At 62.0% G+C, this 52,421-nt stretch carries 64 protein-coding genes, 1 tRNA gene and 1 pseudogene; 19 read left to right on the forward strand and 47 right to left on the reverse strand.

Annotated features, from left to right (window positions below; translation table 11 throughout):
* The first annotated feature begins 375 nt into the window (after window positions 1-375).
* Both Q0C59_RS04920 and Q0C59_RS19615 read left to right on the forward strand, forming a co-directional pair.
* A complete protein-coding gene (locus tag Q0C59_RS04920; protein WP_291212510.1) occupies window positions 376-2,619 on the forward strand; it encodes an ATP-binding protein in 2,244 nt (747 codons plus the stop codon).
* A 282-nt stretch (window positions 2,620-2,901) separates the two neighbouring features.
* Window positions 2,902-3,135, forward strand: a complete 234-nt coding sequence (locus Q0C59_RS19615) for a response regulator (RefSeq protein ID WP_366518806.1) — start codon at window positions 2,902-2,904, stop codon at window positions 3,133-3,135.
* Window positions 3,136-3,225: 90 nt separating this feature from the next.
* Here Q0C59_RS19615 and Q0C59_RS04925 read toward each other — a convergent pair whose 3' ends face one another.
* Together Q0C59_RS04925 and Q0C59_RS04930 are read right to left on the reverse strand one after the other, a co-directional pair.
* Window positions 3,226-3,486, reverse strand: coding sequence for a disulfide isomerase DsbC N-terminal domain-containing protein (locus Q0C59_RS04925; protein ID WP_291212514.1), 261 nt, complete (start codon window positions 3,484-3,486; stop codon window positions 3,226-3,228).
* Window positions 3,467-3,634, reverse strand: coding sequence for a hypothetical protein (locus tag Q0C59_RS04930; protein ID WP_291212517.1), 168 nt, complete (start codon window positions 3,632-3,634; stop codon window positions 3,467-3,469). The genes Q0C59_RS04925 and Q0C59_RS04930 overlap by 20 nt, the downstream gene beginning before the upstream one ends.
* Before the next feature lie 544 nt (window positions 3,635-4,178).
* Between Q0C59_RS04930 and Q0C59_RS04935 the strand changes: the two genes are divergently transcribed.
* Window positions 4,179-5,081 (forward strand): F510_1955 family glycosylhydrolase, encoded by a 903-nt coding sequence (locus Q0C59_RS04935; RefSeq protein WP_291212519.1) that lies wholly within the window; start codon window positions 4,179-4,181, stop codon window positions 5,079-5,081.
* A 321-nt stretch (window positions 5,082-5,402) separates the two neighbouring features.
* On the forward strand, window positions 5,403-6,863 hold the full coding sequence (cls, locus tag Q0C59_RS04940; protein ID WP_291212522.1) for a cardiolipin synthase: 1,461 nt from the start codon (window positions 5,403-5,405) through the stop codon (window positions 6,861-6,863).
* A 50-nt stretch (window positions 6,864-6,913) separates the two neighbouring features.
* Here cls and Q0C59_RS04945 read toward each other — a convergent pair whose 3' ends face one another.
* Window positions 6,914-8,041: an HAD-IC family P-type ATPase gene (locus Q0C59_RS04945; RefSeq protein WP_366518807.1), complete on the reverse strand. Its 1,128-nt coding sequence runs from the start codon at window positions 8,039-8,041 to the stop codon at window positions 6,914-6,916.
* A gap of 249 nt (window positions 8,042-8,290) precedes the next feature.
* On the opposite strand from Q0C59_RS04945, the gene Q0C59_RS04950 reads away from it, so the two are divergent.
* A complete protein-coding gene (locus Q0C59_RS04950) occupies window positions 8,291-9,844 on the forward strand; it encodes a methyl-accepting chemotaxis protein (protein ID WP_285887449.1) in 1,554 nt (517 codons plus the stop codon).
* Window positions 9,845-10,013: 169 nt separating this feature from the next.
* Here Q0C59_RS04950 and tnpC read toward each other — a convergent pair whose 3' ends face one another.
* The 11 genes from tnpC to Q0C59_RS05005 all read right to left on the reverse strand — a co-directional run bounded on the left by tnpC (window position 10,014) and on the right by Q0C59_RS05005 (window position 19,476).
* Window positions 10,014-11,525, reverse strand: a complete 1,512-nt coding sequence (tnpC, locus tag Q0C59_RS04955) for an IS66 family transposase (protein ID WP_407066546.1) — start codon at window positions 11,523-11,525, stop codon at window positions 10,014-10,016.
* Between the two features lie 84 nt (window positions 11,526-11,609).
* Complete coding sequence (gene tnpB / locus Q0C59_RS04960) at window positions 11,610-12,026, reverse strand: IS66 family insertion sequence element accessory protein TnpB (protein WP_366518805.1); 417 nt, start codon at window positions 12,024-12,026, stop codon at window positions 11,610-11,612.
* Complete coding sequence (tnpA, locus tag Q0C59_RS04965; protein ID WP_251711521.1) at window positions 11,939-12,277, reverse strand: IS66-like element accessory protein TnpA; 339 nt, start codon at window positions 12,275-12,277, stop codon at window positions 11,939-11,941. Before tnpA ends, tnpB begins: the two co-directional genes overlap by 88 nt.
* Window positions 12,278-12,317: 40 nt before the next feature.
* Window positions 12,318-13,670: a cation-translocating P-type ATPase gene (locus Q0C59_RS04970; RefSeq protein WP_291212532.1), complete on the reverse strand. Its 1,353-nt coding sequence runs from the start codon at window positions 13,668-13,670 to the stop codon at window positions 12,318-12,320.
* A gap of 79 nt (window positions 13,671-13,749) precedes the next feature.
* Window positions 13,750-14,751, reverse strand: a complete 1,002-nt coding sequence (locus tag Q0C59_RS04975) for a cytochrome D1 domain-containing protein (RefSeq protein ID WP_291212661.1) — start codon at window positions 14,749-14,751, stop codon at window positions 13,750-13,752.
* A gap of 124 nt (window positions 14,752-14,875) precedes the next feature.
* On the reverse strand, window positions 14,876-15,544 hold the full coding sequence (locus tag Q0C59_RS04980) for an isoprenylcysteine carboxylmethyltransferase family protein (protein ID WP_291212536.1): 669 nt from the start codon (window positions 15,542-15,544) through the stop codon (window positions 14,876-14,878).
* Complete coding sequence (locus tag Q0C59_RS04985) at window positions 15,531-15,824, reverse strand: DUF2933 domain-containing protein (protein WP_291212539.1); 294 nt, start codon at window positions 15,822-15,824, stop codon at window positions 15,531-15,533. The genes Q0C59_RS04980 and Q0C59_RS04985 overlap by 14 nt, the downstream gene beginning before the upstream one ends.
* Window position 15,825: 1 nt before the next feature.
* Window positions 15,826-17,493, reverse strand: a complete 1,668-nt coding sequence (locus Q0C59_RS04990; protein WP_291212542.1) for a multicopper oxidase family protein — start codon at window positions 17,491-17,493, stop codon at window positions 15,826-15,828.
* Between the two features lie 45 nt (window positions 17,494-17,538).
* Window positions 17,539-18,033 (reverse strand): hypothetical protein, encoded by a 495-nt coding sequence (locus tag Q0C59_RS04995; protein ID WP_291212545.1) that lies wholly within the window; start codon window positions 18,031-18,033, stop codon window positions 17,539-17,541.
* A 137-nt stretch (window positions 18,034-18,170) separates the two neighbouring features.
* Window positions 18,171-18,545, reverse strand: a complete 375-nt coding sequence (locus tag Q0C59_RS05000) for a hypothetical protein (RefSeq protein WP_291212547.1) — start codon at window positions 18,543-18,545, stop codon at window positions 18,171-18,173.
* 855 nt (window positions 18,546-19,400) lie between these two features.
* Window positions 19,401-19,476 (reverse strand) — tRNA-Arg (locus Q0C59_RS05005).
* A 235-nt stretch (window positions 19,477-19,711) separates the two neighbouring features.
* Between Q0C59_RS05005 and Q0C59_RS05010 the strand changes: the two genes are divergently transcribed.
* Window positions 19,712-20,554: a cytochrome c5 family protein gene (locus tag Q0C59_RS05010; protein ID WP_291212550.1), complete on the forward strand. Its 843-nt coding sequence runs from the start codon at window positions 19,712-19,714 to the stop codon at window positions 20,552-20,554.
* Window positions 20,555-20,584: 30 nt separating this feature from the next.
* On the opposite strand, the gene Q0C59_RS05015 is transcribed toward Q0C59_RS05010, so the two are convergent.
* Genes Q0C59_RS05015 through Q0C59_RS05025 form a run of 3 tightly spaced genes read right to left on the reverse strand, consistent with a single transcriptional unit; the run spans window position 20,585 to window position 22,563 of the window.
* Window positions 20,585-21,121: a DUF2946 family protein gene (locus tag Q0C59_RS05015; protein ID WP_291212553.1), complete on the reverse strand. Its 537-nt coding sequence runs from the start codon at window positions 21,119-21,121 to the stop codon at window positions 20,585-20,587.
* Between the two features lie 9 nt (window positions 21,122-21,130).
* On the reverse strand, window positions 21,131-22,129 hold the full coding sequence (locus Q0C59_RS05020; protein ID WP_291212555.1) for a YheT family hydrolase: 999 nt from the start codon (window positions 22,127-22,129) through the stop codon (window positions 21,131-21,133).
* Complete coding sequence (locus Q0C59_RS05025; RefSeq protein WP_291212558.1) at window positions 22,126-22,563, reverse strand: nuclear transport factor 2 family protein; 438 nt, start codon at window positions 22,561-22,563, stop codon at window positions 22,126-22,128. The genes Q0C59_RS05020 and Q0C59_RS05025 overlap by 4 nt, the downstream gene beginning before the upstream one ends.
* A gap of 137 nt (window positions 22,564-22,700) precedes the next feature.
* On the opposite strand from Q0C59_RS05025, the gene Q0C59_RS05030 reads away from it, so the two are divergent.
* The 3 genes from Q0C59_RS05030 to Q0C59_RS05040 are packed head-to-tail and all read left to right on the forward strand — an operon-like array spanning window position 22,701 to window position 24,753.
* Window positions 22,701-23,309, forward strand: coding sequence for a LemA family protein (locus Q0C59_RS05030; RefSeq protein WP_291212561.1), 609 nt, complete (start codon window positions 22,701-22,703; stop codon window positions 23,307-23,309).
* Complete coding sequence (locus Q0C59_RS05035) at window positions 23,306-24,220, forward strand: YgcG family protein (RefSeq protein ID WP_291212564.1); 915 nt, start codon at window positions 23,306-23,308, stop codon at window positions 24,218-24,220. The genes Q0C59_RS05030 and Q0C59_RS05035 overlap by 4 nt, the downstream gene beginning before the upstream one ends.
* A gap of 5 nt (window positions 24,221-24,225) precedes the next feature.
* Window positions 24,226-24,753, forward strand: a complete 528-nt coding sequence (locus Q0C59_RS05040; protein WP_291212567.1) for a TPM domain-containing protein — start codon at window positions 24,226-24,228, stop codon at window positions 24,751-24,753.
* A 19-nt stretch (window positions 24,754-24,772) separates the two neighbouring features.
* On the opposite strand, the gene Q0C59_RS05045 is transcribed toward Q0C59_RS05040, so the two are convergent.
* The 10 genes from Q0C59_RS05045 to Q0C59_RS05090 all read right to left on the reverse strand — a co-directional run bounded on the left by Q0C59_RS05045 (window position 24,773) and on the right by Q0C59_RS05090 (window position 32,911).
* Window positions 24,773-25,438 (reverse strand): cyclic nucleotide-binding domain-containing protein, encoded by a 666-nt coding sequence (locus Q0C59_RS05045; protein ID WP_291212570.1) that lies wholly within the window; start codon window positions 25,436-25,438, stop codon window positions 24,773-24,775.
* 27 nt (window positions 25,439-25,465) lie between these two features.
* Window positions 25,466-25,882, reverse strand: a complete 417-nt coding sequence (locus Q0C59_RS05050) for a F0F1 ATP synthase subunit epsilon (RefSeq protein ID WP_291212572.1) — start codon at window positions 25,880-25,882, stop codon at window positions 25,466-25,468.
* A gap of 75 nt (window positions 25,883-25,957) precedes the next feature.
* On the reverse strand, window positions 25,958-27,388 hold the full coding sequence (atpD, locus tag Q0C59_RS05055; RefSeq protein WP_291212574.1) for a F0F1 ATP synthase subunit beta: 1,431 nt from the start codon (window positions 27,386-27,388) through the stop codon (window positions 25,958-25,960).
* Window positions 27,389-27,431: 43 nt separating this feature from the next.
* Entirely contained in the window at window positions 27,432-28,298 is an 867-nt protein-coding gene (gene atpG, locus Q0C59_RS05060) for a F0F1 ATP synthase subunit gamma (RefSeq protein WP_291212577.1), read from the reverse strand.
* Window positions 28,299-28,329: 31 nt separating this feature from the next.
* Complete coding sequence (gene atpA / locus Q0C59_RS05065) at window positions 28,330-29,946, reverse strand: F0F1 ATP synthase subunit alpha (protein WP_291212580.1); 1,617 nt, start codon at window positions 29,944-29,946, stop codon at window positions 28,330-28,332.
* 65 nt (window positions 29,947-30,011) lie between these two features.
* The gene (locus Q0C59_RS05070) at window positions 30,012-30,545 is read right to left on the reverse strand and encodes a F0F1 ATP synthase subunit delta (RefSeq protein ID WP_291212583.1); all 534 of its coding nucleotides are present in this window, start codon (window positions 30,543-30,545) and stop codon (window positions 30,012-30,014) included.
* A 28-nt stretch (window positions 30,546-30,573) separates the two neighbouring features.
* Window positions 30,574-31,044, reverse strand: a complete 471-nt coding sequence (locus tag Q0C59_RS05075; RefSeq protein WP_069048608.1) for a F0F1 ATP synthase subunit B — start codon at window positions 31,042-31,044, stop codon at window positions 30,574-30,576.
* A 125-nt stretch (window positions 31,045-31,169) separates the two neighbouring features.
* A complete protein-coding gene (atpE, locus tag Q0C59_RS05080) occupies window positions 31,170-31,418 on the reverse strand; it encodes a F0F1 ATP synthase subunit C (protein ID WP_069048607.1) in 249 nt (82 codons plus the stop codon).
* Window positions 31,419-31,498: 80 nt separating this feature from the next.
* Entirely contained in the window at window positions 31,499-32,368 is an 870-nt protein-coding gene (atpB, locus tag Q0C59_RS05085; protein ID WP_291212590.1) for a F0F1 ATP synthase subunit A, read from the reverse strand.
* A gap of 27 nt (window positions 32,369-32,395) precedes the next feature.
* Window positions 32,396-32,911 (reverse strand): ATP synthase subunit I, encoded by a 516-nt coding sequence (locus tag Q0C59_RS05090; RefSeq protein WP_291212593.1) that lies wholly within the window; start codon window positions 32,909-32,911, stop codon window positions 32,396-32,398.
* A gap of 132 nt (window positions 32,912-33,043) precedes the next feature.
* Here Q0C59_RS05090 and Q0C59_RS05095 point away from each other — a divergent pair, with 132 nt between their 5' ends.
* Genes Q0C59_RS05095 through Q0C59_RS05115 form a run of 5 tightly spaced genes read left to right on the forward strand, consistent with a single transcriptional unit; the run spans window position 33,044 to window position 36,858 of the window.
* Window positions 33,044-33,943 (forward strand): D-amino acid aminotransferase, encoded by a 900-nt coding sequence (locus Q0C59_RS05095; RefSeq protein ID WP_291212595.1) that lies wholly within the window; start codon window positions 33,044-33,046, stop codon window positions 33,941-33,943.
* 14 nt (window positions 33,944-33,957) lie between these two features.
* On the forward strand, window positions 33,958-34,242 hold the full coding sequence (locus Q0C59_RS05100; protein ID WP_291212598.1) for a DUF493 family protein: 285 nt from the start codon (window positions 33,958-33,960) through the stop codon (window positions 34,240-34,242).
* A 47-nt stretch (window positions 34,243-34,289) separates the two neighbouring features.
* Window positions 34,290-34,931 (forward strand): lipoyl(octanoyl) transferase LipB, encoded by a 642-nt coding sequence (gene lipB, locus Q0C59_RS05105; RefSeq protein ID WP_291212663.1) that lies wholly within the window; start codon window positions 34,290-34,292, stop codon window positions 34,929-34,931.
* A 48-nt stretch (window positions 34,932-34,979) separates the two neighbouring features.
* Window positions 34,980-35,987 carry a lipoyl synthase gene (gene lipA / locus Q0C59_RS05110; RefSeq protein ID WP_291212600.1) on the forward strand — a complete coding sequence of 336 codons (1,008 nt, stop codon included), beginning with the start codon at window positions 34,980-34,982 and terminating at the stop codon, window positions 35,985-35,987.
* 25 nt (window positions 35,988-36,012) lie between these two features.
* On the forward strand, window positions 36,013-36,858 hold the full coding sequence (locus tag Q0C59_RS05115; protein ID WP_291212602.1) for a DMT family transporter: 846 nt from the start codon (window positions 36,013-36,015) through the stop codon (window positions 36,856-36,858).
* Window positions 36,859-36,861: 3 nt separating this feature from the next.
* Here Q0C59_RS05115 and ptsP read toward each other — a convergent pair whose 3' ends face one another.
* Genes ptsP through Q0C59_RS05140 form a run of 5 tightly spaced genes read right to left on the reverse strand, consistent with a single transcriptional unit; the run spans window position 36,862 to window position 41,066 of the window.
* A complete protein-coding gene (gene ptsP, locus Q0C59_RS05120) occupies window positions 36,862-38,613 on the reverse strand; it encodes a phosphoenolpyruvate--protein phosphotransferase (protein ID WP_291212605.1) in 1,752 nt (583 codons plus the stop codon).
* Window positions 38,610-38,879, reverse strand: coding sequence for an HPr family phosphocarrier protein (locus Q0C59_RS05125; protein ID WP_291212608.1), 270 nt, complete (start codon window positions 38,877-38,879; stop codon window positions 38,610-38,612). Before Q0C59_RS05125 ends, ptsP begins: the two co-directional genes overlap by 4 nt.
* Window positions 38,848-39,294: a PTS sugar transporter subunit IIA gene (locus Q0C59_RS05130; protein WP_291212611.1), complete on the reverse strand. Its 447-nt coding sequence runs from the start codon at window positions 39,292-39,294 to the stop codon at window positions 38,848-38,850. Before Q0C59_RS05130 ends, Q0C59_RS05125 begins: the two co-directional genes overlap by 32 nt.
* 9 nt (window positions 39,295-39,303) lie before the next feature.
* Window positions 39,304-40,572: an MFS transporter gene (locus Q0C59_RS05135; protein WP_291212614.1), complete on the reverse strand. Its 1,269-nt coding sequence runs from the start codon at window positions 40,570-40,572 to the stop codon at window positions 39,304-39,306.
* A complete protein-coding gene (locus tag Q0C59_RS05140) occupies window positions 40,569-41,066 on the reverse strand; it encodes a hypothetical protein (RefSeq protein ID WP_291212617.1) in 498 nt (165 codons plus the stop codon). The genes Q0C59_RS05135 and Q0C59_RS05140 overlap by 4 nt, the downstream gene beginning before the upstream one ends.
* 120 nt (window positions 41,067-41,186) lie before the next feature.
* On the opposite strand from Q0C59_RS05140, the gene Q0C59_RS05145 reads away from it, so the two are divergent.
* On the forward strand, window positions 41,187-42,452 hold the full coding sequence (locus tag Q0C59_RS05145; protein WP_291212619.1) for a CaiB/BaiF CoA-transferase family protein: 1,266 nt from the start codon (window positions 41,187-41,189) through the stop codon (window positions 42,450-42,452).
* Window positions 42,449-42,877 carry a thioredoxin fold domain-containing protein gene (locus Q0C59_RS05150; protein WP_291212622.1) on the forward strand — a complete coding sequence of 143 codons (429 nt, stop codon included), beginning with the start codon at window positions 42,449-42,451 and terminating at the stop codon, window positions 42,875-42,877. Before Q0C59_RS05145 ends, Q0C59_RS05150 begins: the two co-directional genes overlap by 4 nt.
* Before the next feature lie 15 nt (window positions 42,878-42,892).
* On the opposite strand, the gene Q0C59_RS05155 is transcribed toward Q0C59_RS05150, so the two are convergent.
* Window positions 42,893-43,594, reverse strand: coding sequence for a DUF4197 domain-containing protein (locus Q0C59_RS05155; RefSeq protein ID WP_291212625.1), 702 nt, complete (start codon window positions 43,592-43,594; stop codon window positions 42,893-42,895).
* Between the two features lie 68 nt (window positions 43,595-43,662).
* Between Q0C59_RS05155 and Q0C59_RS05160 the strand changes: the two genes are divergently transcribed.
* The gene (locus Q0C59_RS05160; protein WP_291212628.1) at window positions 43,663-44,187 is read left to right on the forward strand and encodes a TlpA disulfide reductase family protein; all 525 of its coding nucleotides are present in this window, start codon (window positions 43,663-43,665) and stop codon (window positions 44,185-44,187) included.
* Window positions 44,188-44,266: 79 nt separating this feature from the next.
* Here Q0C59_RS05160 and Q0C59_RS05165 read toward each other — a convergent pair whose 3' ends face one another.
* Window positions 44,267-44,719: a cytochrome c gene (locus tag Q0C59_RS05165; protein WP_291212630.1), complete on the reverse strand. Its 453-nt coding sequence runs from the start codon at window positions 44,717-44,719 to the stop codon at window positions 44,267-44,269.
* A gap of 140 nt (window positions 44,720-44,859) precedes the next feature.
* Between Q0C59_RS05165 and Q0C59_RS05170 the strand changes: the two genes are divergently transcribed.
* Complete coding sequence (locus Q0C59_RS05170; protein ID WP_291212633.1) at window positions 44,860-45,534, forward strand: cytochrome b/b6 domain-containing protein; 675 nt, start codon at window positions 44,860-44,862, stop codon at window positions 45,532-45,534.
* A 66-nt stretch (window positions 45,535-45,600) separates the two neighbouring features.
* Complete coding sequence (locus tag Q0C59_RS05175) at window positions 45,601-46,098, forward strand: GNAT family N-acetyltransferase (protein ID WP_291212635.1); 498 nt, start codon at window positions 45,601-45,603, stop codon at window positions 46,096-46,098.
* Window positions 46,099-46,235: 137 nt separating this feature from the next.
* Here Q0C59_RS05175 and Q0C59_RS05180 read toward each other — a convergent pair whose 3' ends face one another.
* The 13 genes and pseudogenes from Q0C59_RS05180 to Q0C59_RS05240 form a co-directional block, all read right to left on the reverse strand.
* Window positions 46,236-46,748 carry a peroxiredoxin gene (locus Q0C59_RS05180; protein ID WP_291212638.1) on the reverse strand — a complete coding sequence of 171 codons (513 nt, stop codon included), beginning with the start codon at window positions 46,746-46,748 and terminating at the stop codon, window positions 46,236-46,238.
* 134 nt (window positions 46,749-46,882) lie between these two features.
* Window positions 46,883-47,152 (reverse strand): 30S ribosomal protein S17, encoded by a 270-nt coding sequence (gene rpsQ, locus Q0C59_RS05185; protein WP_056266767.1) that lies wholly within the window; start codon window positions 47,150-47,152, stop codon window positions 46,883-46,885.
* Between the two features lie 9 nt (window positions 47,153-47,161).
* Window positions 47,162-47,368, reverse strand: a complete 207-nt coding sequence (rpmC, locus tag Q0C59_RS05190) for a 50S ribosomal protein L29 (protein WP_159608378.1) — start codon at window positions 47,366-47,368, stop codon at window positions 47,162-47,164.
* A 16-nt stretch (window positions 47,369-47,384) separates the two neighbouring features.
* Entirely contained in the window at window positions 47,385-47,801 is a 417-nt protein-coding gene (rplP, locus tag Q0C59_RS05195; RefSeq protein ID WP_056266773.1) for a 50S ribosomal protein L16, read from the reverse strand.
* A 2-nt stretch (window positions 47,802-47,803) separates the two neighbouring features.
* Window positions 47,804-48,682, reverse strand: coding sequence for a 30S ribosomal protein S3 (gene rpsC / locus Q0C59_RS05200; protein ID WP_291212643.1), 879 nt, complete (start codon window positions 48,680-48,682; stop codon window positions 47,804-47,806).
* Window positions 48,683-48,697: 15 nt separating this feature from the next.
* Window positions 48,698-49,027 carry a 50S ribosomal protein L22 gene (gene rplV / locus Q0C59_RS05205; RefSeq protein ID WP_056266781.1) on the reverse strand — a complete coding sequence of 110 codons (330 nt, stop codon included), beginning with the start codon at window positions 49,025-49,027 and terminating at the stop codon, window positions 48,698-48,700.
* A 9-nt stretch (window positions 49,028-49,036) separates the two neighbouring features.
* Window positions 49,037-49,312, reverse strand: coding sequence for a 30S ribosomal protein S19 (gene rpsS, locus Q0C59_RS05210; RefSeq protein WP_056266785.1), 276 nt, complete (start codon window positions 49,310-49,312; stop codon window positions 49,037-49,039).
* A gap of 12 nt (window positions 49,313-49,324) precedes the next feature.
* Entirely contained in the window at window positions 49,325-50,149 is an 825-nt protein-coding gene (rplB, locus tag Q0C59_RS05215; RefSeq protein WP_291212646.1) for a 50S ribosomal protein L2, read from the reverse strand.
* 2 nt (window positions 50,150-50,151) lie between these two features.
* Window positions 50,152-50,466 carry a 50S ribosomal protein L23 gene (gene rplW / locus Q0C59_RS05220; RefSeq protein WP_291212651.1) on the reverse strand — a complete coding sequence of 105 codons (315 nt, stop codon included), beginning with the start codon at window positions 50,464-50,466 and terminating at the stop codon, window positions 50,152-50,154.
* The gene (gene rplD / locus Q0C59_RS05225) at window positions 50,463-51,083 is read right to left on the reverse strand and encodes a 50S ribosomal protein L4 (protein ID WP_291212653.1); all 621 of its coding nucleotides are present in this window, start codon (window positions 51,081-51,083) and stop codon (window positions 50,463-50,465) included. The genes rplW and rplD overlap by 4 nt, the downstream gene beginning before the upstream one ends.
* Window positions 51,083-51,754 (reverse strand): 50S ribosomal protein L3, encoded by a 672-nt coding sequence (gene rplC / locus Q0C59_RS05230; RefSeq protein WP_056266802.1) that lies wholly within the window; start codon window positions 51,752-51,754, stop codon window positions 51,083-51,085. The genes rplD and rplC overlap by 1 nt, the downstream gene beginning before the upstream one ends.
* A 226-nt stretch (window positions 51,755-51,980) precedes the next feature.
* Complete coding sequence (rpsJ, locus tag Q0C59_RS05235) at window positions 51,981-52,295, reverse strand: 30S ribosomal protein S10 (RefSeq protein ID WP_056266806.1); 315 nt, start codon at window positions 52,293-52,295, stop codon at window positions 51,981-51,983.
* Window positions 52,296-52,304: 9 nt separating this feature from the next.
* Window positions 52,305-52,421 (reverse strand): annotated as a pseudogene (locus Q0C59_RS05240) (elongation factor Tu); the annotation flags it as partial.

A 52,421-nucleotide genomic window follows, 5' to 3' on the forward strand; every position in this document is an offset into this window, starting at 1 on the left:
TGCTCCTGTCGTGATCGAGGCCAATTGCCTCGGCTCACAACATCGGCGCGTGCACCATCGCCGTCAACCAACCATCCCTGCTCGGAGACTACCGCGAGAGCGGTTTAGTCCCCAGACTGAACTCGGACGTTCGTCTTCGGGGCACCGAATCATCACGAAGATGCCTTCCGGTCATTGCAACAACCAGAGCCTGAACGGCCGCAGGTCCCTCCATACCAGTCATTCCCCCGAGCGTTCATTTTCAGACTCATTGGTTTTGTGGTGTGACTTATTGCCCCGATCCGTTGTACAGATTGACGATGGAGGAAGCAACGCTCGGTATCGGCGATGGAATCTTCATGTCCATCGTCTTTTCTGCCGATGATCACCCCACCTATGAAACTCCAATACAAAGCCTGGCTAATCGTTGTGGCCACCATCGGCCTGTTGACCACGGCCTCCGTCCTTGTCTCACAGCATTCGATCTCCAGGTCTTTTGAGGATCTGGAGCGACGGCAGTCTCAAGAGGAAAGTGAGCGTGCCCGCAGGCTGTTGAGCCAGCAGCTCGAAGGCTTGACGGCGACCATCATGGACTACGCGTACTGGACGGACACAGTGGAGTTCATCCAGGGATCGCGTCCAGAGTTCTTCACAGAGAACTTTGGTACCGACAACATGAAGTACCTCGGGATCACCAATATTCTGCTTCTAGATGCTCTAGGGCTCCCTCTTTCCGGTGCGGAACTGACAGCGGAACCGGCTCTGAAGCCGATCTCCGAAAGCATGTCGCAAATGCTACGCAGCCTTGCTGTTTCGGTCCTGTCCGACAAGACCAGCAAGACGATACTGCGGACCTACCGCCAAATCGATGGGGATCTGTACCTGGTGTCGATTGCGGCTGTGCGCAGCCAGTTGAAACCAGGCACCGCTCCAATGGGTGCTCTTGCCGCTGTTCGACGCTTTGACTCGACTGAGTTGACGCGATTCAGCGACATCCTCATGAACCCGGTACGGCTGAGTTTCGTCAATTCGTCCCCGTCGGATTTCCCTGTAGAGGGAGATGCGTCCGGACCAGCAAAAACTGAGGCTGCGGCACCCGTGCTCGACCAGGAGGGAAGACCGGTGGCATTTTTGGTCTTGGAACTCGATAGGCATCTTCACCAGGCGGGCCGCTCGCTTGCACTGGCAGGCGCCTTGCAGGTAGCAATGGCAGGTTTGGTGGTGGGAGCTTTGCTGGTGCTCCTGTTGAATCACCTTGTTTTGCGCAGATTGCAACGCACGCACCAGGAGTTGATTAATGTGACGCGCGCGGGAGTATCAGGGGACTCAAAGCTGTCGGTCGGAGGCGGAGATGAGTTGACTGATCTTGCACAGGGCATCAACGATCTTTTGGCTAAAACAAGAGAGGATGCGGTAGAGCAACGGCAGGCACACGCGCGCCAGGAAGCGCTTCATCTCCAGTTGATGCAAAGCCAGAAGACCGAGGCGCTTGGACGATTCACCAGCGGCATTGCACACGATTTCAACAATTCCTTGGCAGCGATCTCCGGATGGGTGCGGCTTGCAAACGAAGACCTGCCACCCAACCACCCGAGCGCCGAGTCGCTGGAGCAGGCCTTCAAGTCCATCCGCTACGCGTCAGGCTTGATGAAACAACTCCTGTCGTTCAGTCGTCAATCGACACCCTGTCTGGAGCGCATACGCGTGAGCGCACTGATCGCGGAGGCGCGCACCCTGGTTGCCTTGGGCTTGATGGGGAAATGCACTTTGCAGGTGGATCAACGAACCGAGGATGACTGGATCGAGGCGGATCCTACGCAGATGAAGCAAGTCATCGTCAACCTGCTCATCAATGCATGTGATGCGATGGACGGGAAGGGATTGATCACGATCACGCTCGACTCACATGAAACCACTCCGCCAGCGGGAAAAGCTCCAAACGTATTCTTTGATCAGCTCCCTGAAGGTCGATACGTCACGTTGAGCATCCGCGATGAGGGCCCAGGGATTGCGGCTGAGCATCTCGATCGCATTTTCGAACCGTTCTTCACCACCAAAGCTTCCGACAAGGGTACGGGTCTCGGGTTGTCGGTCGTGCAGGGCATCATGGCCCGACATTCAGGAGCAGTTCGCGTGACCAGCGCACCCGGAGAAGGCGCCTGCTTTGTGCTCATACTTCCAGCTCAGGAGCAACTCGGACTCTCCTCGCGCAACCAAGAAATGACTGTTTCATCTGCTCCCAAAAGACTACTTTACGCTGAGGACGATGCTTTGGTTCGTGACGCGTGGAGTGCGCTGCTGGAGCGCCAAGGATGGGTGGTGACAATTGCTCGCGATGGTGAGGAGGCTTGGAAAACGTTTCAAGCCAATCTAGGAAGATGGGATGCAGTTCTGACTGATCTATCCATGCCAAAAATGACAGGAATGCAACTGGCGCGCCATATCGGTTCAACAACTTCACCGCCACCTGTCATTCTCATCAGTGGGCAGATTGCGTTCGAGGACGAAGCACAGCTAGAAGGTGCTGGCTTCAATGCTGTATTGCATAAACCAACAGATCAGGATGAACTTTTGCGTGTGTTGAGTGAGGCGACCAAGACAGCGTCAAAGCTTGTTGTTCGGCACCCAGCAGCGCCATGAGGCGGATATATTGTTCACGAGCGAGCCCGGGAACGGCTCGACGTTTGGCATCTGTTTCCTCGCACAGGCGCCATCGGCGACGGGGGCGATCAAGCAACGGAGGGGCCTTCAGGACAGCACAAGAGTTTGAAGACATTGTTGATTGTTGATGAGGTGGCTCTTCTACGTGCCTTGGGCAAAATTCTGGAAGGCGAAGGCCATCGGGCAACTTCTGCCGGAGGCGGCCAGGAGGGGTTGGATCTGTTCAAGGCGAGTTTGAAAGCGGGTGGCTAGGACGCGGTCATCACAGATCTCGGCATGCCCCGGGTTGATGGGAATGCGGTGGCCACGGGGGTGAAGGACATGTCGACCAACACGCCCGTGATCATGTTGACCGGGTGGGGGCGACGCATGCAGGAGGACGCTGTCCTGCCTGCCGGCGTTGACCACTTGCTTGGCAAGCCTGCGCGCATCGCTGCATTGCGAGAGGCTCTGGCAAGTTGCATGACGGGGGGATTCAAGAAAGGCATTGGTTGAACCACCTACTGCCTTGTTGATCAGAGCCGAATAATGGTCATCAATCCCAGTCCGACCTGGGCTCTGGTGCTCACATTTGATGGTGTTTTTTTACTGCATAACCATGAAATTTTCAGTTCCTGAGAACGAGTCAGGGCTCATAAACACCGCGATGCTACGTGCACCGGTACCTCTGGTCCGATCAAACGCCCATTCGAGGGGGAGGCTTCCGAAAGGAAGCATATTGATCTGTTCGAGCCTGAGGTCGGTGAGATTTTGGTCGGCATTGATGTCAAACATCGGTCCGCCGAGAAGGTAGCGGCCATCCTCCGTGATGTAGACAATCCGGCCATCAATTGCAGCTTCGAGCACGCCCGGAATCCGTGTCTTCGAGATAGCTTGGGTCAAAACTGTTCGGGAACACCCGAAGCAGCGTCGCGCGCAAAGCAGCTTCATCTCCGGTGGCAGCAGCCACAGCTGCTACGGACACTATTGCCAGAAACAAAATCAAGCGCTTCACGGGCTACTCCTTCAGGTCCGAGGCGAGCCCTCGCCAATGCGCGACTTAAACGCACCGAAGTAGCGGCGGAGTGGCGTCTCGCCGTTGCTGGGAGCTGGCAGGTTCTTGAACACAGACCTTGAGGCCCAAAAGGGCTCGCACACCGTAACTACATCGACACGACTGGCTGTCTAGATAGGCGCCAGCCAGTCGTGTCGCACCGGACCGATCCAGCCTGGTTGCTAGCCCCGTCGTGTGCTTCTTTGAGCGACGGGGTAACAAGTGGGCTTCGCCGTCATCGGGGATTCGCTTTTTGCTGGGCGGACAAACTTGAGGAGCAATACTCTCGGCGGCAGGATATCGTCAGATGGTTCCGAGCGGGGGCACCTACCTGAAGTTCCCGCCCCCACTCGATCCGATAGCTATTTGCGAAGCGAAGTTGGCAAGTGATGGTTGTTGCTGCTGGAACTGGCGCCGAACCAGCTTCGCCGCCTGCCTCAGCGGTCGAGTTCACCAGCAGGCCTGACGATTTGACGCTCGCATCACCGCGAAATACCATGTCGTCATGGCACAGCATCCGCTTCGAATCGCGATTCTGTCTTTGGCCCTTCTCACGCCAACCATCGCGTTCGCCACCCAACCCGTCACACTGACACATTCCTACGGCTTGGTATACAGCGCCGATGGCAGGCAATTGATCATCACCAGTGACCAGGGGCTGGCCATCCACTCTGGTGGGAGGTGGTCGACCGCTGCAGGGGCTGCGCATGAGTTCAAGAGCCTCGCCGCCTCGCGTGATGCGCTGATCAGCAGCGGCCATCCTGCGCCTGAATCTAACATTGCCGATCCGATGGGACTGATCAAGAGCACGGACGGAGGAAAGACGTGGCGCAAGCTCGGGCTGCACGGCGAGTCAGACTTCCACACGTTGGCTGCGAGCCTCAGGGTCAATGTTGTATACGCGTCCAATCGCCAGCCGAATTCAAGGATGGGGAGGACAGGCATCCACTACACGCTTGACAACGGTGTTCGCTGGCGTCGAGCGGAGGCAAAAGGCTTGGGAGGGCCGATCCATCAGCTGGCTGCTCACCCTTCCGATCCGAGAATGGTTGCCGCTGCGAGCGATGCGGGGCTCTATTTCTCGCGTAACCATGCTGACACGTTTCATCGCCTCGGCGATCCTGGTTTCGTGCTCGCGGTCAGCTTCGATGTTGATGGGGAGCACGTGTGGTTCAGCGGCTATTCTGCGGAGAAACCGTCGCTCAGGAGGATTCGATTGACCAGCGGTGCCACTGCCGATGACGTCGCGCTTCCGCTCGAAGACGATGACGCAGTGGCCCGTATCGCACAAAACCCTGTGCGTTCTACAGAAATCGCCATCGCTACATTCAAGCGCAACGTGTTTGTCAGTCACGACCTGGGGAAGACGTGGGTACAGATTGCTTTTGCAGGGACCACGACCAGGTGAAATCGGCGCGTCCACAAACTGCGCACCGCTCGGCCTACTGAGTGAGCGCAACGTAGTGAGATTCTTGCGCGTTCAGGCCGAGCCAAAAATCCCAGGCTCTCGAATCGCTCAGTGCGGACTCGCATCCCGGGTGGTGTGGCTGGGCATGCCCTCCTATCATGGAGGTCCTCTATGTCGTTTTTTGTTCTTAGCTTGATGACCGAAATGGCGACAGCACTGTGATTTCTTGTTTTTTGAGGTGGCGGATACCTTGATCAGTCGTCGAGTCGGTCACATGACCACCTAAGAAAGATAGCCCACTGAAACCATGAACCACACAACATGAAAGCTTTCGAATGGCGTCATTTAGCTCATGCCGTGAAAAAGCACTGGATTGCATCAACTCTTGCTGTCGCACACGTTCTGGGCCTCTTTTCCTCTATTGATGCCTTGATGGACACACGCACAGCGCCTGGGGCTGTCGCGTGGATCATTTCGCTGAACACCTTTCCTGTGGTGTCGGTTCCAGCTTACTGGGTGTTTGGTCGTGCGAAATTCAATGGATATGTCATAGGTCGGCGGGACACTGACAGTCAACTTCATCATGCCCTTGCAAAAAAGATGGCGCTGGTGGAGTCTTTTTCTGTCAAGGATTTTTCATCGCATCTGGATATGACTGCGATGGAGCGCCTGGCCAAGCTCCCTACCCTCGAAGGGAACGATGTTGAATTGCTGACAGACGGCGAGGCCACCTTTCGAAGCATCTTTGAAGGCATTCAAAACGCCAATCATTACCTGCTTGTTCAGTTCTACATCGTCCGCGACGATATTGTCGGCAGAGATCTCAGCAAACTGTTGCAAGAGCGTGCCCGCGCCGGGGTGGCGGTGCACTTTCTGTACGACGAGATTGGAAGCTACCAGTTGCCACAAAGCTATCTGAACGAGCTTCGCTTCGCAGGTGTTCAAGTCAGGCCTTTTCATTCCACTAGAGGTAGCGGAAACCGGTTTCAGATGAATTTTCGCAACCACCGCAAGATCGTCATTGCAGACGGCGGGGTTGGGTGGGTGGGGGGCCTCAATGTGGGAGACGAGTACCTTGGGAGGGACCCCCGAATCGGTGCCTGGCGCGACACGCATCTGAGGCTGGCGGGTCCGGCCGTGTTTGGCCTGCAGTTGTCTTTCCTGGAGGACTGGTATTGGGCCACGGGCGAAGCCCTTGAATACGACTGGAAACCGGCTGAGGCCAATGGGCGAAACCTCCCTGTTCTCGTGTTGCCCAGTGGGCCAGCTGACCGCTTCGAAACCGCCAGTCTGATGGTGCAGCTGGCGCTGTCCAACGCCCGGAGCCGGGTCTGGATCGCAAGCCCCTATTTCGTGCCGGACGAAGGTGTTCAGGCTGCGATGAAGCTGGCGGCGTTACGCGGTGTGGATGTACGAATACTCATTCCAGAAAAACCGGACAACCCGCTGCTGTACTTTGCGGCGTACGCATTCCTTGGGCCTCTTCTGGAAGCCGGTGTCAATGTCTACCGATACCATGGCGGATTCTTGCATTGCAAGACCATTCTGGTAGACGACAAAGCGGCGGCAGTAGGTACAGTCAACCTGGACAACCGTTCCTTCAGGCTCAACTTCGAAATCACCACCTGGGTGTACGACCGTGGCTTTGCCGAGGAGATGGCGGCGAAATACCAGCACGACTTTTCCAGCGCTCACCTCATGACCGCCAGTGATGTCCATGACCGCCCTTGGTGGTTCCGTTTGGCGTCGCGAGCCGCCTACCTCCTGGCACCTGTTCTTTAAATCCCTTGCATGCTGCTGGCCTACACGTCGTGAGGGCCAGCGACACGCTCCTATCGAAGGTTCTTTCGGTAGCTTCGCTTCATGAGCAAAGAGTTGCCAATCACGGACAAAGAGCTGGCTGTCATCGCAATGACACCAATCATGGGGTGCAACAGGCCGGCGGCAGCAATGGGGATGGCGATGATGTTGTAACCACTGGCCCACAGCAGGTTTTGCACGATCTTGCTGAACGTGGCCCGCGACAGCTGCATGGCTTCGACCACCCCGGTCAGTTCGCCGCGCACCAGCGTGACATCTGCCGCTTCAATGGCCACATCGGCGCCGGCGCCAATGGCAATGCCCACATTGGCCTGTTTCAAGGCGGGGGCGTCGTTGATGCCATCGCCCACCATGGCCACGTGATTGCCGTACTTTTCCTGCAAGGCGCGAATGGCGTCGACCTTGCCCTCGGGCAGTACGCCAGCCTGCACTTCATCAATACCGACCTCTGCCGCCACCGCCTGCGCTGCGCGCTGGTTGTCGCCGGTCACCATCACCACATGCAGGCCCAGCGCATGCATGGCCTTGATGGCGGCTACAGACTCCTCCTTGATGGTGTCAGCCACTGCAACAATGCCCAGTACCTGATGGTTTTCTGCCACTAGCACGGCTGTGCGCCCCTTTTCCTCCAACCCGGCAAGCGCTTCCTTCAACGCTTCCAGCCCTTCCACACCGGCCTCATCCAGCAGACGGTAGTTGCCAATCAGCACTTTCCTGTTGTCGGCGACACCTGACACGCCACGTGCGCCGGTGGATTGAAATTCAGTGACTTCCAAGGGGTCTATCCCTTGGGCGCGGGCACCGTCCACAATCGCGCGGGCAATCGGGTGTTCAGAGGCGTTTTCAATGCTGGCAGCCATCAGCAGCAAATGTGCTTCATCCACACCGGTCGCCGCTACCACTTCAGTCATCTTCGGCTCGCCCTTGGTGATCGTGCCGGTTTTGTCCAGCACCATGACCTTGATGTCCTTAAAAGTCTGAATCGCCGTAAGCGCGCGGCGATCCCATCTTGATCGCAGGGCGCAAGGTTGTTTCCCAGAATGCGTTGTGTGGCTGACCGCTCCCGGTGCGGTACCAGTTCGCCAAGCTGGCCGGCGCCCTGCATATGCAGACGCTCCATCAAATCGGTCAGGGGACAGTCATCCCAAGCTGACGGAGGCGACCGGCCGTTTAGCGATGTGCTTGCCAAGCGTTTACTTTCGACCATCCGTACTGGAACCATATGAGTTGAAAAAACGGTTCAATTCTCGATATGCCCACCTAAAGTTCGAGCTTAGGATGTCGAAATGTTACAAGTCGTCATATTACGACCGCGTCGACCCGGTGCGCTGGCCAGTTGAAGAGTTGAATGGCCGTATCGACTCGACACATGTTCTAAGGAAGCAGACATGTTCAACGATCTCAAGATTTCCACCCGTCTGGTGGGTGCGTTCACTTTGCTTGTATTCATGCTCCTGGCAATCGGTGCACTCAGCGTTATGCGCACCATGGCGGTGCAAACCGACCTGGTTGACATCACAGAGCGCCGTATGAAGGTAATCGCCGATATGGAGTTGGTGCGAAATGAAACCAACTTGCAGGCCCGCGCGATCCGCAACATCGCTCTTCTTGCCGACCCGACCAAGGTTGCCCAAGAAAAACAATCCATCGCAGACTCGCGGGTAGCCGTGGACAAAATGACTGCCGAGCTTGATTCTTTGGTCATCTCTACCAAAAGCAAAGAAATTCAGGCTCAACTGGGACAGGCTCGAAAACCTTTTGACGACTCTGTGGACAGGTTTATTGCCCTGATCGACAGGAACGAACGGGATCCCGCCATCGCCCTTTTGTTCGAAACCGTGCGACCCTTGCAATTGACCTACATGAATGCGATTGATGAAGCGGTGAGCTATGAAGCCGCGGGCGCACAGGCCGCTAGCCAGTCGGCGCAGAGCGTAGTGAAGAACCTCATCATTACCATCGTGTCAGCCGTGCTTCTCACAGCCCTGGCCGCGGCGGTAGTAGCGGCTTGGATCATCCGCTCCATCACTGGCCCCATCAACAGTGCCGTTGAACTTGCACGCGCTGTGGCCGCGGGTGACCTCACCCGTGTGGTCGACGTGAAGTCAAAAAACGAAACTGGCCTATTGATGCAAGCCCTCGCAGATATGCAGACTGGACTTGTGCAGGTGGTGGGTCGCGTGCGCAGTGGCTCTGAATCCGTGTCCAGTGCAAGCGAACAAATAGCGCAGGGTAATCAGGACCTGAGCTCACGTACCGAAAGCCAGGCCAGCGCGCTGGAACAAACCGCTGCCTCGATGGAAGAACTGTCCTCCACCGTGCGCCAGAACGCCGACAACGCTGCCCAGGCCAACCAGCTCGCCCAGAGCGCATCGCGCGTGGCAGTGGAAGGCGGTCAGGTCGTCAGCCAGGTGGTGGACACCATGAAGGGCATCAACGAGAGCTCGCGCAAGATCAGCGACATCATCAGCGTGATCGACGGCATTGCATTCCAGACCAACATCCTCGCGCTCAACGCCGCAGTGGAAGCGGCCCGCGCTGGCGAACAGGGCCGTGGCTTTGCGGTGGTGGCTGGCGAGGTGCGTAACCTGGCACAGCGCAGTGCTGCCGCCGCCAAGGAAATCAAGCAGCTCATCAATGACAGCGTGGAGCGCGTGGAGAGCGGCACCGCGCTGGTCGACAAGGCCGGCACCACCATGAACGAGGTGGTGGACAGCGTGCGCCGCGTGACCGACATCATGGGTGAGATCAGCTCGGCCAGCAAAGAACAGAGCGACGGTGTGGGCCAGATCGGCGAAGCCGTGACCCAGATGGACCAGGCCACTCAGCAGAACGCCGCCTTGGTAGAGGAAATGGCGGCAGCAGCCAGCAGTCTACGTACACAGGCCACCGACCTAGTGACCTCGGTTGCAGTGTTTCGCCTATCCAGCCACGCGGCGTAATCCTGCTGTGTTCTTCATCAACCTGCCGTAGCGCACCTTCACAAACACGGAACTCCGTTTGATCGTACGTCAAGCCGACCCATCTTGGACATGACGGGTGTTGATGGAAAGGCACGCAACCAACCCATCTTGACTGCGTGACATGGTCAACTTCGATTTGGTGGTGCGGTTAGACCGGGTGCCAGCGAAACGGCAACAGCTCGCCGATCTGGCTGGCGCGCTGCATGGGCAGACGTGCCATCACATCGCGCAGATAGGCGTAGGGGTCATGCCCGTTCATGCGCGCTGACTGGATCAGGCTCATGACGGCTGCCGCCCGCTGGCCAGCGCGCAGGCTGCCAGCGAAGAGCCAGTTGTTACGGCCAATGGCAATGGGCCGGATCTGGTTCTCGATCCAGTTGTTGTCCACGGGCAGTTGCCCGTCACCGACGAACCGCGTCAACGCTTCCCAGCGCCGCAAGCTGTAGTCCAGCGCCTTGGCGCTCGCCGAACCTTCGGGCACCTTCTGACGTTGCAGCACCATCCACCGGTGCAAGGTATCGAGCAGCGGCTTCGTTTGCTGTTGCCGGGTGGCTTGGCGCTGATCGGCGCTGAGCTCCTTGACCTCACGCTCGATCTCGTAGACCCGACCGAACTGCTGCAGCGCGAACTCGGCGATCTGGCTTTGATTGGCCGCGTGCAGATCGAAGAACTTGCGCCGCGCGTGCGCCAGGCAGCCAACCTCGGTCACGCCATTGGCGATCAAGGCCTTGTAGCCACTGAAGTCGTCACATGTGAGGCTGCCCCTCCAGTCCCCCAGGAAGCGCCGAGCATGTTCGCCCGAGCGCGATTCACAGAAGTCGTAGACGACCAGCTTGGTGTTCTCGAAGGCACCCGTGGCGTAAGCCCAGAGGTAGGCGCGGTGCGTCTTGCCATTGCCCGGTTTGAGCATGGACACCGGCGTCTCGTCGGCATGCAGCACGCGGTGCTGCAGCAGCTCGTTTCTCATGGCATCCACCAGCGGCTGCAACTGCACGCCGCAGGAGCCCACCCATTGAGCGAGTGTGGAGCGCGGGATCGCCAAACCGGCGCGGCCGAAGATCGCTTCCTGGCGGTACAGCGGCAGGTGGTCCGCGTACTTTGCCACCAGCACCTGCGCCAGCAGCCCGGTGGTGGGGATGCCTTTGTCGATGACGTGAGGATCGACGGGGACTTGGGTGAGCGTCTCGCACTTCGCGCATGCCCACTTGCCCCGGATATGGCGCTCGACACTGAACACACCGGGTACATAGTCCAGCTTCTCGGCCACGTCCTCGCCCACGCGTTTCATCTGGCAGCCGCACTGGCACAGGGTGGACTCAGGCTCGTGGCGGATCTCGCGCCGCGGCAGGTTGGCCGGCAGCGGCGCGCGCTTCGGCGCCTTCTTCTCTTCCAGCTTGGCTGGTGCCTGCGCTTCCTGCAGCGCATCGATCTCCGTGGCCACGGCCGCCAGGTCGGCCTCGATCTCGTCTTCGAGCAGGCTCTTCTGTTCGGGGTTGAAGCGTTCGGATTGGGCCGCGAACTTCATGCGCTTCAAGAGCGCGTTCTCGTGCGTGAGTTTGTCCAGCAGCGCGCTCTGGTGGCGCAGCTGCGCCATGAGGCGCGTGGTCAGCTCACGCAGCTCTTCTGCGCACAGGCTCTGCAGGGATTGAGGCTCGACCACCATGGACATTCACTGTGCCAGCACTGGAATGTGCGCACCATTGGCGCATGCCCCAATTGGCAAGCACCGGTCTGCGCTTCAGAGTCAGACCACGGTGATGACACCACCGTCGCCAAGGCGCTGCCAGGGCAGGCCCAGCACCAGCGCATCGAACTGTGCGCGGGTGAGCGCGGCGGTGATTGCAGTATCACGCGGCCAGACGAACTTGCCGCTGTTGAGGCGCCGCGCTGCCAGCCACACACCGATTCCGTCGTGCACCAGCACCTTCATGCGGGTGGCTCTTCTGTTGGCGAACAGGTAGGCGTGGTGCGGTCGCGCCGCGCCGAAGACCGACACCACGCGAGCCAGCGCCGTCTCGGTGCCCGCTCTCATGTCCAGCGGCTCAGTGGCCAGCCACAGCGCATCAACCCGGATCACTTGAGCAGCTCTCGCAACCACACGGCGCACTGATCGGCCGCATCCAAGGGCCAGGTCACCGAGACGGTGGTGGCGCCACGGCACAGCTCGATGCGGATGTCCGGTGCAGGTGCGCACGCCGCGGGCGGCAGCGACACCTGAACGAATGCGGGCGCCTCCAGTGCAGGCAGCACGCTGCCATCTTGGCGGCGCCACTTGTGCACGACGTTGGCGTTGATGCCGTGCGACAGGGCAATGCCGGCCACCGAAGCGCCTGGCTCGGCGCACTCGGCAAGGATCTGCTGCTTGAGCTCGGCGCCGTACCTCCGGCGGGTCTTCTTCTTGGCTTCATTCATGGTGTCCACCTATTTGCTTGGTGGACACCATCGTTGCCGCTTAGACCAATCCCTTCAAGGGTGGGATGGCCGTGCGCTTACGAATCGCCTCACCGGAGCGGATCAGAATGCCGCGCTCTGCGCCAATGCCGGAGCCCACCATCAGTGCCGTGGGCGTTGCCAGTCCCAGTGCGCAGGGGCAGGCGATGACCAGCACGGCGATCGCGGCCAGTATGGCCAATACGCCAGTGTCTGCAGCCGGATTGACCCAGGGCAAAAAGCCGGAACCCCAGACCAGAATCGGTCTCAGGTTTTCACCGAACAGCAGCCACGCGAAAAGGCTCGCCAAGGAAATCAGAATCACCACCGGCACAAAACGACCCGTCATGCGATCAGCGAATTCCTGAATGGGAACGCGAGAACCTTGTGCCTGGTCAATCAAGCGGATCACCTGAGAGAGAAACGTATCACTGCCGACCCGTGACGCTCTGACCCGCAACCGTCCTTCCTTGTTGATGGTTGCACCAATGACCGCATCACCCTTGGCTTTGAATACCGGCACCGACTCGCCGGTCGCCAGCGATTCATCCACATGGCTCTCACCATCGATCACTTCGCCATCAGTGGGGATCTTGTCGCCGGGTCGCAGCACCATCACATCGCCAGGCTGCAGCTCCTTCACGGGGATTTCAATTTCAGCACCCTCACGTTCAATCCGAGCGGTCTTGGCACCCAGGGTCAACAAACGGCGAATGGCTTCAGATGCACGGCCCTTGGCCTTGGCCTCCAGAAAACGGCCCAGCAGATGAAACGTGGTGATCGTGGCGGCCATTTCAACAAAGGACGTCATGGGGTAGACAAAACCAGCCAGGCCGATCAGATACGGCGGGATGCTTCCCAACGAGATCAACACATCCATGTTGAACGTTCGATTTTTCAATGAACGCCACGAGGCCCGGTGCGTTGCTGCACCGCCATAGAGAAACACCACAGGAAATGCCAGCAGCACCACGATGGCCAGGTATCCAGGCACAGGCTGCCAGAACATATGGGGGACCATCAGCAACATGATCAGCGTGGTGGGCACACCCGCGATCCACAAACGTTGGCGTGCCTGAGACAGGTAGTTCTGCTCTGCCACTGTCTCTGCTTCGCCGTCCGAATCCTGCGCCTGTGAAACCGATGCCACCTCGTAGCCCGCGCCTTCTACCGCGCTCCGCAGCGCATTGGCATCCGGACCGCCATTGGAAGTGCTCACGTTCACGCGATGGTTGGCGATGTTGGTGGTGATTTCAGCAATTCCATCCAGCCGCTGCAAAGTGGTCCGGATGATCCCGGCGCAATGGTCTGAACCCATGCCCGGGACGATCAGTTCGGTGATTGAACCCGTTGTAGCGGTTGTTTCATTGGTCATGAGCGGACCTCTTGTGGCTGCGGATGGACTGAATGCATGGCCAGGTGCTTCGCATGGTGTTTAAGCGAAGCCGCCCATGTCAAGGCGCGATGCTGATGCCGTTGGGCGCCTTGCCCACCGGGATGGTCTTCGTGACGCTGCCGTCTTTCAGGTCCACCACGGAAACCGAGTTGGCGTAGATGTTGGTCACATAGGCCAGACGCCCGTCGCGATCTACCACCACGCCATGGGCGCCGTTACCGGTCTCCACGGTCTTGACGACCTTGAAAGTCTCCAGGTCAATCAGGCTGACGGTCTTGCCAGGCACCTTGCGCGTGCCCTGGTTGGCCACCAGCAGGGTGCGCGAGTCCGGTGTGGCAAACAGCTGGATGGGCACGGTTCCAACAGCGATTTTGCGAATCACTTTGCGCGTGGCAGGGTCGATCAGAGCGACGGCGTTTTCCTCAGACAGTGAGACAAAGGCGAAACGACCATCAGGCGCAAAACCCGTCTGGGCCGGGCCCTTGCCAACCGGCAACTGCGCCACCTCCTTCTGGCTGGCGGTGTCGATGACCGACACCGTTCCGCCCTTCAGGTTGGCCACGTAGACCTCTTTGCCATCCGGGCTGACTCGAAGGCCGTGGGGATACTGACCGACCGCAATGGTCGCCACGAGCTTTCGCGCCGACGTGTCGATCACGCTGACCGAGTTGTCGCCGCCGTTGGTGACGTAGGCAAGGCTGCCGTCTGGTGTCACCACCACATGGGCCGGGTGCGCTCCGACCGGCACCTTGTCGACGACTGCCTGGGTGCTGGTGTCGATGACCCAGACGGCCCCAGGTTGTGCCATTGCGCCGTGTGAGCCATGACCCCCACCCTTGTGCGGAACGTTCTGAGCAGGCTCACCATTGTTGGTCACCCATGCGAACTTGCCGTCGGGCGATACCTGCACGTTGTGCGGCGCCTGGCCGACGGGCACGCTGGCCAGCTTCTCGAACGAAACGGCGTCGTGCACGCTGACCATGTCAGCGCCCTCGTTGGCCACATAGACCTTGTCGGCGGCGAAGGTGGTGCCGGACCAGACCAGTAGGGCTATCTGCACCCCGGTCAAAAGCCAGTGGTTTTTTCTTGTATTCATGAGACATCCTTGTTGAGAAATACGGTTGAAAAAAGCCGAACTGCGGCGTGGTGGTCAGTCGCGTCGCAAAGGCAACGCACGGCCCAGGTCATTTCCCTGACGCCGAATTCGCCATCGGCTGTGAATTGCGCAGGCGCGGGAAGAATCGGGGTATGGACTGTGCGTATGCGTCGTAGTCCGGGCCGAACTGCTGGCGCATTTCGTTTTCTTCGGTGATGGCGAGTCGCCCGTACATCAAGAGCAAGACAGGAAACATAAGCAAGGTCAGCAGGGTCGGCCACTGCAGCAGGAAGCCCAGCAGGATCAGCACGAAGGCAACGTATTGCGGATGCCGGATGCGGGCGTAAGGCCCGGTGGTCGCCAGCGAGTGCTTCCGCTGTGCGTGGTACAGCACATGCCACGCGCTCGATAGCAAATAGAAGCCGTACCCCAGAAAGACGTAGCTGGCCAGATGCAAAACACCGAAATGGGGATTCCCTGTTTCGCCCAGCAAGGTGGACCACAGGTGGCCTGTGTTGTGGGTCAGCAGGTCAAGTTCGGGAAACCGCGTCGCCAGCCATCCCGACAGCAGGTAGATGGTCAGCGGGAAGCCGTACATCTCGACAAACAAGGCCACGATGAACGCGGAGAAGGCGCCAAAGCTGCGCCAGTCGCGCGTGGTAGCCGGCTTGAAGAAGCTGAAGGCGAACATGATGAAGATGGCCGAGTTGAGGGCCACCAGAAACCACAGGCCATAGGCCGTTTCACCGTGATTCATGGCCGTTCTCCTGGTTTGCCTGATCTGGCTCATGCACCCCGGTCCGTGGTTGATCAGCACCCGTGTGATGACCATGATCGCCATGGCCGCGGTGCATGAACAAATGCATCAACGGACAGATCAGGATCAGCAGAAACGGCCAGGCGCCAAAGATATGCGCCCGGTGCTCGGCCAACAGAAAGAATGCCGCGATCGCACCCATCACCATCAGGCCGATGCCATAGCGTGTGCGCCACAGGTTTCTGGGTGGGTTCGACTGGGGGGATGTAGGGTGCTTCATCTCATGCTTTCACGGTGTAGCGCAGCATCATTCCCGCTTCCGCATGTTCCAGCGTGTGGCAGTGAAAGACGTAGTCCTGATCGCCCACGTTCGGGTGGGTGAAGTCGATGGCGATCCGCACGGATTCGCCGGGCCACACATGCACGGTGTCGATGAGACCCTGATCCTGCGGCAGCAGGCCTCGTGCGCCCGCCAGCTCGCGCACGGGTGTGGGGCTGCCCAGGCGTTCAATCACCCTGAACAGAAAGCCGTGAAGGTGCATGGGGTGGGGCATGCTGCGTTCGGCGTTTTCGATCAGCCAGTTTTCGCGGGCGCCTCGCTGCACGCTTAGCGCCGCCACTTTCGGGTCGAAGATCTGGCCATTAATCGTCCAGTTGCCTGTGCCGTTGTGCCCGAGTTGCATGCGCCGAGGCGGGTTTGCGTTGGCAGGCGCGGCTGGCAGGCTGGACAGCACCGCAGGCACGCGGCGTTCGTACCGGGCCGATTGTTTCAGGTCGATGCGCATCAGCGCGCGCGCGTCGCCTTCCATGCCCATGGCATGGGACGGCTCCACCGCGGGTGCCACCCCTTGCTGGCCATGCCCCATGCCGGCCATGGTTGGCGCAGCGTGGTTTGCGTGGCCCTGATCATGGCCACCTTCGTTGTGCATGGGGTCGAAGGTGAGCGAGGCCAGCGTCACAGGCAGGGCAGGGTCGGCTTCGCGCAGATCCACCAGCACGTCCAGCCGCTGGCCGGGGGCGATGAAGGTCTGGTCAATGCGCAGCGGCTGGGCCAGCAAGCCACCATCCGTACCAGCCAGAAAGAACCCGAGGGGGCGCCCGCCCTGCACGAAGGCCAACCGGTAGTTGCGTGCGTTGCTACCGTTGAGAACGCGAAAGCGCACGATGCGGCGGCCGACCTGGATGAATGGACGCTCCGTCAGATTGACCAGCAAACGGTCTCCCAACCAGCCACCAAAGGACTGGGCGGTCGTGGGCGCGTAGCGCAGTCGCCCCTGCGCATCGAACTCGCGGTCCTGCAACACCAGGGGGATTTCAGTTTCGCCCAGGGCCAGGTCCAGCTCCTTGCGCAGCGCAACCTCATCGTCGTCTTCCACAAACAGCAGGCTGGCTAGGCCGTGGTAGGCCTGCTGCGGTATGAAGCCGTGCGCATGGGGGTGGTACCAGTACATGGACGAGCGGTCGCGCAGGGTGAAGTTGTAGTCCATGCTGCGCCCGGGTAGCACCACGCTGAGCCCATTGCCGTCGTTGCGTGAATCCACGCTCAGGCCGTGCCAGTGGATGACGGTGGGTTCATCGATGCGGTTGGTCATCCGCACCCGCATGTCGTCGCCGCGGCGGGCCAGAATCGCCGGGTTCAGGAAGGTCTTGCCGCCCGATTCGACGGCATAGGCCAGGAAGGGTGTGCGCCGGCCGGGGAGAACCTCGATCTCGGTGCGCACCACCTGCACCTCGCGGAACTCGGACACCGGGAGCACGCCGAAGAGGCCGCTGCTGCCGGGCAACCGCAGCGGATTGGTGAATCCCGCCGCCTCTTTTTCGATGCCGGCGATCTCTGCCGTCATGGCACCTGCCGCGCCCGGGGAGGCGGCCAGAACGCCTGGAACAGAACCGGCTGCGCCCAGCGCGCCGATGCTGCCAAGGAAGTGCCGTCGCGTGAATGTGGTCATTTCAGAGCTCCTGTTGTGGGTTGTGTCGTGGGCGGTGATGGCCCATTACTTGCCCGCAGGAGGCATGGCAGCACCTGGCATGCGCTGCATCATCATTTCCATCATGGTCTGCATCATTTCCATGTGCATCGCCATCGCCTGATGGTGTTTGGCCATGTCTTTCATGGGCATGTCTTTCATGCCCGCCATGCCTGGCTTGACTTGCATGTTCCCCATGCCCTGCATGCCTTTCATCATCGCCATGCCCTCGTGCATGCTTTTCATGTGTTCGTCCATCAAGGCCTGCCGTTCGGCCGGCGTTTTGGCATTCATCATCTTGTCGCGCATTGCCTGCATGTTTTTCATGCGTTCGTCCATGGCGGCAGGTGCTGCGGGTGCAGGTGTTGAAGGTGCCGGTGCCGCAGCAGTGGCTGGATGGTGGTCGGCATGCGCGCCGCCGCCAGCAGTCGACGCAGGGCCCGCGACCGGTGGGGTCGGGTTCGCGTATGCGGTCAGGAAAGCAGTGCTCGAGAGCGCAATGAGGGTGATGAGTTTTTTCATGGTGGTGTCCTGTGAATGAGTACGGGTGGCGCCAGCGATGACGTCACGGTGGGAAGAACCGAAATGATCGGAAAGGTGTGGGCCGCCGGGGCAGGCCAGAACGCGGGAGCGCGGATCGCGGTTGCCCGCGATGCGTCCTATAAGGTCAGGCGATGGGGTCGCGCAGCAATGGGCAAGGCCATGTGCGCGGGTCGGTGGCTGAGCACCGGAAGTTGATCGGCAGTGGCTGGCGACACTGCGGGCACCAGTGCCCGGGTTACGGCGCCGACCGTGCCCGACCCGTCATCGCTGAGGGGCTGGGCGATCTTCTGGATGGCCAGCCTGGGTTCATCGCAGAACTTCAGACAACCAGCGGTGCCGTGATTCGGCGCTTCTTTCTGATGGGTGTGGGCGACAGACGTACCGAGGTATGCCACCGAGACCGATGACTGGGTGCCGTCGTTCGACGTGTTCAGCAGGCAGGCATTGGCCACACCTGCGCCCAACGCAAACAGCCACACCAGCAGAATCATCCTGGTGATGTGTGGCAGTGAGCGGCGGGACAGGCGCATGTTCGTTGAGGGTTGAGGAAGCAACGGCCTAAGGCTAAAGCTTGGCGCTCTTTTTGCATTGACACAGATCAACAAAGGCGGCCATGGCACGAAGCTCGGCTGAAGCAAGGTGTAATGGGCGCCGTCACGGTCAGTGAGCCACCGAACAAATCGAACCGCATTGAGCATGCCTGGCTTGGTGAATTCAGTGTTCGCCAAGGTGAACCTGACCGCCACCTGCGCAACTCGCTGCGTTTAAACGCGGGACCAACTTGCGCTTTCAGCCAAGGGCAGTTTTTGCTGACCCGGTGAGACAGTGATCAGCCAGCCCGCGCTTGGCTAGCCACGTCTTTGCAGAGGAAGCCAGCGGCGGCTTTGCTCTCATGAGCTGTCGTAGGACCAGCGGCATTGCGAATGTGTGGAAGACAGCTATGAGGACACAACCGCGAAGTGCAAGAGCCAACACCAAGGACAGGATTCGCTGCAGTTCAGTCCTTGACGTCATGATGTCTCGCTGTCGCACTCGGTGGTCATGAATCATCACTCTTCAGCTTCGGCCAGCTAGAAGAAAGCTCTATCTGCGCGTGTGGACTATTGAATGGCATTCGAGCAAATGCCTGGGCCACAGTCCAAGGGTCATAAATGACCGCTGCTGCTGGTCGACAGGTTATTCGTGGGCCATGAGTGGGCCACGGATGGGCCACAGGAAATGTTCAGAAGAACTTCTGACCCTCGTCCGCCGCGTCTCTCAGGGCCCATGGCCTGTGCTGAAAAGGTGAGTTCGGAATCACTCGACTGCTGCATGGGCCATGAGAGGCTCACGTAAGTCGTTGATTTTGGTGCGGCTGGCGGGGATCGAACCCACGACCCTCGGCTTCGGAGGCCGATACTCTATCCACTGAGCTACAGCCGCATGCTGTTTGGAGACCAAGAGTCTACCTGTTGCGTTTTTCGCCGACGACGACAGCCTTCGGAGGCCAATACTCTATCCACTGAGCTACAGCCGCAACCACTTTCATTCTATCAGCGAGGGGCTTTCCCGAGGCCTGGCCAGAGGGCCTTGGCTATAATCGAAGGCTGTGCAGAACCATTCTTTACGGGCCGAGCTGTCATTGCATTGACCTGCTCTGCCATCCCTTGAGGACATCATGAGCGACCACGAGCACCACACCGGCCCGATCAAGACACCTTCGCAGTTGCTGTGGACGTCATTCTTCGCATTTGTCGCTCCCATTTTCATCATCATCGGACTCGTCTATGCCGTGACCTCGGGCGACAAGCCTGCGATGGGCGCTGCCGATCCCGAGTTGGCGATTGCACAACGCATCCAGCGTGTGGGCACGGTTGAGCTGCGCGATGCCAACCGTCCGCTGGCGTCGGGTGAAGCGGTTTACGCTGCCCAGTGCATGGCCTGCCATGCAGCGGGTGTGGCCGGCGCGCCGAAGTTCGGCGACGCGGCTGCCTGGGCACCCCGCATCGCCACCGGCTATGAAGCAATGCTGGTGTCGGTTCTCAAAGGCAAAGGTGCCATGGGCGCTCAGGGCGGTGGCGCGTACCGCGACGAGGAACTGGGTCGCGCTGTGGTGCACCTGGCCAATGCGGCCGGCGGCAAATTTGCTGAGCCCGAGGCGGCTGCGCCGGCAGCGGCAGCGGCCCCAGCGGCAACTCCGGCCGCAGAAGCACCTGTCGCCGCTGTAGCCGCCGCGCCAGCTGCGCCTGCCCCAGCTCCAGCGGCCGCCACCACGGTGGCCGCTGCTTCCGGTGAAGCACTCTACAAGCAGGCTTGCGCGGTCTGCCACGTGGCTGGAGTCGCTGGTGCACCCAAGTTGACCGACAAGGCGGCATGGGCGCCCCGCTTGGCTTTGGGTCTTGACGGCCTAACCGCCAGCGTGATCAAGGGCAAGGGAGCCATGCCACCCAAAGGTGGTTCAACCGCATCGGATGCCGACATCAAGGTTGCCGTGCAGTACATGCTCGATTCTGTGAAGTAGAGATCCTTCACAACCAGCAAAAAACCGGCTTCAAGCCGGTTTTTTGTCGTTTGATGCCTTGGGGCTCTGCAAAAAGCGGCCTCGAGTACGCAGTTCCTCGAACAACACCATTTCTGGATTCCAGTCACCAGCCTCCACTCGGTCGGCTGCCAGCGCCATGTCGGCACTGTGCACCAGCCCGAGACCGAGATCGGTCGCTAGATACAACTTGCCTCCTTCATCCAGCAGGCTGGCCAGAACCTGCACGGGCGAGCCGGTGTGGCTGAGCACACGCCCATTGGGTTGCAGGCGCCAGATCCAGGGCGTGGCTTCGAGCTCCACGTAAACACGCTGCGGTCCATTCTGAAAGTACCACCGGCCTTGTGCATCGGCCGCATAGTTGCGCTGGATGAACTCGATGAGCTTCTCATGCTGGAGCAGCGACCCCTTGCTGGCGGGGAAAGGCCCGGCGGCCTGCACGCGGTCGTCGCGCATGTACCAGTTGCCGCGCGCGTCCAGCCCGAGCCAGCCGAAGCAGTCGGGCACGTTGGGCCACTTGGCCATGGCAGCTTTGACGATGTCGTCCATGGTGTTCGATCAAAGGTGAGCGAGGAGCCAGTGTCCCACGGCCTCGGGCATGGCGCGCACATGGCCGGGCAGACCGAGCGCACCGTGCGACACGGGAAACCCCACATGTCCTCCTTGCTCGGGTTGCCACAGCGTCACGTGCCGCCCAACCTGTTGCTGAGTGGGCAGGGAAGCCGCCGGCACAAACGGATCGTTTCGGGCATTGAGTGCGAGCGCGGGCACGCGGATCTGGTGCAACACCGGTTTGGCCGACGCGCGCGACCAGTAGTCGGGCGTGTCCCGAAAGCCGTGCAGCGGCGCGGTGAACAGGTTGTCGAACTCGAACAGGTCGCGTGCGGCCAGCAACGCGGACCGGTCGAACAGGCCGGGGTGCTGATCCAGTTTCTTCAAGGCCTTGGGCACCATGCTGGCCATGAACATGCGGGTGTATATCAACCGGTTGAAGCCACGGCCAATGGCGTGACCGCCTGCGGCCAGGTCCAGCGGTGAACAGATGGACGCCACCGCCCGCACATGCCGGCTGGCGGACTCGCCCATCTCGGCGGCCCAGCGCATGAGTGCATTGCCACCCAGCGACACGCCTGCAGCCATCAAGGGTCGCCCGGGGTGCTCCGCGGCGAAACGTCTGAGGATCCAGTCGATCTCTTCAAAATCACCCGAGTGGTAGGCGCGTGGCGCGTGGTTGAGTTCGCCCGAACAGCCCCGGAAGTGCGGCACGGCGAAGGCCAGGCCATGGGTGGCCGCAAAGTCGGCGAAGGCCACCGCGTACTGGCTGGCCGACGAGCCTTCGAGACCGTGGAACAGCACCAGCAAGGGAGCGCCAGCGGCGGCAGTTGGCTGCGCATGGTCAACGTCGATGAAGTCGCCATCGGGCGTGTTCCAGCGGCTGCGCGTCCACGTGGGGGCCGGGCCGAAGTGCCGGCGGCTGGCCAGCGCGGCCCACAAGGTCTGCGCGTTGCCACCGGGCAGCCACCACGGAGCGGCGTAGTGAAAGCTGTCGGTGTTCAATGCAGAACCGGTCTTGCAGTGAGCACCTCGGGTGGCTCGGTGCGCATGCCCGGGCTGGCGTGGTGCGCCACCATGCGCCAGCCCTGCGCGGTCTTGGCGTAAACGTTGGTGGCCACCACCCAGGCGTGTTGCGGTCCGTCGTCGGTCATCACGGCCACGCGTTCGACCAGGCTGTGCACGCTGCACGCACCGGCGTCCAGGCGCCGCACCTTCTCCGGAAAGGCTTGCACGCTGCCGTTGGAAAACATGGCCTCGAACGCTGAGCGCACCGCCGCATGACCGACCAGCCGTGGGCCGCCAGGATGCACGCAGACGATGTCGTCCTCGTCGGCCCAGCAGGCCATGAGCCGTTCGATATCGGCGTGTTGCAGGGCGTCGTAAAACGCGGCTTCCGTGTCGTCGGCAGCGCCTGGCGGGAGTTTGGGTTTTCGCATGGCCATATTTTGACGGCAGCGCACCGTCTGTGTGACCGGGCGCACCGCTTTGCGTCACGCCCCGGGGGTATAGTCCCGCAGATTCAAGGCTCAGGCAGAGCCTCGGCATGAACGGCCAGCTGGCCAATGGAGGTTTTATGCACACATCCTTGCGCTCCGTCACCACCTGGCTCGCTGCCCTGTTCTTGTCCATCGGACTCACGGGATGCGGCTACAACGACTTCCAGCGGCTGGACGAACAGACGCAGTCGGCCTGGTCGGAAGTGCTCAACCAGTACCAGCGCCGCGCCGACCTCATCCCCAACATCGTGGCCACGGTCAAAGGCGAAGCCAACTTCGAGCAGGAGACGCTCACCCGCGTGATCGAAGCGCGCTCCAGGGCCACCAGCATCCAGGTGACGCCCGAGACGCTGAACGACCCCGCCGCCATGCAGCAGTTTCAGGCCGCTCAGGGTGAGTTGGGCAGTGCGCTCAGCCGACTGATGGTGGTGGTGGAGCAGTACCCCAACCTCAAGGCCAACCAGGGGTTCAGCGACCTGCGGGTGCAGCTCGAAGGCACCGAAAACCGCATCACGGTGGCGCGCAACCGTTACATCCAGACCGTGCAGGAGTACAACGTGCTCTCGCGCAGTTTCCCCACCAACCTCACCGCCATGGTGTTCGGCTACGGACCCAAAGCCAACTTCCAGGTGGCCAACGAAGCGGCCATCTCCGCACCGCCCACGGTGGACTTCAAGAAGCCATGACACGCTTGTGCGCCCGGTGCCTGCTGGCGCTGGGACTGTGGGGGATGCTGGCCTTCGCGTCGGCCCAGGGACTGTTGCCGGTCCCTGCGCTGAGCGCGCGTGTGATCGACCAGACCGCCACGCTGGACGCCGCCAGCCTCGCCGCCCTGGAGGCCAAGCTGGCTGCGTTCGAACAGTCCAACGGCTCGCAAGTGGTGGTGCTGATGGTGCCGACCACCGCCCCCGAGGACATCGCCGACTTCACGCAGCGCGTGGGCGATGCGTGGAAGATCGGCCGGGCCGACGTGGGTGATGGCGCCCTGTTCATCGTTGCCAAGGACGACCGGCGCCTGCGCATCGCCACCGCCAAGGCGCTGGAGGGTGCAATCCCCGATCTGATGGCCCGCCGCATCCTGGACGGTGCCGTGACACCCGCCTTTAGGCAAGGCGACTACGCAGGCGGCATCGACGCCGGCGTTGACCAGATCCTGGCGCGCATCCGAGGTGAGGAACTGCCTTTGCCCAACGCCTCGGCGGCGCAGCGCGCGGCCGGATCCAGCGACTTCGAGTGGATGGACGCGCTGATCTTCCTGGTGTTCGCGGTGCCCATGCTGTCCGGGCTGCTGCGTGGCATGTTCGGCAACAAGCTCGGCACCGTGCTCACCGGGGTGGGCGCGGGCGGCTTGGCATGGGTGCTGACCGCCGTGGTCTGGGTGGCCATCGGTGCCGGCCTGCTGGGCATGCTCGCTGCGCTGTTCATGCAGTTCCTTCCGGCGGCTTCCATGGGTGGCTCAGGCCGCAGCGGCCGCTCGGGTGGCTGGGGTGGTGGTGGCTTGGGTGGCGGAGGCTTTGGAGGGGGGCGCGGCGGCGGTGGGTTCAGGTCGGGGGGTGGCGGGAACTTTGGCGGTGGCGGTGCCTCTGGCGGCTGGTGAGACCCATGAACAAGTGGCTGCGCATCTTCAAACACCGCTGGATGGACCGCTCGGACACCTTGTGCGCCGTGCCCGACGACATGGCCGAGCGCATCGCTCGCCGTGTCGCCGCCAGCGAAGGCCGCCACACCGGCGAGGTGCGATTGTGTGTGGAGGCTTCGCTGCCCTTGAGCTACCTCTGGCGCATCGGGTCCGCAACACCGCTGGCTGTCGTGGTGCGAGAACGCGCCCTGACGTGGTTCGGACGGCTGCAGATATGGGACACAGAACACAACAACGGCGTGTTGATCTACGTGCTGCTGGCCGAACACGCCATCGAATTCGTAGCAGATCGTGCACTCTCTCGCCTCGTGAGTGACAGAGAGTGGCAGGCCATGGTGGACCGCATGGCCTCACGCCTGCGGTCGGGTGAGTTTGAGGACGGTCTCACCCAGGCGCTGGAGGAAGTTTCTGCGCTGCTGGTGGCCCATTTCCCGGCCGATGCAGGCACTGTGCGACCCAACGAACTGCCCGACGCGGTGGTGCGCCGCTGAGGACCACGGGCTGAGCCGATCAGCCCCTGCGTTTGTCCAGCGGGCTTCGACTGTTCATCACCACCTGAAGCTCTTGCTGCAAGGCCTTGTTCATCTGGGCAAAAGTCTTGAGCTTTCGGGTGGTCTCGCGAAGGCGGTCGGCCATGCGCTTGGAGATCGCGAGCAACAGACGCGAACCCAGGCGCGGGTCCTCCTTCAAGATGCGCATGAGCGCGGTGCGCGAGAGCACGGCAGCAGCAATATTGGTGTTGGCCGTGCAGGTGGCCGAGCGCGGCGCGCCGTCGAGCACGCCCATTTCCCCGATCAAATGACCGGGCCCCATGATGTTGACTACCATGCTTTCGTGCAGGCCAGGCATTTCGTTCTCCACCGCGATGTCGCCTTCCAGCACCAGGAGCATGTAGTCGGTCTGCCGGACCTCCCCCTCCTGGATGATCACCGTGCCCGCCTTGATGAGCTTGGGCCGCATGTACCCCACAACCTTGAGTGCGTCCGCCAACGTCAGGTCGGCCAGCGCAGAAGGCGTGACCAGCAGACGTGCCGCCACTTCTTCGGGTGCCAGTTCCGGACTTTCAAAAATCGATGACATCGTCTCCGCCTTTGTTGACACCCCCATGGTATTCGGACTGTTACAGCTTGCCGCAGCATGGGGACAAAAAAAGACCGGCATCGAGCCGGTCTTCATCTGGAACCCAGGCCGCGGCCTGAAGGCTCACCTCTTTTGACGGAACTTGCGCAGTGCAGCGATCTGGGCGGCCATGACCGCCAACTCAGACGTGGCCTTGGCCAGATCGATATCGCTCTTGGCGTTCTTCAAAGCTTCTTCGGCCACCTTGCGAGCGTCCAGTGCTTTGGCTTCGTCAAGGTCCTTGCCGCGGATGGCGGTGTCGGACAGAACGGTGATGTGGTTGGGTTGCACTTCCAGAATGCCACCGGCCACGAACACGAACTCTTCACCGCCATCGGCTTTTTCGATACGCACGGCGCCTGGTTTGATGCGGGTGATCAGCGGAATGTGACCGGGCAAGATGCCCAGCTCGCCCGCTTCACCCGGCAAGGCCACGAACTTGGCATCGCCAGAAAAGATGGAAGCTTCGGCGCTCACCACATCGACGCGGATGGTGCTCATAGGGTCTCCTTTGGAAGATGGTTGAAAAGCAAACGGGCAGGAAGCCGGCGCAAGCCGACACCCACCTCGGTCGCTTTACGCCATCTTCTTGGCTTTCTCGAAGGCTTCGTCGATGGTGCCGACCATGTAGAACGACTGCTCGGGCAGGTGGTCGCACTCGCCGGCGGTGATCATCTTGAAACCACGGATGGTCTCGGCCAGGGTCACGTACTTACCGGGCGAGCCAGTGAACACTTCAGCGACGTGGAAGGGCTGCGACAGGAAACGCTGGATCTTGCGCGCGCGGGCCACGGCCAGCTTGTCTTCCGGTGCCAGTTCGTCCATGCCCAGGATGGCGATGATGTCGCGCAGTTCCTTGTAGCGCTGCAGGGTGTTCTGCACGGCGCGGGCGGTTTCGTAGTGCTCCTGGCCCACGACCAGCGGGTCCAGCTGGCGGCTGGTGGAGTCCAGTGGATCGACCGCGGGGTAGATACCCAGCGAAGCGATGTCACGGCTCAACACCACGGTGGAGTCCAGGTGGGCGAAAGTGGTTGCAGGGGAAGGATCGGTCAAGTCATCGGCAGGCACGTACACGGCCTGGATGGAGGTGATCGAGCCCACCTTGGTGGAGGTGATGCGCTCCTGCAGACGACCCATTTCTTCGGCCAGCGTCGGCTGGTAGCCCACGGCGGAAGGCATGCGGCCCAGCAGAGCGGACACTTCGGTACCGGCCAGCGTGTAGCGGTAGATGTTGTCCACGAAGAACAGCACGTCACGGCCTTCGTCGCGGAACGATTCGGCAATGGTCAAACCGGTCAGGGCCACGCGCAGACGGTTGCCTGGGGGCTCGTTCATCTGGCCGTACACCATGGCCACTTTGGATTCGCCCAGGTTCTCCAGATTCACCACGCCCGAGTCGGCCATCTCGTGATAGAAGTCGTTGCCTTCACGGGTGCGCTCACCCACACCGGCGAACACCGACAGACCGCTGTGGGCCTTGGCGATGTTGTTGATGAGTTCCATCATGTTCACGGTCTTGCCCACGCCGGCGCCACCGAACAGACCCACCTTGCCGCCCTTGGCGAACGGGCAGATCAGATCGATCACCTTGATGCCGGTTTCCAGCAGTTCCTGCGATGGCGACAGCTCGTCATAGGCCGGCGCCTTGCGGTGGATGGAGGCAGTGAGGGTCTGGTCGACCGGGCCGCGCTCGTCGATGGGCGCGCCGAGCACGTCCATGATGCGGCCCAGCGTGGCCTTGCCCACGGGCACCATGATGGGCTGGGCGGTGTTGGTCACGACCATGCCGCGGCGCAGGCCGTCGGAAGAACCCAGCGCGATGGTGCGGACCACGCCGTCACCCAGCTGCTGCTGGACTTCCAGCGTCAGGGCAGAGCCTTCCATTTTCAGGGCGTCGTACACGCGGGGCATCTGGTTGCGTGGGAATTCCACGTCCACGACGGCGCCGATGCACTGAACGATCTTGCCCTGAACACCGGTGTTCATTTGTGCGGTAGCTTGAGACATGATGGGTACCTTTTCGTTTCTCGGATTCTGTTGGGCAGCTGCTTCAGACCGCTGCGGCGCCGGCGACGATTTCCGAAAGTTCTTTCGTGATCGCTGCCTGACGGGTCTTGTTGTAGACCAGCTTGAGTTCGCTGATGACGCTGCCGGCATTGTCGGTGGCGGCCTTCATGGCCACCATGCGCGCGGACTGTTCTGAGGCCATGTTTTCAGCCACGGCCTGATAAACCTGGGCTTCCACATAACGCAGCAAGAGCTCGTCAATCACGGCCGGTGCATCGGGTTCGTAGATGTAGTCCCAGTCACGGCCACCGGCGTTCTCCTGCAGTTCACCCGTGTTGAGCGGCAACAGTTTTTCGACCACCGATTCCTGTTTCATCGTGTTGATGAACTTGGTGTAGCAGACGTAAACCGCGTTGACACGGCCCTCGGTGTACGCGTCCAGCAAGGTCTTCACCGGGCCGATCAGCTTGTCGAGATGCGGCGTGTCGCCCAGGCCGGTCACGCTGGACACGACCTTGGCGCCGATACGGTTCATGAACGCCAGGCCCTTGTTGCCGATGGCCACGACTTCAGCGGTCTGGCCCTGCGCCTGCAGGTCCTTGAGCTGGGACGTCACCGCGCGCAGCACGTTGGTGTTCAAACCACCGCACAGACCCTTGTCGGTCGTCACCACCACAAAGCCCGCGACCTTGGCGTCGTTGGTCAACATGAAGGGGTGCGTGTACTCGGGATTGGCGCGGCTCAGGTTGCCGGTGATCTGGCGCACCTTCTCCGCGTAAGGCCGGGCCGCACGCATGCGTTCCTGCGCCTTGCGCATCTTGGAGGCGGCGACCATTTCCATGGCTTTGGTGATCTTCTTGGTGTTCTCCACCGATTTGATCTTGCCGCGTATTTCCTTGCCTGCTGCCATTGTGTTTCCTCTAAGAAGTCAATGGGCCGGATCAGTAGGTGCCGGTTTTCTTGAAGTCGGCGATGGCTGCTGCCAGCTGGGCTTCGGCGTCCTGGCACTCTTTCTTGAATGCCTTCTTTGCGTCGCTGTCATCTGCCTTGGCAGGCTTGACATCCCACTTCGCGCCGTTCTTCTCCATCGTCGCCAGCATGGCCGCGTGCTTGTCTTTCAGGAAAGCGTGCATGCCGTTTTCAAACGACAGGACCTTCTTCACTTCGATGTCGTCCAGGTAGCCCTTGTTCACGGCAAACAACGTGGAGGCCATCAGACCGATCGACTGCGGGCTGTACTGGGCCTGCTTCAGGAGCTCGGTCACGCGTGCACCGCGGTCGAGCTGCTTGCGGGTGGCTTCGTCCAGGTCGGAGGCGAACTGCGCGAACGCAGCCAATTCACGGTACTGGGCCAAGTCGGTACGGATACCGCCGGACAAGCCTTTGATCAGGTTGGTCTGGGCAGCACCACCGACGCGCGACACCGAGATACCGGCGTTGATGGCGGGGCGGATACCGGCGTTGAACAGGCTGGTTTCCAGGAAGATCTGGCCGTCCGTGATCGAGATCACGTTGGTGGGCACGAAAGCGGACACGTCACCGGCCTGCGTTTCGATGATCGGGAGTGCCGTCAGCGAACCAGTCTTGCCCTTGACTTCACCTTTGGTGAAGGCTTCGACGTAGTCGGCGTTCACGCGGGCCGCGCGCTCGAGCAGACGGCTGTGGAGATAGAACACGTCGCCTGGGTAGGCTTCGCGGCCTGGGGGACGGCGCAACAGCAGCGAAACCTGGCGGTAGGCCACAGCCTGCTTGGACAGGTCGTCATACACGATCAGGGCATCCTGGCCACGGTCGCGGAAGTACTCGCCCATGGTGCAGCCGGAGTAGGCCGACAGGTACTGCATGGCAGCGGATTCGGAAGCCGAAGCGGCCACGACGATGGTGTAGTCCATCGCGCCAGCCTGCTCCAGGGCACGCACCACGTTTTTGATCGACGAGGCCTTCTGGCCAATCGCAACGTAGACGCAGGTCATGTTCTGACCCTTCTGGTTGATGATCGCGTCGATTGCCACAGCGGTCTTGCCGGTCTGGCGGTCGCCGATGATCAGCTCGCGCTGGCCACGACCCACGGGCACCATGGAGTCGATCGACTTCAGGCCGGTCTGCACCGGCTGGTCCACCGATTTGCGGGCGATCACGCCGGGCGCAACCTTCTCGATCACGTCGGTCATCTTGGCGTTGATCGGGCCTTTGCCGTCAATCGGAGCGCCCAGGGCGTTGACCACGCGGCCAATCAGCTCGGGACCCACCGGCACTTCCAGAATACGGCCCGTGCACTTGACGGTCTCGCCTTCGGAAATGTGCTCGTACTCACCCAGAATCACGGCGCCCACGGAGTCGCGCTCCAGGTTCAGCGCCAGGCCGAAGGAAGGCACGCCGTCCTTGTTGGCCGGGAATTCCAGCATCTCGCCCTGCATCACGTCGGACAGGCCGTGGACGCGGACAATACCGTCGGTCACCGACACCACGGTGCCCTGGTTGCGCACATCGGTCGATGTGCCCAGTCCCTCGATGCGGGACTTGATCAATTCGGAGATTTCAGCGGGATTGAGTTGCATGACTCTTTCCTTCTTTCGTTAAATGGTGAGCAGGCGGGCGCGGGGTGACAGCGTATGAACCGAGTTCAGGCCGCGGTCAGGGCGGATTTCATGTGTTCGAGGCGGGCTTTGATCGAGGTGTCGAGCACTTCATCGCCCACCACCACGCGAATGCCACCGATCAACTCGGGCTGCAGTTCAACCTGCAGATTGAGCTTTCGGGCAAATCGCTTTTCCAGCACACCGGAAAGATCGGCCAACGCAGCGCTGTCGATCGCGAAGGCGCTGTAGACCACGGCGTCGAACGCGCCTTGTTGCACGTTCTTCAAAGCACGGAACTGGTCCGCGATTTCGGGCAGCGCAGCCAGGCGGCCGTTGTCGATCACGGTGCGCAGGAAGTTCTGCGCCATCACGGGCAGGCTCGTCTTGATCACGCCGGTGACCAGGCTGAACACCTGTTCGGGTGTCGTCCGGGGATTGTCGGCGTACAGACGGAGCTGCTCATCGGCAGCCACCGACGCCAGCTCGTCGAGCCAGGCGGCGGTGCCTGCCGCGCCAGCGCCCGAGGCCTGGAACAGCGCTTCCGCGTAAGGGCGGGCAATGGTGGCGATTTCGGCCATGGTTGTCCTTTGGTGCCGTGTCGGTGGATCAGAGCTCGGTCTTCAGGCGGCCCAGCAACTCGGCGTGAACGCCAGCGTTGACTTCGCGCTTGAGGATCTGCTCGGCGCCCTTGACAGCCAGCGCAGCCACTTGCTCGCGCAGGGCTTCGCGGGCCTTGACGACCTGCTGTTCGGCTTCGAGGTGAGCGGCGGCCACGATCTTGTTGGCTTCATCGGTCGCACGCGCCTTGGCCTCTTCGATCACGGTCTGCGCACGGCGTTCGGCATCGGCCAGACGGGTGGCGGCTTCGTTGCGCGATTTGCCCAACTCTTCTTCCACACGCTTGTTGGCCACGGCCAGTTCGGACTTGGCTTTTTCGGAAGCCGCCAGACCTTCGGAAATCTTCAACGCACGCTCATCGAGCGCCTTGGCAATCGGGGGCCACACGAATTTCATCGTGAACCACACCAGGATCGCAAAGACGATGGCCTGCGCAAAGAGGGTTGCATTGATATTCATCGCAACGCCTTTCTGTGTGTTGACATAAGTGGTGATGCACTTGCTGCTGCGTCGGCGCGCTGCCAGCGAATGGTCATGGAAGACCCCCGCTGCTCAGAACGCTGCCGAAGTGGCAGCAAATCCCATTAAGCCAGCGTGAAGGGGTTGGCGAACGCGAACAGGAGGGCGATGGCCACGCCGATCAGGAAGGCCGCGTCGATCAGACCGGCCAGGATGAACATCTTCGTCTGCAGGTCGTTCATCAGCTCAGGCTGACGTGCCGACGCTTCCAGAAATTTGCCGCCCATCAGCGCAATACCGATGGATGCGCCGATGGCGCCCAGACCGACGATGAGACCGCAAGCCAATGCGACAAGACCCAGAACGTTTTCCATGATGACTCCTATGAGATGAACGAAAGTTGAAAAAAGGAAAGAGAGAAACGAGAACTCAGAGCGAGGACAGGCCGCGCCACTCAGTGAGCGTCATGCGCCTGCCCGAGGTAAATCAGGGCCAGCATCATGAAAATGAACGCCTGCAAGGTGATGACCAGAATGTGGAACAAGGTCCAAACCGTGCCTGCGATCACATGTCCGACGAAGAACAGGCCACCGCCGAGCGAGAGGGAAGCAAAGCCACCCAGCAACGCAATCAGCATGAAGACCAACTCACCCGCGAACATGTTTCCGAACAACCGCATGCCGTGGGAGACCGTCTTGGCCACGAACTCGATCATTTGCATCAGGAAGTTGATCAGGCCCAGCAGCACGGCCCAGATGGGGTTCTTGCTGGTGCCGAAAGGTGCGGTGACGAGTTCGTGCGTCCAGCCGCCGATGCCCTTGATCTTGATGTTGTAGAACAAGCACATCAACAACACGGAAACGGACAGGCCGAGGGTGGTGGAGAGGTCGGCCGTGGCCACCACGCGCATGTAGTCGGGGTAGCCCATGGCAGGACCCGCCACGTGCCAGATGGATGGAATCAGGTCGACCGGCACCATGTCCATGAAGTTCATCAGGAAGATCCAGACAAACACGGTGAGAGCCAGGGGAGCGACCAGCTTGCGGCTGTGTGCGTTGTGGATGACGGCCTTGGCCTGGCTGTCGACCATCTCGACCAGCATCTCGACGGCGGCCTGGAACCGGCCGGGCACTCCCGCGGTGGCTTTGCGAGCGGCCAGCCAAAGCACGAAGCAGGTCAGGATGCCCAGGAAAGAGCTGAAGATCACCGAATCGATGTTGATGACCGAGAAGTCGACGATCGACTCCTGCTTCTTGTTCGTCAAATGGACCAGGTGGTGGCGGATGTATTCGCCGGGGGTCAGAGCGCTGCCTTCAGTTGCCATGTTCGTTTGCACCGATTTGTCGGAAATTCAACCGTTTAGATTTGCGCGCCGGGTCTGGATCCAGAATCCAAACCAGTACACCTTGAGAACCAACACCAGACCGGCCAACAGGCCCAGCCAATTCAGCTCGGGGACGATCCAGGGCGCCGACCACAACATGGCCACCACCAACAGAATCTTGACCCCCTCCCACCACAAAAACCCGGCGAAAGCGGCTTGCGCATAACCCGCCAACAGGCGACTCAATGCACTGGACGTCAAGCCGTAAGCCATCAAGGCCGAAGGCAACACCACCGCGGCTGCGCCGTAGAGGACCGACCAGGCCACCGAAGCCGATTGTGTGAACAACCACGCCAGCGCACCCGAGGACAAGCCCACCAACAACTGCACACCGACCAGACGCCACAAAGAGATGCGCGGCTGGCTGGCCCGCCACTGCTGCGCTTCTTCGCGCGTCAGCGGCTTGAATTCGTTCTCTTGCTCACCATCTGAACCGTCTGCCTGGTTCTGCGATTCCGGATCGACGTGCTGCATTGTCGACATGGATGGTTACAGACAGGTTACGGTTGGGCGACGTTCGCAAAGCCGCTGATTATACGTAGAAACCCCATGGGGTCGTCAAGGCTGAACACAGCTTGTGCGTCTCCTGCGAACACCGCCGCCGATAATCGTTTCATGACCTCTGCGAACTGGGGCACTCCCCCCGAGCTGCCCGACACCCTCTGCTTCCTCAACGGCGAGTTCACGCAACTGCGCAACGCCCGGGTCAGCGTGCTGGATCGGGGCTTCATCTTTGGCGACGGTGTGTACGAGGTACTGCCCTGCTACGGCGGTGTGGCGTTCCGTTTTGACCAGCACATGGCGCGCCTGGACCGTTCGCTGGCCGAGTTGCGCATCAGCAATCCCTTGTCTCGCGCCGAGTGGGCGGCGATCGCTCAACGTCTGGCCCTCTCACTGCATGACAGCCGTGGCGCCGCCAACCAACTGATCTATATCCAGGTCACCCGAGGCGTGGCATTGAGGGACCACGCGATGCCAGCGGACATCATGCCCACGGTGTTCGTGATGGTGAGCGAGATGAAACTGGCCTCCCCGGCGCAACGCGAGCACGGCGTGGCCTGCGTCACTGCCGACGATTTCCGTTGGGAGAAAGCCCACATCAAAAGCACCAGCCTGCTGGGCGCGGTGTTTGCGCGCCAGATCAGCGTGGACGCCGGCGCGGTGGAAACCGTGATGTTTCGCGGTGACCATTTGAGCGAAGCGGCCGCCAGCAACGTCTGGGTGGTCAAAGACGGCACGGTCATGGGGCCACCCAGGGACAACCTGGTGCTGGAGGGCATCCGCTTCGGACTGATCGAAGAGATCTGCCAGTCGCAGGGCCTGCGCTTCGAGCTGCGCCCCATCACCCGTGCCGAGGTGTGGGCCGCCGATGAGTTGCTCCTGTCGTCCGCCACCAAAGAGGTGCTGCCCATCACCCGCCTCGATGGTCAGCCGGTTGGGCAAGGCCGCCCAGGCCCCATCTACCAACGCCTGTACGCTGGCTACCAGCAAGCCGTGGCCGCCCTGTCGGCCTGAACCGGAGAAGCCCCATGGAACAGCCCCGCGACATCCCGCCCGAACAATCGCTCATCGAGTACCCGACACAGTTTCCCATCAAGGTGATGGGGGCGAACGTGGAGGGCTTCATCGATGCCATGGTGCATGTGGCCAAGGCCTTCGACGCCACCTTCGACGTCGGCACCGTGGAGCAGCGTCCGAGCAAGGCGGGCAACTACATGGGCTTGACCCTGAGCGTGCACGTGACCAGCCGCGAACAGCTCGACGAGCTCTACCGCACCCTGACCACGCACCCCATGGTCAAGATCGTTCTGTGATCATTCGAGCTTTGGGCCTGGTGTCTTACGACACCACTTATCAGGCCATGCAGGCCTTCACCGCCGAGCGGACGAACGATACGCCCGACGAGCTCTGGATCTGCGAACACCCGCCTGTGTTCACACAAGGCCTGGCGGGTCGCGAAGACCACCTGCTGGCCCCGGGCGACATCCCCGTGGTGCAGACCAACCGGGGGGGGCAGGTGACATTCCACGGCCCCGGTCAGGTGGTGGCGTATCCGCTTGTCAACTTGCAACGGGCGGGCTACTACGTGAAGGAATTTGTCCACCGGGTCGAAGAGGCCGTGATCCGCACACTGGCGACCTTTCAGGTCACGGGTCACCGCGTGGCCGGCGCGCCGGGCATCTATGTGCGGCTGAACGATCCCTTCAGCCACGCTGCGCTGCCCCAGCGCCCGCAAAAGCGAAGCCCCGGTGAGCCAGCCCCGATCCCCGACTTCACCGGCCTGGGCAAGATCGCCGCGCTCGGCATCAAGGTCAGCCGCCACTGCACCTACCACGGCGTGGCGCTCAATGTGGCGATGGACCTGCAACCCTTCCAGCGCATCAACCCGTGTGGCTACACGGGCCTGCAAACGGTGGACCTTTCTACAATCGGAGTGACGGTTTCACGGGATGGGGCCGCGCAGGTGTTGAGCCAGAAGCTCGGCGCCACCCTGTCACCTTGATGACCACCCTGACCAACCCTGACCTCCAGCGCCACCCGCGCCGCCGCCATGAACCCGACCGACACGCCCGCCCCTGCCGCCGCCGACACCACCGTGCGCGAAGCCCAGCCCGCCGCCAGCTACGACGCGAGCGCCAAGCAGAAGAGCCAGGCCAAGACATCGCGCATTCCCATCAAGATCGTGCCGGCCGAGGTGCTGAAGAAGCCTGAGTGGATTCGTGTGAAGGCCGGCAGCCCGACCACCCGCTTCTACGAGATCAAGGACATCCTGCGCACCAACAAGCTGGTCACGGTGTGCGAAGAGGCGAGCTGCCCCAACATCGGCGAGTGCTTCGGCAAGGGCACGGCCACCTTCATGATCATGGGCGACAAGTGCACGCGCCGCTGCCCTTTCTGCGACGTGGGCCACGGCCGCCCCGATCCGCTGGACGTGAACGAACCCGACAACCTGGCCAAAACCATTGCCCAGCTCCAGCTGAAGTACGTGGTGATCACCAGCGTGGACCGTGATGATCTGCGCGACGGTGGTGCAGGCCACTTCGTCGCCTGCATCGAGAGGACGCGTGCGCTGTCGCCGCAAACACAAATCGAGGTGCTGGTGCCCGACTTCCGCGGCCGCGACGACCGTGCGCTGGAGATCCTCAAGGCCGCGCCGCCCGATGTGATGAACCACAACATGGAAACCGTGCCGCGCCTCTACAAGGAGGCGCGCCCGGGCTCGGACTACCAGTTCAGCCTGAACCTGCTCAAAAAATTCAAGGCCCTGTTCCCGCACGTGCCGACCAAGAGCGGCCTGATGGTCGGCCTGGGCGAAACCGACGAAGAGATCCTGGACGTCATGCGCGACATGCGCGCGCACGGCATCGACATGCTCACCATCGGCCAGTACCTCGCGCCCAGCGGTCACCACCTGCCGGTGCGTCGCTATGTGCACCCCGACACCTTCAAGATGTTCGAGGCCGAGGCCTACAAGATGGGGTTCAGCCACGCCGCTGTGGGCGCCATGGTGCGCAGCAGCTACCACGCCGACCAGCAGGCACACGGCGTGTTGAAGTGAGACACGTCGCGCTGCGCCACTCAGCTTGAACCCCGCCAACCTGCTTGCGCTCGGTGCCGTCGTGCTCTGGGCCTCACTCGCTGCGCTTGGCGTGGCCTTGTCCCATGTGCCGCCCTTCCTGCTCACCGGGCTGTCGTTGCTGGTGGGCAGCTTGATCGCCCTGCCACTTTCGCGCTTCGATTTTCGCCAGTGGCGTGTGCCGGCCAGCACGCTGGCGCTGGGCGTGTACGGCCTGTTCGGCTTTCACTTCCTGCTCTTCATCGCACTGCGCCACGCGCCGCCCGTGCAGGCCAACCTGGTCAACTACCTCTGGCCCTTGGGCATCGTGGTGATGGCGCCGTTGTTCCTGCCCGGCGTCTCGCTCACCAGCCGGCACATCTTTGCCGCCCTGCTGGGTTTTGCTGGCGCGGCGCTGGCCATTCTGGGCGGCACGGGCGACACCGGTGACGTGCGCTGGGCCTGGGGTTATGTTCCGGCCCTGGCCTCGGCCTTCATCTGGGCGAGCTATTCGCTGATGACAAAACGCGTGCGCGCGTTTCCCACCGCGGCAATCGGCAGCTTCGCGCTGCTGTCGGGCGTGCTCTCGCTGCTGTGCCACGTGCTGCTGGAGCCTGCCGTCTCGCTGTCGACCCGAGACATGCTGCTCATTGCCGTGCTGGGCCTGGGGCCGCTCGGTGGAGCGTTCTTTTTGTGGGACGCGGCTCTCAAACGCGGCGATGCCCGGCAGATTGGCGTGTTGAGCTTCCTCACGCCGCTGTTGTCGACGCTGACGCTGCTGCTGGTGCGGGGGGAGATGCCGAGTCCGGCCATCGGACTGGCGGCTTTGATGATCGTGGGCGCGGCTGTCATGGCCACGCGCCCATCCAACTGACCTTCAGTCTGTCATCAACGCCGCTGGGTCTTCCGCCGCCAGCACCGTCTGCGCCCAGGTCTGCAAGCGCGTCGTGTCGCAACGCAGGATCTGCTGCTTGACCGCCAGAATCTGCGACGGATGCATGGAGAAGCTGCGCAAGCCCAGGCCAAGCAACAAACGCGTCATGGCCACATCCCCCGCCATCTCGCCACACACGCTCACCCCTTTGCCCTGCGCCTGGCATTGCGTGATGGTGTTGGCGAGAAGGTGCAGCACCGCGGGATGCACCGGGTCGTAAAGGTGCGAGACAGCCTCGTCGGCACGGTCAATCGCCAGCGTGTACTGGATCAGGTCGTTGGTGCCGATGGAGAGAAAGTCGAAGTGTTTGAGGAACAGCGGAATGGTGAGCGCGGCGGCGGGCACTTCGATCATGGCGCCCAGCTTGACCGCGCCCTGTCGAACGCCAGCGGCTTCCAGCTGCTCGCGCGCGCGATTGATCAAGGCCAGCGTCTGACGGATCTCGCTGGCGTGTGCGAGCATGGGAACGAGCAGGTTCACAGGCCCGTGCGCGGCGGCTCGCAGTATGGCTCGCAACTGCGCCAGGAACATCGCCGGGTCGGCCAGACTCCAGCGGATTGCGCGCAGGCCCAGGGCAGGATTGAGGTGGTCTTCGCCGGCGCGCTGGGCCACACGGTCCAGCGGTTTGTCAGCGCCCACGTCCACCGTGCGGATGGTCACCGGCAGGCCTTGCATGCCCTCGACCGCGCGCTTGTAGGCCTGGTACTGCTCTTCCTCGTCGGGCAGTTTGCCGTTGCGACCCATGAAGAGGAATTCGCTGCGGAACAGCCCCACACCCACGGCACCGGCCTTGAGCGCGCCCACCGCGTCTTCGGGTTGTTCGATGTTGGCCAGCAGCTCGATCTTCTGCCCGTCAAGCGTGACGGCGGGAGTGTTCTTCAGGCGTGAGAGTCGTTCACGCTCCACCTCACCCTGGCGCTGCTTGAAGCCGTATTCGGCCAGCAGGATGGGCGAAGGATCGATCACCACCACGCCGGCATCGCCGTCGATGATGACCCAGTCATCCTGCTCGATCAGCTGGCTGGCCGAGCGAGCGCCGACCACCGCCGGGATGTCCATGCTGCGCGCGACGATGGCGGTGTGGCTGGTCTTGCCGCCCACGTCGGTGACGAAACCGGCAAACACGCTTTGCTTGAACTGCAACATGTCGGCCGGCGACAGGTCGTGTGCGATCAGCACCAGCGGCACGTCGACGGCGTTGTCCTGCCCGGGGTGGGGCTGACCGCTGACCACCGGCGAGGACACGCCGCGCATCACGCGCAGGATGCGCTCAACCACCTGCTCCAGGTCGGCCTTGCGCTCGCGCAGGTAGGGATCTTCCATCTCGTCAAACTGGCGCGCGATCACCTCCAGCTGGGTGGTCAGCGCCCATTCGGCGTTGTAGTGCCGCTCGACGATCCAGTGCTTCACGCCATTGGTGAGCTGCTCGTCCTGCAGCAGCATGAGGTGCACATCGAGCAAGGCCGTGAGCTCGGGATGGGCGTCCGAGGGCCCCAGGTCGTGCAGGCTTTGCTGCACCTTCAGAATCTCCGCCGCCACCTCGTTGCGCGCATGGCGCAGCCGTTCGATTTCGCCCACGACCTGTTCGGTCTGCACGAAGTAGTGGGCCACGTCGACCCGGCTCGACGCCACGATCACCGCCCGCCCGATGGCAATGCCCCGGGAGACGGCGAGACCGTGGACGGAGAAGCTCATTCGCCTTCGCCGAACTTGTCGTTGATCAACGCGATGAGCGCGTCCATCGCCACCTGCTCATCGGCTCCGATGGTTTCCACCTCCACCGTGCTGCCCAAGCCCGCGGCCAGCATCATCACGCCCATGATGCTTTTGGCATTGACGCGGCGGTCTCCGCGAGACATCCAGACCTCGCTGGCGAAGCTGCCCGCGAGTTTGGTGAGTTTGGCCGAGGCGCGTGCATGCAGGCCCAGCTTATTGCTGATGGTCACGGTGGTCTTGATCATGGGTGGCTCGTCGGGCCTGGTTCTGCGGAGCGGTCACCGCCACTTGAATCACACCCTGCGTGGCGCCGATCATGGCGCGCGAGATCAGCGCGTCCAGCGACTCGTGGCGGTACGACACGGTGCGCAGCAGCATGGGCAGGTTCACGCCGGTGATCAACTTGGAGTTGATGCCGTCGATGAGTTTTTGCGCCACGTTGCACGGCGTGGCGCCGAACACGTCGGTCACCACCAGGGTTTGCGGCAGGTGCATCTGGCGCATGAGCGCACGCGCCTGGGCCAGCGATTCTTCGGGCGGTACGTTGGGTTGCACATCGAGTGCCGCAACGGCCTCGGCGCTGTCGGGGAACACATGCATGACGCACTGTCGCAAGGCAGAAGCCAGGGGCGCGTGCGCGATGATGAGGATGCCGTTCATGGACGCAGTTTAGCTGGCCTGAACGCCGGGACGCGCACGCCAGGCACGCCAGAAAGCGAGGTAGGCGAACACGCAACACACGCCGAAGAATGCGATGGCGCCGCGGTAACGAACCGGCTCGCTCCAGCCGAACACCGTGAGCGCCTCGATCAACAGGCCGATGCCCCACTGCACGCCGAACACGCCACCGAAGATGGCCAGGTTGTAGGCCGACAGCGCGCGGCCGGCGGCCTCGGGCGGCAAAGCCAGCGCCACCGCCGGCTGCGACAAGGAGACGAAGGTGCTGGTCACACAGAAGAGTGCCCAGAGTTCCCAGCCCGCGCCGGCACCGAGCCACACGATGGCGGTCAACACCACAAAACTCGACGGCAGACCCCACGCAATCAGCTGCTCCGGCTTGAGGCCACGCCGCGCCAGGTGCGGGTTGACCAAGCCCCAGAGCCAGAAGGTGCAGAGCATCGAGAGGTTGATGCCGAACAGACCGGCAGCCGCCTGCTGCGGCGTGTAGCCCGCCACCTTCACCATCCAGGGCCCGGCCCACAGGGTCTGCACCGCGACCATGCCGCCGTAGTTGACGAAGCCGATCGGCAGCATCTGGCGAAAGTAAGGGTTGCGCCAGATGAAGCCATAACCTCTGGTGCCTGAAGGTTGTTGACCTTCTGCCAGCGCGGGCGTCTCCTGGCGCCAGCGCGGCACCATGAGCGCGATGCCCACCATCGACAGCGCAATCAAACCGGCCAGCATCCAGAACATGCCGCGCCAGCCGGTGTAGGGCATGAGCCACTGCACCGGCAAGGTGGCCGCGACCATGCCCAGCGAGCCGGTCATGAGCATCCATGAGTTGGCGCGCAGCTGCGTGGCGGGCGTGAGCCAGCGGCGAAAACCGGTGAGTGGCGCCATCAGGCAGGCGCTCACGCCCATGCCGGTGAGCACGCGCGCAGCCAGCAGACCTGAAAAACTCGTGGCCAGTGCAAACGCCATGCAACCCACCACAGCCACGGCCAGAAACGCCAGGATCACCTTGCGCGGTCCGTGGCGGTCCAGCCAGTTGCCCAGCGGCAACTGGGTCATGGCAAAGCCCAGGAAGTAGCCGCCCGCGAGCAGGCCCAGGTCACCCGCGTTCAGGTCCAGCTCCAGGCTCAGCGTGGGCGAGAGCGTGGCCGTGATCGCGCGCACCAGGGCAGAGAAGAAATAAGCGATCGCAAACGTCAGGAAAACGATGACCGCGGCGCGTGTGCCCAGCGCGTCGCCGCTGGCGTGTGTCGGTGCGCTGGTCATGGCAGCTTCAGGCCGTCAAAGAACGCGGTGTTCACCTCGTCGCTGGCGGAGCCATAAATCGCCGCCTGAAACACCTGCGCGCCGCGCGCGAAGTACACCGCCCGGGCTTGCACGGGCTGGCCCTGTGGATCGGTGCCTTGCGCCGTGATGCCCTGCGACAGCGAAGCGCCGGCCACGGAGAACTTCCATTGGTGGGCGGGATCGGTGTGCAGGGCCGGGTCCACGCGGATCGCGGCCAGTGAGGCGCGCTGCCAGTCGGCCGCCATGGCGGGCGCTGCGGCGGCATCCGGCGCGTTGGCCCAGGCCAGCGCAAAGGTGAGGCCGCTGGCTTTGCAGCTGTGCATGTGCAACACCGTGGGAACACCACCCAGCGGCACCGTGCGTTCAGCGGTTTCCGGCTTGCACGGCAGCAGTGCCTGCAGCGGCGTGCCCTCGGGCCGCAGCTCGCGCCAGTTGAAGGTGGGATAACAGGCGGTCAGCGCCAGCAGGCTCAAGGCGGCGAGCGGCCTGCATCGCCGCATTGCGCGATCGAAAGGAAATGACGGCATGGGATGGAAATGGACCCGCCACCGCGGCGACACCGCAGGTGCGGGAGCCTCAAGCACAATGGCAACATGAATGCTCTGGATGGTATCCGCATACTCGATTTGTCCCGCGTGCTCGCGGGCCCTTGGTGCACACAGACGCTGGCCGATCTCGGCGCCGATGTGGTCAAGGTGGAGCGCCCACCCGGCGACAACCACCCCGGGGGCGACGACACACGCGGCTGGGGTCCGCCCTTCCTGCGCGGGCGCGATGGCACCGACACGGCCGAGGCCGCGTACTACCTGGGCGCCAACCGCAACAAGCGCTCCATCACCTGCGACATCGCCACCCCCGCAGGTCAGGCGCTGATCCGCCAACTCGCCGCCAAGGCCGACGTGTTCGTGGAGAACTACAAGGTCGGCGACATGGCGCGCTACGGCCTGGACTTCGAGAGCCTGCGCGCCCTCAACCCCAAGCTGGTGTACTGCTCCATCACCGGCTTCGGACAGACCGGTCCGTACAAAGAGCGCGCGGGCTACGACTTCGCCATCCAGGCCATGGGCGGTCTCATGAGCGTGACCGGTGAGCGCGACGATTTGCCTGGTGGTGGGCCACAGAAGGTGGGCGTGGCAGTGGCCGACCTGTTCACAGGGCTGTACGCCACGGTCGCCATCCAGGCCGCGCTGCGCCATGCCGAGCGCACCGGCGAAGGACAGCACATCGACATGGCCCTGCTCGACACGCAGGTCGCCATGCTCGCCAACCTGGGCGCCAACTACCTGGTGCGCGGCCGCGAAGACGGCAAGGTACCGGGACGCGCGGGCAATGCCCACGCCAACATCGTGCCCTACCAGGTGTTTGAAGTCGCGCCCGACGCGCAGGGCCAGGCGCAGCACATCATCCTGGCGGTGGGCAACGACGGCCAGTTCGCCAAGTTCTGTGCGGTGGCCGGCCAGCCTGAACTGGCGAGTGACACGCGCTTTGCGCAGAACCAGAACCGCGTGCGCCACCGCGCCGTGCTGGTGCCGCTGCTGGAGGCCATCCTGAAGTCCCGCAGCAAGGCCGACTGGCTGGCCGCGCTCGAAGCGGCCAAGGTGCCTTGCGGCCCGATCAACAGCCTGGCCGAGGTGTTCGCCGACGAACACGTGCTCTCGCGCGGCATGGTGCAGCGCTGGGAGCACCCGCTGTCGGACGATGTCGACCTGGTCGCCAGCCCGCTCAAACTCAGCGCCACGCCGGTGCGCAACGACCTGCCGCCACCGCTGCTGGGTCAGCACACGGCCGAGGTGCTGGGCGACTGGCTGGGCAGCACGCCGGAACAACTCGCCGAGCTGCAACGCAGCGGTGCGGTTTGAGCACGCTCACGATGACCAACGCGCCGCAGTCCTTGCCCACTCCCACCTCGCTGCGCGGCGCTGCGGTGGCCGCGGCCGCGCGCGGCGAGCCGCTGGTGGTGATGACCACGCTCAAGGGCTGTGTGTACTGCGAGCTGGTGCGCAACAACTACCTGGCCCCCATGCGCCGTGAGGGTCTGCTGGTGGCGGTGCAACTGGATGTGCTGGACCGCCAGACCAACCTGCAGGGATTTGCCGGCGAGACGACGACCCCCGCTGATCAGGCCCGCACCTGGAAGGCACGCTTCACGCCCACGGTGATGTTCTTCGGCCCCGACGGCCAGGAACTGGCCGAGCGCCTGGTGGGTGTTGCCGTTCCCGACTTCTACGGCGAGTATCTCGAGGCGCGCCTGCTGGAAGCGCGGGGCAAGCTCAAAAAGCGCTGAGCTTTCACCCGGCGCTCACTTCATCGCGCCAAACACCTTTTTGAGAATGGCGCTGCCGGTGCCCACCGGATCCTGGCGGATCTTGCGCTCTTCCTCGCCGATGATGGTGTAGAGGCCATCGAGTGATTTGCCGGTGACGTACTTCTGGATGTTGGCATCTTCCGCTTTGACCAGACCGAACCCCGCCGCCTGGCCGGCCAGCTTGTTGTATTGGTTGGCCAGCCCCACCTTCTCGGTGGCCTTGGTCACCACCGGCAGGAACTTTTCGCCCAGCGGCGTGCGGGTCTTTTCGGCAAAGAACTGCGTCACCGAGTTGTCGCCACCGCCCAGAATGTTCTTGGCGTCTGTCACGCTCATGGACTTCACCGCATTCACCAGCAGGTCTTTGCCCATGGGCACGGCGGCTTCGGCCGCGCGGTTCATGCTGGTGACCAGCTCGTCCACACGCTTGCCCTGACCGGTGAGCTTGAGCAGCCTGGACGCGTCTTCCAGAAAACCCGGCAAAGGAATCCGAACTTTTGGGTTGCCGAGGAATCCATCGGTCTTGCCCAGCAAGGCCACGGCCGCCAAGGCGCCTTTTTCCAGTGCCACCTTGATGCCCTGGGTGGCATCGCGCTCGGTGAGGTCCCCCAGCGACAAGGCCCGTGCCTGCTGGTGTGCCGCGAGGATCAACAAGCCGATGGCGGCGGTGGACTGGGTAAACTGGCGGCGCTGCATGCGGTGTCTCCTGGATGCTGATGAATCAATGGCGTGGGGCAATGTAGCCCCCGGGAAATGAAAACACAATGACCGAACTTGATCGACCTGGCCGCTTGCGCCGCCGCAGTATTGCCACAGCGGTTGCACTGGGCACTGCCGCTGTGCTGGGCCTTGCCGGCTGCGCGGGCGGCGAGGCCGCGCCGCAATCCACCTTTGTACTGATTGATGGCTCCAAGGCCACCACCGCCGACCTCAAAGGCAAGGTGACCTTGGTGAACTTCTGGGCCACCACCTGCGTGTCGTGCGTGAAAGAAATGCCGCAGATCGTGGCCACCTGGCACAAGTACCAGGGACAGGGCTTCGACACCGTGGCGGTGGCCATGGAATACGACCCGCCCAACTGGGTGCTCAATTTTGCGCAGAGCCGCCAACTGCCCTTCAAGGTGGCGCTCGACAACACGGGTGAAGTGGCGCAGCAGTGGGGCGACGTCAAGCTCACACCCACCACTTACCTCGTCGACAGGCAGGGTCGCATCGTCAAACGTTACGTGGGCGAGCCTGACTTCGCAGCGTTGCACCAGCTCATCGAGAAACTGCTGGCGCAGACCTGAAGCGCAGCGAGTGCCCCACAGCAAAAAGCCGGGACCCAGGTCCCGGCTTTTTGCATTCCGGCCCAGGCCGCGGTCGCCATCAGTCCTTGCGGTAGGCGTCGTGGCAGGCCTTGCAGCTTTGGCCCACAGCGCCAAAGGCGGTCTTCACAGCGTCGAGGTTGCCGGTCTTGGCGGCGGCGCTCAGCTTGGTCGCCTCGGCCTGGAACTTGTCGGCGCCTTCCTTGAACTTGGCCTGCTCGGTCCAGATGGCCGGCAGCGCGCGGGTATCGCCCTTGTCGGTGCCGGGACCAAAACCTTCCCACGGCAGTTTGCTCATGGTCTCGACGATCGCCGCGCTGTCGGCCGCCACCTTGGCATCGAACGGCACGCGGCCGTTGGCCATGGCACCCACGCGCCCGAAGTGGCTGGCCATCACGGTGAAGGCCGCTTTGCGGTACTTCACGGCGTCCTCGGGCTTCTGGAACTGGGCGAACGCCGGGGCAGACAGGCTGGTGAGCGCAACGGCCATGGCCAATGGGGCGAGAATTTTCATGAACACTCCTGAGCGTGGTTGAATACAAAAGGCAGCGGGTGTGCTGCCCGAACGAGAGTGTGCCGACATCGTTCAAGTTCCCCTGGAACTGTCGGCATGCCCCCTGGCTCCACTCATCTTTGAAACCATCCGTCTTGACCATGCAAACGATTCGCGTCTGGGACCTGCCCACCCGTCTTTTCCATTGGCTGCTCGCCGCCGCCGTCGTGGGTCTCGTGATCACCGCCAATGTGGGCGGCAACTGGATGACCTGGCATCTGCGCTTGGGCTACGCGGTGCTCACGCTGCTGTTGTTTCGCCTGGCCTGGGGATTCGTGGGCGGGCACTGGTCGCGCTTTGGCAGCTTTCTGTACGCGCCATCCTCTGTGCTGGCTTACCTGCGAGGGCGTGCCAAGCCGGAACACCGGGTTGGTCACACGCCACTGGGCGCCTTGTCGGTGTTTGCCCTGCTGCTGATCCTGCTGGCGCAGGTCACCACCGGCCTGATGAGCGACGACGAGATCTCCTTTTTCGGTCCGCTGGTGCGTTTTGTTTCGGGCGACACGGTGGCCCTGGCCACGAGTTACCACAAGAACGTCGGCAAGTTCATCGTGATCGCACTGGTGGTGCTGCACGTGGCCGCCATCGTTTTCTACAAATGGGTCAAGAAGGACAACCTGGTGCGCCCGATGGTGGTGGGCGACAAACAAGTGGCGCCTGGCCTGGCTCTGCCGCAGGCGAGCGATTCGTTGGCAACGCGGGCGCTGGCGCTGATGATTCTGGTGGTCTGCGGCGGGGCGGTGACCTGGCTGGTTCAGTTGGGCAACGCGTTCTGATGTCTTCAAGCAGCCAGCTGGCCGTATAGTGGCGTCCCCGTCCGCGCCCGATTCCACCCCACTCGAATGAAACCCACCGAAACCGCCGACGTCACGCTCCGGTTGGCCCGATTTCCTGACGACCTGGACACGGTCCGGTCCTTGTTCCTCGACTACCAGACCGACATGGGCATCGACCTGTGCTTCCAGGGATTCGAGGCCGAGCTGGCCAACTTGCCGGGTGAATACGCGCTTCCCGCCGGATCGGTGTTTGTCGCCCTGGTGGGGGGTGAGCCCGCAGGTTGCTGCGCGTTTCGCCCGCTCACCGACACCGACCACCTTGACGCCTGCGAGATGAAGCGTTTGTTCGTGCGCCGGGCGTTCCGCGGCTTTGGACTGGGCCGACTGCTGGTGGAGCAAGTCATGTCCGACGCCCGCCTGGCCGGGTACACCACCATGCTGCTGGACACGCTCAGCGACATGGAGACCGCCCGTGCGCTCTACCAGGAGGCTGGGTTTGTGGAGGTGGCGCCGTACTATCACAACCCGATTCCCGGGGCGCACTACCTCAAGTTGGATCTCTGAGGGTTCTCTTCCTTGGGTCCGTTCAGCGGCGACTACAAGGTCGTGCAAGCATCACTTCAGGCTCGTGAGGTGCTGGTGAGAAATGAAAAAGCCGCTGGTGTCACCACCAGCGGCTTTCGCTTTGGCTCAAACCGCGTTCAGACGCCGGCTTTGGCCTGAGCCAACAAGGTGGCCGCGTCGCTCACTTCAAACTTGCCCGGCGCCTCAACGTTCAGCGCCTTGACCACACCGTCCTTGATCAGCATCGAATACCGGTTGCTGCGCAGACCCATGCCACGACCCGTGAGGTCCAGCGTGAGACCCGTGGCCTTGGCGAAGTCGGCACTGCCGTCGGCCAGCATGCGCACCTTGTCGCCGGTCTTCTGGTCACGCGCCCAGGCACCCATCACAAACGCATCGTTCACGCTCAGGCACCAGATCTCGTCCACACCGGCCGCCTTGAAGTCGGCTGCGTGCTCCACAAAACCGGGCACGTGCTTGGCCGAACAGGTCGGGGTGAAGGCGCCGGGCAGCGCGAACACGGCGATCGTTTTGCCGGCCGCGGCTTTGTGGGCGTCAACGGCATTGGGGCCAATGCTGCAACCGTTGCCCTCAACCTCGCTGTACTCCATCAACGTGGCCGCCGGGATTTTTTCGCCAACCTGAATCATGCTGTGCTCCTCATGGTTTTGGGCCTGTGGGCCGGGGTGTGAAGGCTCAAAAAAAGTCGAGCCTGGAAAAAGAAAAAGCGACCGGCATTGTCGGTCGCTTTTCAGTTCGGCGCTGCAAGCAGCGCGAATCGCGCTTAAACCAGCTCGGCCTTTTGGACCAGGCGGGTAGCGACCCAGTTTTTCGTCTTCGACAGCGGACGGCTCTCGGTGATCTCGATCGTGTCGCCGGTCTTGTACTCGCCCTTTTCGTCATGGGCGTGGTACTTGCTCGACTTGGCCACGATCTTGTCGTAGAGCTCGTGCTTCACACGGCGCTCGACCAGGACCGTCACGGTCTTGGTGCGCTTGTCGCTGACGACCTTGCCGATCAAGGTGCGCTTGAGGGATGTTTTAGCTTCCGTCATGGTCACTCCTTATTTGGCAGATGCCGCGTTGCGCTGCTTCTCGGCAAGAATGGTCTTGGCACGAGCGATGGCGCGACGGGTGTCGCCCAGCACGGCGTTGTTGTTGAGTTGTTGCGTGGCTTTTTGCATGCGCAGACCGAAGTGGGCCTTTTGCAGCGATTTCACTTCGGCTTCGAGGCCGGCCACATCCTTTTGGCGCAGTTCAGCAGTTTTCATCTTGTGTTCTCCTGAATCACTGACCCAACAAGCGCGTCACGAACGTGGTGCGCAGGGGAAGTTTGGCGGCGGCCAGCTGGAACGCCTCACGGGCCAGCTGTTCCGGCACGCCGACGATCTCGTACAGCACCTTGCCGGGCTGGATCTCGGCCACGTAGTACTCCACCGAACCCTTGCCGTTGCCCATGCGGACTTCAGCAGGTTTCTGGGAGATTGGCTTGTCCGGAAACACACGGATCCAGATGCGGCCGCCACGTTTGACGTGACGGGAAATCGCGCGACGCGCGGCTTCGATCTGGCGTGCCGTCAGGCGGCCGCGGTCGGTGGACTTCAGACCGAAGTCACCGAACGCGACGGTGGCGCCGCTGGTGGCGACACCGGTATTGCGGCCTTTTTGTTCCTTGCGGAATTTGCGGCGAGCAGGTTGCAACATGTTTATTCTCCTTTGCCGTCCGCAGCTGCAGATGCGGGCGCGGCGTCTTTGCGAACGCGCTTAACGGCGGGTTTGGTTTCGGTACCGGTCGTGGCTTCGGCAGGCTTGTCGCTGCCATCGGCTGGAGCGGCATTGGCACCGGGGCGGCGAACCGCAGCGCGTGCAGGGGGACCTGCTGGACGCTCACGGCGCGGACCACGGGGGCGACGCTCTTCTTCGGCACGGGGCTCGGCAGCCACGGGCGCATCGTTGCGACCCAGGGTATCGCCCTTGTACACCCAGACCTTGACACCAATGATGCCGTAGGTGGTCTTGGCTTCGGAGGTGCCGTAGTCGATGTCGGCGCGCAGGGTGTGAAGTGGCACGCGACCTTCGCGGTACCACTCGCAACGTGCGATTTCGATGCCGTTCAAGCGGCCCGACGACATGATCTTGATGCCCTGTGCGCCCAGGCGCATCGCGTTCTGCATCGCGCGTTTCATGGCGCGGCGGAACATGATGCGTTTTTCGAGCTGCTGCGTGATGCTGTCGGCAATCAGCTTGGCATCGATTTCGGGCTTGCGCACTTCTTCGATGTTGACTGCAACCGGCACGCCCAATTTGGCGGTCAGTTCTTTCTTCAGCTTCTCGATGTCTTCGCCCTTCTTGCCGATCACCACGCCCGGACGTGCCGAGTAAATGGTGATGCGGGCGTTCTTGGCGGGGCGCTCGATCACGACGCGCGAAACGGCGGCGTTCTTCAGCTTGCCCTTGAGGTACTCGCGCACCTTGATGTCTTCGGCCAGCATGCCGGCGAAGTCACGGTTGCTCGCGTACCAGCGGCTGGCCCAGTTGCGCGAAATGGCGAGGCGGAACCCGGTGGGGTTGATTTTTTGTCCCATATTCCTGTGACCTCTTCAGTTGCCAACCGTCACGTAGATGTGACACGTGGGTTTGCTGATGCGGTTGCCGCGGCCTTTGGCGCGGGCCGAGAAGCGCTTGAGCGTCGTGCCTTGTTCGACGTAGATGGTCGTGACCTTCAGCTCGTCGATGTCGGCGCCGTCGTTGTGTTCAGCATTGGCGATGGCGGACTCAAGAGCTTTCTTGACGATGCCAGCGGCCTTCTTCTGCGTGAACGCCAGGATGTTGAGGGCCTGGTCGACCTTTTTGCCGCGAATCAGGTCGGCAACCAGTCGGCCTTTGTCGACCGAGAGGCGAACGCCTCGAACGATTGAACGGGTTTCCATGGTTGTTCCTTACTTCTTCGCTTTTTTGTCGGCCGGATGGCCTTTGAACGTCCGCGTCAGCGAAAACTCGCCGAGCTTGTGTCCAACCATCTGGTCGGTGATGTACACGGGCACGTGCTGCTTGCCGTTGTGCACGGCAATGGTCAGGCCGATGAAATCGGGCAGGATCATCGAGCGACGCGACCAGGTCTTGACGGGCTTTTTGTCCTTGGTGGACACGGCCTTCTCGACTTTGGCCATCAGGTGATGGTCAACGAAAGGGCCTTTTTTGAGTGAGCGAGTCATGTTGTCAACCCTTTACTTCTTGCGACGCGAGACGATCATCGACTGCGTGCGGCGGTTGTTGCGGGTGCGGTAGCCCTTGGTCAGGTTGCCCCACGGATCCACCGGAGCGCGGCCTTCGCCGGTCTTGCCTTCACCACCACCGTGCGGGTGGTCGATCGGGTTCATCGCGGTACCGCGAACGGTTGGGCGAATGCCCATGTGACGCTTGACACCGGCCTTGCCCAAGCGGCGCAGGCTGTGTTCCTGGTTGGACACTTCACCAATGGTGGCGCGGCAATCCACGTGGACCTTGCGGACCTCACCAGAGCGCATGCGGACCTGGGCGTAGATGCCTTCGCGAGCCAGCAACACAGCTGAGGCGCCGGCGGAGCGGGCGATTTGCGCGCCCTTGCCGACTTGCAGCTCGATGCAGTGGATGGTCGAGCCGACCGGGATGTTGCGGATCGGCAGGGTGTTGCCCACGCGGATCGGCGACTCCGAGCCGGACAGCAGGGTCGCGCCCACTTCAACGCCACGCGGGGCGATGATGTAGCGGCGCTCGCCGTCGGCGTAGCACACCAGTGCAATGTGCGCCGTGCGGTTCGGGTCGTACTCGATGCGCTCGACCTTGGCAGGAATGCCATCCTTGTTGCGACGGAAGTCGACAACGCGGTAGTGGTGCTTGTGACCACCGCCCTTGTGGCGGGTGGTGATGTGACCGTTGTTGTTGCGACCGGCTTTCTGGAACTGGGGTTCCAGCAGCGGTGCAAAACCTTCACCTTTGTGAAGATGGTCACGCGTGACCTTCACCATGCCGCGACGGCCTGGTGAGGTGGGTTTCATCTTGATGACTGCCATGATTAAACGCCCTCCCCGCCGAAGTTCAGCTCTTGACCCGGCATGAGGGTCACATACGCCTTGCGAACGTGGTCGCGACGACCCACCGTTTTGCCGAAGCGTTTGGCCTTGCCTTTTTGGTTGAGCACGGACACACCCTTGACCTGGACCTTGAACATCAGTTCGACAGCGGCCTTGATCTCGGGCTTGGAAGCATCACGCAACACCTTGAACATGATGGCGTTGGTCTGCTCGGCGACCTGGGTGGCTTTCTCGGACACGATGGGTGCCACGAGGACCTGCATCAGGCGGCCTTCGTCGTATTTTGTGACGCTCATGCGAACATCTCCTTGAGCTGGTCGATCGCCGCCTTGGTGACGATGACCTTCTTGTAATGCACCAGCGACAGCGGATCGGCGTAACGCGGCTCGACCACCAGCACGTTGGGCAGGTTGCGCGAGGCGAGGTACAGGTTCTCGTCGACTTCTTCGGCGATCACCAGAACCGATTGCAGGTTCATGGCCTTGAACTTGTCGGCCAGCTGCTTGGTCTTGGGCGAATCCACTTTCATGGAGTCGATCACGGCCAGACGGCCTTCACGCACCAGCTGCGAGAAGATGGACGCCATGCCGGCGCGGTACATCTTCTTGTTGATCTTCTGGGTGAAGTTCTCGTCGGGGCTGTTCGGGAAAATCCGACCGCCGCCGCGCCACAGGGGCGAAGAGGTCATACCGGCGCGGGCGCGGCCCGTGCCTTTTTGCTTGAACGGCTTCTTGGTCGAGTGCTTGACCATCTGGCGGTCTTTTTGTGCACGCGTGCCTTGACGGGCGTTCGCCTGGTAAGCCACCACGAGTTGGTGGATCAGGGCTTCGTTGTAGTCGCGACCAAACACGGTTTCAGGCACGTCCACGTTGGACGACGACTGACCCTGGTCGTTCAGGAGTTCAACTTGCATCAGTTTGCTCCCTTGGATTTGGCCTTGATGGCGGGACGCACGGTCAGGAAACCGCCGTTCGAGCCAGGCACAGCGCCACGGATCATGAGCAGCTGACGGGCTTCGTCCACGCGCACGATGTCGAGGTTCTGGATGGTTTTGGTGTCATCGCCCATGTGACCGGTCATCTTTTTGCCCGGAAACACGCGACCCGGATCCTGGGCCATGGAGATGGAGCCCGGAACGTTGTGCGAACGGCTGTTGCCGTGCGACGCGCGCTGGGATTTGAAGTTGTGGCGCTTGATGGTGCCGGCGAAGCCTTTACCAATCGAAGTACCTTGCACGTCCACTTTCTGACCCACCGCGAAAATCGCGTTGGGGGCCACCACGGCACCGGGCTGGTACTGGGCAGCAACGTCAGAAGCGACGCGGAATTCCTGGATGATTTCGCCCGCTTCGACACCGGCCTTGGCCAGGTGGCCCGCTTCGGGCTTGGTCACGCGGGAAGCACGGCGGGCACCAAAGGTGACCTGCAGCGCATCGTAGCCATCATGGGCCAGGGTTTTGACCTGTGTCACACGGTTGTTCGACACATCGACCACCGTGACAGGAACTGCGTCCCCGTCATCGGTGAACAGACGCATCATGCCCACCTTGCGACCCAACAACCCGAGGGAGTTGCTAAGACTCATTGTTTTCTCCGTTCCCGACTTCAATTGGCCGGGGCTGATGGTGCATCGACTCTCCCCGAAGGGCGTCGACACGTTTTAAAAATACGACCTGCATCATTGTCAGACCGCATCGGCAAAAGCCGAACTCCCCGAACCAAAGTCCAGGAAAGCCCGCCAGTATAACCAGCGGGCTTTGTTTGCGCAAGCCGGCCTGCGCACGAAGCGCCGACCGGCTTGGGAACCGCAGTTACTGCAGCTTGATTTCGACGTCCACGCCAGCGGGCAGGTCGAGTTTCATCAGGGCATCAACCGTTTTGTCGGTCGGGTCCACGATGTCCATCAGACGCTGGTGCGTGCGGATTTCGAGCTGGTCGCGGCTGGTCTTGTTGACGTGCGGCGAACGCAGGATGTCGAAGCGCTTCATGCGGGTCGGCAGGGGCACGGGGCCCTTGACGATCGCGCCGGTGCGCTTGGCGGTGTCAACGATCTCGGCGGCAGAGCTGTCGATCAGTTTGTAGTCAAACGCCTTCAGGCGGATGCGGATTTTTTGCTTGGTAGACATGTCCGCTCCTTAAGCAATGATCTTGGCAACGACGCCGGCGCCAACGGTACGGCCGCCTTCGCGGATGGCGAAGCGCAGGCCTTCTTCCATGGCGATGGGGTTGATCAGCTTGACCGTGATCGACAC

The organism is Hydrogenophaga sp., from assembly GCF_022844385.1.
In the GTDB taxonomy this organism is placed as follows: domain Bacteria; phylum Pseudomonadota; class Gammaproteobacteria; order Burkholderiales; family Burkholderiaceae_C; genus Hydrogenophaga.

Bases quoted from the DNA above. Each gene is read 5' to 3' on its own strand.
- Q0C59_RS04990 (WP_291212542.1), bottom strand. From the start codon at position 17,493: ATGACCACATTCACGCGACGGCACTTCCTTGGCAGCATCGGCGCGCTG.
- Q0C59_RS05130 (WP_291212611.1), bottom strand. From the start codon at position 39,294: ATGAACGGCATCCTCATCATCGCGCACGCGCCCCTGGCTTCTGCCTTG.
- rplP (WP_056266773.1), bottom strand. From the start codon at position 47,801: ATGTTGCAACCTGCTCGCCGCAAATTCCGCAAGGAACAAAAAGGCCGC.
- lipB (WP_291212663.1), top strand. From the start codon at position 34,290: ATGCAGGCCTTCACCGCCGAGCGGACGAACGATACGCCCGACGAGCTC.
- Q0C59_RS05040 (WP_291212567.1), top strand. From the start codon at position 24,226: ATGAACAAGTGGCTGCGCATCTTCAAACACCGCTGGATGGACCGCTCG.
- rpsS (WP_056266785.1), bottom strand. From the start codon at position 49,312: ATGACTCGCTCACTCAAAAAAGGCCCTTTCGTTGACCATCACCTGATG.
- Q0C59_RS04985 (WP_291212539.1), bottom strand. From the start codon at position 15,824: ATGAAGCACCCTACATCCCCCCAGTCGAACCCACCCAGAAACCTGTGG.
- tnpA (WP_251711521.1), bottom strand. From the start codon at position 12,277: ATGAATGAAGCCAAGAAGAAGACCCGCCGGAGGTACGGCGCCGAGCTC.
- Q0C59_RS05050 (WP_291212572.1), bottom strand. From the start codon at position 25,882: ATGAGCACCATCCGCGTCGATGTGGTGAGCGCCGAAGCTTCCATCTTT.
- rplV (WP_056266781.1), bottom strand. From the start codon at position 49,027: ATGGAAACCCGTTCAATCGTTCGAGGCGTTCGCCTCTCGGTCGACAAA.
- rplB (WP_291212646.1), bottom strand. From the start codon at position 50,149: ATGGCAGTCATCAAGATGAAACCCACCTCACCAGGCCGTCGCGGCATG.
- Q0C59_RS05145 (WP_291212619.1), top strand. From the start codon at position 41,187: ATGAATGCTCTGGATGGTATCCGCATACTCGATTTGTCCCGCGTGCTC.
- ptsP (WP_291212605.1), bottom strand. From the start codon at position 38,613: ATGAGCTTCTCCGTCCACGGTCTCGCCGTCTCCCGGGGCATTGCCATC.
- Q0C59_RS05035 (WP_291212564.1), top strand. From the start codon at position 23,306: ATGACACGCTTGTGCGCCCGGTGCCTGCTGGCGCTGGGACTGTGGGGG.
- atpG (WP_291212577.1), bottom strand. From the start codon at position 28,298: ATGGCAGCAGGCAAGGAAATACGCGGCAAGATCAAATCGGTGGAGAAC.
- Q0C59_RS05090 (WP_291212593.1), bottom strand. From the start codon at position 32,911: ATGTCGACAATGCAGCACGTCGATCCGGAATCGCAGAACCAGGCAGAC.
- Q0C59_RS05075 (WP_069048608.1), bottom strand. From the start codon at position 31,044: ATGAATATCAATGCAACCCTCTTTGCGCAGGCCATCGTCTTTGCGATC.
- Q0C59_RS05070 (WP_291212583.1), bottom strand. From the start codon at position 30,545: ATGGCCGAAATCGCCACCATTGCCCGCCCTTACGCGGAAGCGCTGTTC.
- rpsQ (WP_056266767.1), bottom strand. From the start codon at position 47,152: ATGACGGAAGCTAAAACATCCCTCAAGCGCACCTTGATCGGCAAGGTC.
- lipA (WP_291212600.1), top strand. From the start codon at position 34,980: ATGAACCCGACCGACACGCCCGCCCCTGCCGCCGCCGACACCACCGTG.
- Q0C59_RS05135 (WP_291212614.1), bottom strand. From the start codon at position 40,572: ATGACCAGCGCACCGACACACGCCAGCGGCGACGCGCTGGGCACACGC.
- Q0C59_RS05000 (WP_291212547.1), bottom strand. From the start codon at position 18,545: ATGATTCTGCTGGTGTGGCTGTTTGCGTTGGGCGCAGGTGTGGCCAAT.
- cls (WP_291212522.1), top strand. From the start codon at position 5,403: ATGAAAGCTTTCGAATGGCGTCATTTAGCTCATGCCGTGAAAAAGCAC.
- Q0C59_RS05165 (WP_291212630.1), bottom strand. From the start codon at position 44,719: ATGAAAATTCTCGCCCCATTGGCCATGGCCGTTGCGCTCACCAGCCTG.
- rpmC (WP_159608378.1), bottom strand. From the start codon at position 47,368: ATGAAAACTGCTGAACTGCGCCAAAAGGATGTGGCCGGCCTCGAAGCC.
- Q0C59_RS04995 (WP_291212545.1), bottom strand. From the start codon at position 18,033: ATGAAAAAACTCATCACCCTCATTGCGCTCTCGAGCACTGCTTTCCTG.
- atpD (WP_291212574.1), bottom strand. From the start codon at position 27,388: ATGTCTCAAGCTACCGCACAAATGAACACCGGTGTTCAGGGCAAGATC.
- Q0C59_RS05100 (WP_291212598.1), top strand. From the start codon at position 33,958: ATGGAACAGCCCCGCGACATCCCGCCCGAACAATCGCTCATCGAGTAC.
- Q0C59_RS04935 (WP_291212519.1), top strand. From the start codon at position 4,179: ATGGCACAGCATCCGCTTCGAATCGCGATTCTGTCTTTGGCCCTTCTC.
- rplW (WP_291212651.1), bottom strand. From the start codon at position 50,466: ATGAGCGTCACAAAATACGACGAAGGCCGCCTGATGCAGGTCCTCGTG.
- Q0C59_RS05045 (WP_291212570.1), bottom strand. From the start codon at position 25,438: ATGAAGACCGGCTCGATGCCGGTCTTTTTTTGTCCCCATGCTGCGGCA.
- Q0C59_RS04950 (WP_285887449.1), top strand. From the start codon at position 8,291: ATGTTCAACGATCTCAAGATTTCCACCCGTCTGGTGGGTGCGTTCACT.
- rplC (WP_056266802.1), bottom strand. From the start codon at position 51,754: ATGAGTCTTAGCAACTCCCTCGGGTTGTTGGGTCGCAAGGTGGGCATG.
- rpsJ (WP_056266806.1), bottom strand. From the start codon at position 52,295: ATGTCTACCAAGCAAAAAATCCGCATCCGCCTGAAGGCGTTTGACTAC.
- Q0C59_RS04970 (WP_291212532.1), bottom strand. From the start codon at position 13,670: ATGACCAATGAAACAACCGCTACAACGGGTTCAATCACCGAACTGATC.
- Q0C59_RS05125 (WP_291212608.1), bottom strand. From the start codon at position 38,879: ATGATCAAGACCACCGTGACCATCAGCAATAAGCTGGGCCTGCATGCA.
- Q0C59_RS05030 (WP_291212561.1), top strand. From the start codon at position 22,701: ATGCACACATCCTTGCGCTCCGTCACCACCTGGCTCGCTGCCCTGTTC.
- atpA (WP_291212580.1), bottom strand. From the start codon at position 29,946: ATGCAACTCAATCCCGCTGAAATCTCCGAATTGATCAAGTCCCGCATC.
- Q0C59_RS04920 (WP_291212510.1), top strand. From the start codon at position 376: ATGAAACTCCAATACAAAGCCTGGCTAATCGTTGTGGCCACCATCGGC.
- Q0C59_RS04980 (WP_291212536.1), bottom strand. From the start codon at position 15,544: ATGAATCACGGTGAAACGGCCTATGGCCTGTGGTTTCTGGTGGCCCTC.
- rplD (WP_291212653.1), bottom strand. From the start codon at position 51,083: ATGCAAGTTGAACTCCTGAACGACCAGGGTCAGTCGTCGTCCAACGTG.
- Q0C59_RS05160 (WP_291212628.1), top strand. From the start codon at position 43,663: ATGACCGAACTTGATCGACCTGGCCGCTTGCGCCGCCGCAGTATTGCC.
- Q0C59_RS05175 (WP_291212635.1), top strand. From the start codon at position 45,601: ATGAAACCCACCGAAACCGCCGACGTCACGCTCCGGTTGGCCCGATTT.
- Q0C59_RS05010 (WP_291212550.1), top strand. From the start codon at position 19,712: ATGAGCGACCACGAGCACCACACCGGCCCGATCAAGACACCTTCGCAG.
- Q0C59_RS05170 (WP_291212633.1), top strand. From the start codon at position 44,860: ATGCAAACGATTCGCGTCTGGGACCTGCCCACCCGTCTTTTCCATTGG.
- Q0C59_RS05155 (WP_291212625.1), bottom strand. From the start codon at position 43,594: ATGCAGCGCCGCCAGTTTACCCAGTCCACCGCCGCCATCGGCTTGTTG.
- rpsC (WP_291212643.1), bottom strand. From the start codon at position 48,682: ATGGGACAAAAAATCAACCCCACCGGGTTCCGCCTCGCCATTTCGCGC.
- Q0C59_RS05180 (WP_291212638.1), bottom strand. From the start codon at position 46,748: ATGATTCAGGTTGGCGAAAAAATCCCGGCGGCCACGTTGATGGAGTAC.
- atpB (WP_291212590.1), bottom strand. From the start codon at position 32,368: ATGGCAACTGAAGGCAGCGCTCTGACCCCCGGCGAATACATCCGCCAC.
- atpE (WP_069048607.1), bottom strand. From the start codon at position 31,418: ATGGAAAACGTTCTGGGTCTTGTCGCATTGGCTTGCGGTCTCATCGTC.
- Q0C59_RS05095 (WP_291212595.1), top strand. From the start codon at position 33,044: ATGACCTCTGCGAACTGGGGCACTCCCCCCGAGCTGCCCGACACCCTC.
- Q0C59_RS05025 (WP_291212558.1), bottom strand. From the start codon at position 22,563: ATGCGAAAACCCAAACTCCCGCCAGGCGCTGCCGACGACACGGAAGCC.
- Q0C59_RS05015 (WP_291212553.1), bottom strand. From the start codon at position 21,121: ATGGACGACATCGTCAAAGCTGCCATGGCCAAGTGGCCCAACGTGCCC.